Below are 54,610 nucleotides of genomic sequence, written 5' to 3'. Positions count from 1 at the left end.
CCAGCGTCATCGCCGTCTGTCCCGCCATCATGCGCGCCAGCCGCAGCACGGCGCCGCGCCGGTCCACCACATGAACCGGCCGGTCCTCGTCGTCGTCGTAAAGCGCGAAGCCGAGATTGCCGACGTCGCCAAGAATGGTGAGCCAGGTGAGTTTCTGCCCGGTGACGGCGGGGTCGTTGACGACGGCGTGGCCGGCTTCGTGATAAGCGGTGGCGCGGGCCTGCGCCTCCGGCAGCCGCTTGGGCGCGGCGGCGAATTGCGTGTAGTCCTTCGCCACGGTCAGGCTCGGCGTCGCGCTTTGCCGCGCGCCGATCTCGACGATGAATTCGACCTTGGGTTTGGGGTCGTCCGGTGTGGCGAAGGGCCGCTCCGGCAGCTGCGCGTCGATCCTGAGCCGCACCCAGTGCGCGCGCAGAACGTCGGGCGCGCAGCCGATTTGCGACAGCGTGGCGGCGATGACATGGTTGACGCGGTGGGTCGCCATGTCGCGCAGGCTGCGGGCGCCCTTGTCGGCTGTGTAGAACAGGTCGCCGAACCGGCTGTAGAACGCCTCGTCCACGCGCGTTTCGACGCCGAGCGCGGCATAGCGGTCGACGATGCCGGCGAACAATTTGCGCGCCACGTCGCGCGCGATGGCGCGGGTCAGCGGCTTGAACAGGATGACGTCGGCCATGCGCCCGAGGAACGGCTGCGGCACGCCGCGTTCGCTCAGCAGTTTGCGCAGCTTGTCCGGCGCCTTGAGCTTGCGCCAGATCTGCGCGCGGATTTCATCCGATTCCGTTCCCCTGAAAAAATCCTCGCCGTCATTGCCGGTGAGAACGAAAACATATTTGCCGAGATCGTAAGTCTCGCCGGTCGCCGAGGAGGTCCAGCGCCCTTCTTCAAACGGGTGATACAGCCGTTTGAACAGCGCGTCGCGCGTCGCGGAATTCTCGCCCATGTTGGAGATTTCGTCGAACACCAGCACGCCGCCGTCGGGCATGTTGCGCAAGGCGCGCTCGAAGGCGCGCACCTCGTCCGAGCCAATGGTTCCCGGCGGCGAGCCGATCACCTGGTTCAGGCGGTGCTCGTTGGAAATCTCGCCGAAGGGAATGATTTCCGCGCGTTCGCCGCTCTCGAACAAAGCCAGCGAAATCGCGCGCGCCAGTTCGGTCTTGCCGACGCCGGTCGGCCCGACCCAGAACAGTCCCAGCGGCCGCCGCGTCTCCAGCGGCAGCGACAGCCAGCTGGTCAGCGCCTCGATGGTGCGTTCGACGGCGTCGTCCTGTCCTTTGACCTGTTGCGGCAGGACTTCGCCGAGACGCGCAAGCTTGCGCGTGAAATCCGGGTCGAGCAGCGGATCCGAAACACGCGCCTTCGGCAGTTCGATCTCGAACAGGGTCTCGCCCTGGCGCAACGCCCGCGCGCGCCCCTCGGCCTCGTTGTCGGCTTGCAGAACCAGATCCATCGCCTGGCCGCGCAGCGTGCGGATCGCGCCGGCCTGCAGCCGCTCCTTCACCGCGTTGAAGAATTGCGCCACCCCGCGCTCCAACGGCCGCGCGCCGTCGAGATGCGAGAAATGATGTTCGGCGAGCCGCTCGGCGATGCGCGGATCGAGCGTGGCCGCGACTTCGAAATCGCGGGCGAGCGCCGCGATGTGTCCGCGCGCCAGCCGGCGCACGATCTCGGCCGCCTGCGTCATGCGCAGCGGCGCCGCCAGCGTGTAGCGGTCGATGCGATTGAGCACCGGCGTCGGAATCTGGAAGTCGTCGCGCCCGGTCAGTTTCATCTGGAACAGGCGCTTCAGCGTCTTCTCATCGACGCTGTCGGCATAGGCGGCGAGCCGGTCGTCGCTCCATTGCGCGCTGGCTTCGGGAAACAGAATCTTGTCGCCGCGATTGCTGGTGAGGATCACCACATGACGGCGCGCCTGCCGCCTGCGGCCGTCGCCGCCGACGAAAGATCCGGTGTCGAAAAATTCCATCAGGCGCTCCCACACGCCGGGATCGCCGCGTTCGGCCTCGTCGATCAGCACGACGCCGCCATATTTGCCCTGCGAGGGATCGTCGAACCAGTCGCACAGAACGCCTTGCCGCTCGGTCGAAGTGACGAGGCCGCCCACGGCGCCGAACAATTTGTTCAGGCTGGAATCGTTGGAGCGGTATTCGGTCATGTCGATGCGCAACAGCGCGCGCGGATTGGCGAAGCCATTTCGCGCCAGCAATTTGGCGATTTGGGATTTGCCGACGCCGGTGGGGCCGAGCAGGGCGATGACGCCCATGTCTTTTTTCGACCCGACGATCACATCCTGGAACAGCGCCAGCAGGTCGCGGCGCATCCGCGCCTGCCCGACGATTTCGTCGCCGAGCGCGGCGTCGAGCGCCGCGATGTAGCCGGCGAGTTCTTCCGGGTTGAACGGGTTGACGGGATAGCCGGTGCGCGCCTTGAAGAAGGCGTAGGCGTCGTCCTCCTCGACCGCGATGGGAGTCTCCTGCGGCCCGGCGACGCGCAGCCGAAAGATCGCGAGGTCGAGGGCCATTTTCAAGCCGGCGTCGATCTTGCCGCCCTCGCGGTGCAGCGCCCCGCCAAGCTTGACCAGAGCGGCGCGGGCGCGCGGCGCAAAGCGCACGCCGTAATGGGTTTCGATGCGCGGAATCCACGACGCCTCCAGCACGCGCAGCGACTCCGCGTCGGAGAATTCGACAACGGGAATCTGCCGGACGCGCCGAACGAAATTTTCATTGTCCTTGAAGGCGAGGTTGAACTTGTCGGCGCTGCAGGCGCCGACAATGCTGATTCCGCGCGTGTCGCTGTCCATATACGGCGCCAGCGCCTCGACCTGATCGGCGTCGAGCATGTGGAACTCGTCGATGAACACGACGATGCGGATCTTTTCCTTTTTCTCGATGGCCAGCGCCGCGTCGAAAAAACGCTCGACCGCCTGTTTACGGCCGGCCGCGTTATTGGCGCTGGTCAGCGCCATCAGCCGGCTCGGCGTGATCGAAACCCAATGCGCGCGCTCCAGCATGCGGCGATAGGGTTTGGCCTGCGGATAATCACCGGCGATGGCGCGTTGCGCCGCGCGCCGGGCGATGGACGATTTGGAGCCGGGCGGCGCGATCAGCACGGGCGCCTTGCCCTTGATGCGCACCAGCGTGTCGAGAATTTCATCGGCCTCGCGGTCGCGGCCGATGATTTGGGTTGCGCGGCCCTTCTCAAGCAGCGCGCGTTCGTCATCGGACAGGAATTCGCCGACCACCGTCAGGAACAACTGTTCCTCTGGGCCGGGGCTGCGCGCCAGCACGGCCCGCAGCGAGGCCTCCGCCGCCGCGCCGGGTTCGCGCGGGCGGGCCGTCGGGTCGGCGTCGCGCGGCTTCGCGTCGAGGCCAAGAAAGGCGAAGGAGGCGAAGGCGCGGCCGGAGCCCGGCTCCGAGGTTTTCTGCTTCATGGGGCCTCCCTACGGATGAACCGTGTATTCGCCGGACTGCACGCCCCCCAGGGCGTCGCAATAGACGCCGTCGGGGTTGCGCGATGCCGGGAAGTTGAGCGCGCGCCCTTCGACAGCCTGCAGCTCGGACGCCAGCGCGCGCAGGATTTCCGAGTGGTTGGCGTGCATCAGCGGCTGCAACGGATGGGGTTGCGCATAGGCGCGCTCGGCGTGGAGGCCGGGGCGCAGCGACAGGCTGTAGCGCACGCGCCCGAGCCGCACGATCTGCCGCAGATGCGCGAACCCCAGCCCCTGCGTTTCCACGGTCGCGCCGTCCGGCAGCGCGAAGCGGAACACCAGCCGGTCGCCGTCGAAGGCGCAGCCGGTCGGCCGCCCGCCGAGCAGGGCGCCCAGCACCGCCTTGTAATCGCGCAGACTGGCGAAATGCGACTGTTTCAACCGCCAGCTCACCAGCGCCTGGATGTTGGCGTCGACCAGATAGGCCGGCAGCACGTTGATTCGGCCGCCGCTCTGGTAGTTCAGGCAGCAGCCGGTGTTGACGATGTCGCCGATGGTCAGCATCAGGCGCGGCGAGCAATCGAAGGCGGTGACCACCAGGCCGCGCGAGATGGCTTCGCCGTCGAGCATATCCTTGGGAATCTCGCGCTCGATGGCGCGCAGGTCCGCGATCACCTCCTGGAAGGCGTCGTCGTTCTGGGCGTCGGGGAAGCCGAGGCGCGCGAGGGCGCGCATCATCCGCGCCGCGTTGCGCCGCGCGAAACCGCCGGGAACCGCGTCGTCGAGCCCGGCGGCTATGTCCAGCAGACAGGCGCGGGCGCAAGCGGGAAACGCGTCGCGGGGAACGTGCGCGGCCAGGGCGCGCTCGGCGACCATGATCGGGTTGGCCTTGATCTCCTCGCGGGCGAGTTCGCTCATCTCCGCGCGCAGCTCTTGGGTGAGCGGCGCCGGCGCCGCCGGCTCGCTGTCGCACAGGCGCGTCAGGCCGTCGCGCAGGCCGCGGGTCAGCGCGTCGAGCCGCGCCTGATTGTCCGGCCGCTGCGCCTCGCCGACCCGCGCCAGGGCGCGCGGCTGGCGCCAGATGGCGCGTTGCGCCTCGGACAGGAAAGCGAGTTGGCGCTGGGCGCGCGCGTCCTCGAATTTGAACGCCATGAACTTGCGTTGCGCCGCGGCCTTGGCGGCGTGCAGCACCAGATGGGCGGCGTCGCGGCTCGGCCCGCCGCGCCGCGCGGGATCGCTGAGGCGGGCCAGCAGGGTGACGACCGGCTCCGGATCGCGCCAGTCCCGCGCCAACGCTTCGAGATCCTCGGTCTCGAGGCGCGCCGCGCCGGCCTGCAGGTCGAGAACGGCGTTGATGCGTCCGACCGCGCGCGCGCGCAAATGTTGGCGCGCGGAGTCCAGCCGCTCCACCGGCAACTGGTCGGTCTGGAATTCGCGCAGGAAAAAACTCTCGAACAATTTGCGTCGCGTCGGCTTGCCGACCAGCCGGCCGTCGCGCTGGGCGGCGTGGATCGCCAGTTCGAGCGCGAAGGCGTTGCGCAGCTCGTAAAGAAAGCCGTCCATGTCGGCGGGATGCGCCGGCGCGTCCTCGGCGAAGGCGACCGCGCGCAAAAGGTTGATGTCGTGCTTGTTCTTGAATTGCGTCAGCGCCGCCATCAGGCGGCGGCCGGTCTCGCATTGCAGCAGCGACCGCATCACCGGCGCGGGCGTCGCGAGAACCGCGCCCATGATCTCGGCGATGTCGGCGTCGGCATGGGCGGCGCGTCCCGTCAGATATTCGTTGACGAGCGTGACGAACGTGTCGCGGTCGACGGTGAAGGCGCCCACCGTCTCCAGCACCTGCGGCGGCAGGATTTTTGGATAGCGCGCGGAAAAATCCTTCAGGATTTTCTTGGTGCTGCGCGCGCCGTTCTCCAGGCTCTGCTCGAACAGCGAGCGCACGCCGTAATGCTGGTAGAGATGCAGCACGCCGTCCACGCCGAAGCGTTGGGTCATCAGCCGCACCGTGCGCGGCCGCGCCATGAAGTCGCCAGCCGCATAGGTCCCGAGCGTGGCGCGAGCCAGCGCCGTCCAGGATTCCAGCGAGATCAGGCGCGAGAGTCGCGGCAGCGTCAGGCTGAGACTGAACCAGGCGAGCGGCGTCACCGGCGAGCGCCGCACCGAGTACCGCAGGACCTGCAGGCCCGTCCGCCTGGCGGCGGCGAATTGGCCGGGCATCATCAGCCGCGCGACGCGGGCCTTTTCCTTGTCGTCGAGAACGAGGCCGAAATGCCGCGCCGGTTCGTTGAAGGGCGCGAGGCGCCGCTGGAACATCAGGGCGAGATAGCGCCAGAAGAACACGCGGCGCCGGTCTCTTGGCCAGGCGCCGACGATCTGCTGCGGCAGGGACGAGGCGCGCTCCGTCTTGAGCAGCAAAAAGGCGAGGGCGGCCACGCCGGTCGGCGTGCGCAACCCGAGCGCGTCGGCCGCATCGCCGAGGCTGGGGGGATCGGCCGCGCCGGCGATGAGCGCCAGTTCGTAAAGACGCACGCGCAGGTTTTCGTCGTCGGCGAGATCGACAATGGGCTGCGCCCGGTTCGCCGCGAGATCGCGCGCGTAGCGCGCCAGCGCGCGCTCGGCCGGGCCGCAGACGGCGATCAGGGGAGCGATCCGGTCCTCGACGGCGAAATAGGCGCGCAGCAGCGCGGGCTCGCGACGCATGAACCGCAGCAGGGTCACGAAATCGGGGGCGAGGGCCGCGATCGTTTCCGCGATTTCCGTCCAACCCTGAGCGCTGTCCGCCGATCGATTGGCGATCGCTTTGGCGATGAGGAGGGACGTTTTCGACCGGTCGGCCGTCACGCGCGCGTCGCGCGCTCCGCCGATCAGACCGGAGTCGTCGATCAGCATGGGGCAATCTACTCCATTGAGCCCGAAGGCTTTTCGCTGATTCAGGCTGAGAAGACCCAGAGGGGGTGTTGTGGCATTTACCCGTGAGCGCGCGGCTTTGTTCCAACATGGCCGCAGAGGGAGCGCGATGGAGTTTTGAAGGGGTTTTGCGTCGCGCGCACGCGGGCGCCGCGCGCGACGCTTAGGGGCGATTTATGGCGTGCGAGTCAGGGCGCGTCGCTCGCCAGCGACGGCGTTTCGCCGGCCAGGAAGGATTTGACGGCGGACAGCGAACCGGCCGGATCTTCCTCGAACGGCACATGGCCGAGACTCGGCAGCCGCACGAGAATGGCGTGCGGGAGATTGCGCAGGAACGCCGCGGCGTTGCCGATGGGGATCACGCCGTCCTTCTCGCCCCACAGCAGCAGCGTCGGCGCCTTGATGTTCGCCAGCGCCGGCGCGGGATCGCGCGCGAAGGTCTGACCCATGCGCGCGACGATCGCCTGCCGCACGCCGGGCGCCAGCAGCAGATCGCGGTAGCGGGTGAGGGTGGTTTCGGTCAGCGCGTCGATGTGGGCGTAGGCGGAGGACAGCGCCGTTCGGAGCAGGCCGCGCGGCGGGGCGACATGGGCCAGGGTTTTGGTAAGGGCGCCCACGACGAACGAGGCGGCCGGCGCGCGGTCCGAGGCTGGCGTCGCGCCTTCGCCGCCGACGGGCGACACCAGCACGAGACGGGACACGCGCTCGGGATGCTGGGCGGCGAAACTCCAGACGATGCGGCCGCCCATGGAATTGCCGACCAGGGTCGCCTGCGCGACGCCGAGTTGATTCATCAGGTCGGACAGGATGCGCGCTTCGCGGGCGTCGCTGTAGTCGCCGGTGGGGTCGGGACCGGTCAGGCCGAAGCCGGGCAGGTCGAACCGGATCACCCGGTAGCGCGCCGAGAGCGACCGCGCCCATGGCTCCCACGTGTCCAGGCTGGCGCAGAAGCCGTGCAGCAGGATCACGGCCGGGCCGTCGCGCGGTCCGGTGTCGCGCAGCCGCAGCCTTACGCCGTCGACCGTAAGATAATCGCCGGGATAGGCCGCCTCCAATTCGGCGCGCGGCTTGTCCGGGGCATAGAGCGAGAGCGGCAGGGCGACGGCCGCGACAGCGGCCGGGCCTGCCAACCAGGGCAGAATGGGCATTGCGATCCTGTTCCGGGCTGCGGCCCGCGTAAACGTCGCGCGAGCGCGGGCGTTCGCGGCGATGACGTCATCGCCGGCGACCGTTCGGCGCTGGTCGCGGAAGGGTGTCGCGAGGCTAACGGCCTGACGCCAAAACGGTTCCGGCTTCACGTGCGCGCATCGGCGCGGTCCCGCGAAGGCCAAGGGGACAGGGGAGCAGGTTTGGGGAGTTGGGAGGCGGCGCCTGAAAATGACGGCGCGCCGGCCCGGCTTGCGCGCCGGGCCGGTTAACGAAAAGTTGCGTTTAACGCTAAGTTAACGCGTCAAAAAGGGATAGCTTGACCGTAGCAGGAACAAAACGCGCGCGAATCGCTGACTTGACACTCGCTTCGTCGCATTCCCGATCGGTTCGCTCTCATCCCGCTTTCCACTCAGTTGGCGAGCGCGTCGAGAATGCGCGCCCAGCTGCGCGCGCCCTTCTGGAACGACGACAATTCGTATTTTTCGTTGGGCGAGTGGATGCGGTCGTCATCCAGCCCGAACCCGACCATCAGCGAATCCATTTTCAGCTCGCGCTTGAAAATGCCGACGATGGGGATCGAGCCGCCCGAGGCCGCGAGCACCGGGGGCTTGCCCCATTCCGCCTGCAAAGCGCGGCTGGCGCGCTGGATCGCCTCGGACTGGAACGGCAGGGTGATGGCGGCGCTGGCGCCGTGATTGAGGAATTCCGCCTCGCAATCGTCGGGCAGGCAGGCCTTCACATAGGCGCGGAAACTCTCCAGGATCTGCTGCGGGTTCTGCTTGCCGACGAGCCGGAACGAGAATTTCGCGTGAGCCTCCGCCGGCAGCACGGTTTTCGAGCCGGGCGCGGTGTAGCCGCCCCAGATTCCATTGACGTCGCAGGTGGGCCGCGCCCAAATCTGTTCGAGCGCCGAATAGGCGACCTCGCCGGCGGGAGTCTTCAGCCCGACGTCGCCGAGAAATTCCGCCTCGTCGAATTTCAGCGCCGCCCATTGCGCCCGGATCTCCGGCGGCAATTCCGGCACGCCTTCGTAGAAGTCGGGCAGGGTGACGCGCCCCTCGGCGTCGCGCAGGCCGGCGATGACTTGCGAAAGAACGTGGATCGGATTGACGGCGGGGCCGCCGAACATGCCGGAATGGAGGTCGCGTCGGGCCGCCTTGATCGTCACCTCCTCCAGCGCGAGACCGCGCAACATGCAGGTGATCAGCGGCGTCTGACGGTCCCACATGTTGGTGTCGCACACCAGCATCAGATCGGCCTTCAGCTCCTTGGCGTTGGCGGCCAGGAAGTCGGGCAGGGACGACGAGCCGGATTCCTCCTCGCCCTCGAACAGCAGGGTGACATGGCAGGGCAGGCCGCCGTTGGCCTTGTAGGCGCGGCAGGCTTCGACGAAGGTCATCAACTGGCCCTTGTCGTCGCCGGCGCCGCGCCCGAGAATCTGGCTCCAGCCCGGCTCGACCTCTTTTAAGCTCGGCGCGAACGGGTCGGTCTCCCAAAGCTCCAGCGGATCCACCGGCTGCACGTCGTAATGGCCGTAGAACAGCACATGGGGCGCGTCGGCGCGGGCGGCCTTGGCCTTGGCGACGACGATCGGATGGCCGGGCGTCTTCCGCGCCGAGGCTTCGAAGCCCATCGCGTTGAGATGCGAGGCCAGCCAATCCGCCGCGCGGGCGACGTCGTCCTTGAAGGCGGGATCGGTCGAAATGCTCTTGAAGCGCAGCAGATCGAACAGGCGGTCGAGCGCGCCCTGACGGTCGGCGTCGAGGGCGGCGAGGGCTTTTTCCAGCGAGGGCATGGGGGTTCCAGTTCTTGAGTCTCTGGCGTGAAACTATCAGGGGCGGGCGCGCGCTCCAAGGCGCGTGTCAGCGGTCAGCCATTGCGCTCGACCGTTCGCGGCTCGAAGGCGAGCTTCCTGATCAGAACAGCGATCGTCTGTTCATGAGCAATCAGCTATCATCACGCCGCCGCGTGGAGTTCTGTAATTGATCTCACACGATAATCCAGATCGAAGGCAGATTCAGACAACCGATGACACCGCAACTTACTTGGAGTTCGAGACAGTATCAGTCGCGACGAATTTGAGTTCAATCAGCGTGTCGTTGGGCCAGGAATCGTCTTCGAGCGGCGGTATGAAGCTTACGCGGTCCGCTCGGATGCGCTCCTGTGGCAGAGCCTCCCGCCTTTGGCCTGACATCAGCCAGATTTCAACAATCGGGCGCGGCTCTCGAAAGATGATCTTAATCATTGAATTGTGGCAAGCGCTGCCGAGGGCGCCGGCAAGCAGGCGCGCCGAAAGTGGAACCGATTCATTGTCGCGCTCCATCGCCCATCGCATTTCGCATTGCGCCCGGAAATCACCCAGCCGCCGGATATTGGGCGGAAGACCCGGCGTGCGCACGAAAGGCTTGATCGCATAGGCCTCGTCCGGCCGGTTGAGAATGATGCGAGCTTCCGAGTTTTCGCCGACCTCATTTTGCGGCGCCGCAAAAACGCCATTCTTGTCCAAGGGAACATCAATATCGCGGCTTGCCGTAGCGACAATTAGATTCAGTCCTTTCAAGCTCGCATTCGGCTGCCGCGGTTGCACGACGAATTTCGGTGTGGCTCCCGGCGCAAGCCGCTTATACCGGGAGAAAGCCTCGATCCCCCGTACAATCGCTTGATACGAAATTCCTTCCGACTGCTCACCAGCGGTCACAATCACGTCGGGAACTTCAATTTCCTCGACCGGCGGCTTCGCCGCCTGTTTTGCCGCCGCCAATTCGCTGAAAGTAAGCAGAGACAAAAGCGCCCAGGCGCTGGGCAGGAAATGTTTTCGCATCCGCAATTCCTTAATAGATCAGACAAAAGACAAGTTGGTCATGCTGGCGCATATTTCGGCGTGGCTTCGCGCCGTGAAAGGCAGAAGCTGTCAGAGTGCAGCCAGCAGGACGGCTCCTGGGCATGGGCGTCGCAACGAAGCGTCTTGATCTCGCGCGCCGGAGCGTTTCGAAACGCCGCCAGCAGCCGCGCATTGGCGTCGCTGTCTCGCAAACCGGTGAAGCCGATGAATTTCACCGCGCCGAGAATGTCGATGGCGAAAGAGCCGTCGATCTGGCGCTTCGCCAGCACCATTGCCCCCGGTCCCTCGACAGTCGTTAATGGAAACGACAAGCGGCCATCAGGGCCGAGCGCATCGAGCCAGACTCGCGGCGGATACGAGGCGCCGGCGCTGACCACAAGGGCGTCATAGCCCGTCACAGAAACCGTTGATCCATCAGTCTCCAACACTTCGGCTTGAGGCCAGGGCTTGAGAGCGGCGAGCGCACGTCGAGCCAGATCGGCGTCAATTTCTACTGCCGTGATGGCGCCCGCCGCGCCGACCAGCTCGGCCATGATCGCCGAATAATATCCTGTCCCGCAACCAAGATGCAGAACCTTCTCACCCGGGCGGAGGCCGAGACGATCGAGCAGCATGGCCCAAAGGCTTGGCAGCCCATTGTTGACGCCTTTGGCCTCATCAAGGGCGACAAGAAGATTGTGATAAATTTCGCGAGGATCGTCGCTTTCTGTGGTCCAAAATCCATTGGGCGCCTGCTCGCTAACAACGCGCCAAGGGCCTGCTCCGAGGAACGCCTCGCGCGGAACGCTTGCGAACGCGGACAACAAGGCAGGGTTGCGATTGCCCGCCAACGCCAATAATTCCTTGGCATAAAATAGCCGTGCAACGTCTAGCAGGTCTAACATGAGATTCCGGAACGGGGCCGCCGCTTGACTGCCGGCAAAGCATAATACTACTAATTTAGTATTCTATTGTCCAGCCCTAGCGGTTTGCCGAAACGTGCTGATGCGCATGCCTGAATCATCCTGCACCGACAGCCTTCCGGAGCAATGGGTCGGCCAGCTCAACAGTCAGTAGCAAAATTCCAACGATGACCAGAACTGGGTGCAAAGCGGCCCTTGCTGACGGCGCGTGCAGTCTTCCGCTTCCCGCCGATTCCTGTCGGCCGTCGCTACAAGAAAAAGGCCACGGCGAACGCCGTGGCCTCTCAAACTTCGCTTGTCGTTTGCGAAAAACTTACGCGAGCTTGCCGCGCACCCGCTTCACCAGCAGTTCCACGTTCTCGATCGGGGTTTCCGGCAGGATGCCGTGGCCGAGATTGAAAATGTGGCGGAAGTCCTGGAACGACTCGCGGATGAAGTCGATCTCGCGGCGCAGGGCGTCGCCGCCCACGATCAGCGCCAGCGGGTCGAGATTGCCCTGCACGACCTGGTTCTTCGACAGGGCCTCGCTGGCCCAGGAATTGTTCAGGCTGGTGTCCAGGCCCACGGCGTCAGCGCCGACGCGGTCGCCGAAGCCGACCAGCGAGCTATGCGCCGCGCGCGGGAAGGCGATGACCTTGGCCTGCGGATTGACCGCCTTGACGCCCGCGATGATGCGTTCCACCGGCTTTTCGCACCACGCCACAAATTCCTTCGCCGGCAGCACGCCCGCCCAGGAATCGAACACCTGCACCACTTCGGCGCCGTTCTTGATCTGCTCGTTCAGGTAGACGATGGAGGCGTCCACAATCCGGTCGATCAGTTTTTGGAAGGCGGCGGGATAACGATAGGCGAAGCGGCGGGCCGGCCCCTGGTCCGGCGTGCCCTTGCCGGCGATCATGTAGCTGGCGATGGTCCAGGGCGCGCCGCAGAAGCCGATCAGCGCGGTTTCGGCGGGCAGGGCGCTCTTGACGCGGCGCAGCGCCTCGAACACCGGCTCCAGATGCGACAGCTTGAATTCGCCGAGCGCGTCGACGCCTTCCGGCGTCTCGATCGCGGCCATGCGCGGGCCTTCGCCGGTGTCGAAACGCACCGTGTGGCCCATGGCGTCGGGCACGACCAGAATGTCGGAGAAAATGATCGCGGCGTCGAAGCCGAAGCGGCGGATCGGCTGCAGCGTCGCTTCCACGGTCAGGTCGGGGTTCCAGCAGAAATCCATGAAGGACGGCGCCTTGGCGCGGATTTCGCGATATTCCGGCAGGTAGCGGCCGGCCTGACGCATCAGCCACATCGGCGGCGCGTCGGGGATCGGGGCGTCAAAGACCTTGAGGAATTTCTTCGTGGCGGCGGAATCGGTCATGAGGCCTCGCAGGCGTGAAAAACAGAGGGCGCAGACGGCGCGCGCGCCCGTTGTATTGCCGACGAACGCCCAACGGTCAAGACAGGCGCAATGTCGCGCATGGCGCTATTGCGGCAGGTCAAGCCCCGGGCTTGACGAAGCGCAAGCCAGTCCACTGCGGCTTAAGACCAATGCCGCATGTTCCCGATGTGGCGCCCCGCGACGGGCCGCAGTATAAGGGCGCAAACACAAAGCCATTATGGACGCCCGGATGACCCGTATTCCCGATTTTTCCACCCTCGCCCTCGATCCGGCCGCCACCGCGCCGGCCCCGGCTTTCGCCGCCGAACCGTGGCAGACGCCCGAAGGCATTGCGGTGAAAAGCGTCTATGGCCCCGAGGATGTCGAGGGCCTGCCGGCGGTGGATTCGTTCCCGGGAACCGCGCCGTTTCTGCGCGGGCCCTATTCCACAATGTATGTGAACCAGCCCTGGACCGTGCGCCAGTACGCAGGTTTCTCCACGGCCGAGGATTCCAACGCCTTTTATCGCCGCAATCTCGCGGCGGGCCAAAAGGGCCTGTCGGTGGCGTTCGACCTCGCCACCCATCGCGGCTATGATTCCGACCACCCGCGCGTGTCCGGCGACGTCGGCATGGCCGGCGTGGCCATCGACTCCATCTATGACATGCGCACGCTGTTCTCGGGCATCCCACTCGACCAGATGTCCGTGTCCATGACGATGAACGGCGCGGTTCTGCCGATTCTCGCGCTCTATATTGTCGCGGCGGAAGAGCAGGGCGTGCCCGCCGCCAAATTGTCGGGCACGATCCAGAACGATATTCTCAAAGAATTCATGGTGCGCAACACCTATATCTACCCGCCCAAGGCGTCGATGCGCATCATTTCGGATATTTTCGCCTATACGTCGCAGAATATGCCGAAGTTCAACTCCATTTCCATTTCCGGCTACCACATGCAGGAAGCCGGGGCGACGCAGGATCTGGAGCTGGCCTATACGCTGGCCGACGGCGTCGAATATATCCGCGCCGGCATCGCCGCCGGCCTGACGGTGGACCAATTCGCGCCGCGCCTGTCGTTCTTCTGGGCGATTGGCATGAATTTCTTCATGGAAGTGGCCAAGCTGCGCGCCGCGCGGCTGATCTGGGCCAATCTGGTGAAAAAATTCAACCCGGCGTCGGAAAAGAGCCTGCCGCTGCGCACCCACAGCCAGACCTCCGGCTGGTCGCTGACCGCGCAGGACGTGTTCAACAATGTGGTGCGCACCCAGATCGAGGCGATGGCGGCGACGCAGGGCCACACCCAGTCGCTGCACACCAATGCGCTCGACGAGGCGCTGGCGCTGCCGACCGACTTTTCCGCCCGTATCGCCCGCAACACCCAGCTGTTCCTGCAGCAGGAATCCGGCACGACCAAGATCATCGATCCCTGGGGCGGGTCGTATTACGTGGAAAAGCTGACGGCCGAACTGACCGAAAAAGCCTGGGCGCATATCCAGGAAGTCGAGGCGCTCGGCGGCATGTCCAAGGCCATCGAAGCCGGCATCCCCAAGCTGCGCATCGAGGAAGCTGCGGCGAAGACCCAGGCGCGCATCGACAGCCGCAAGCAGTCGGTGATCGGCGTCAACAAATATCGTCCCGTCGACGAAAAGCCGATCGATGTGCTGAAGGTCGACAATTCCTCGGTGCGGACGCAGCAGCTGGAGAAACTGAAGCGCCTGCGCGCCGAGCGCAACGAGGCCGATTGCCAGGCCAAACTGGAAGCGTTGACCGAGGGCGCCAAGGGCGGCGCCAACCTGCTGGCGCTGGCCATCGAGGCGGCGCGCGCCAAGGCGACCGTGGGCGAGATATCCTACGCGCTTGAAAAGGTGTTCGGGCGGCATCGGGCCGAGATCAAGAGCATTTCCGGCGTTTACAAGCGGGAGGCGGGCGTGAATTCTGCTGCGGTGACCAACGTGCAGGCGCAGGTCGAGGCTTTTGTCGAGAACGACGGCCGCCGTCCGCGCATTCTCGTCGCCAAGGTCGGCCAGGACGGCCACGATCGGGGACAGAAGGTGATCGCCTCGGCTTTCGCCGATCTGGGCTTCGACGTGGACATTGGGCCGCTGTTCGCCACCCCCGACGAGGCTGCGCGGCAGGCGGTGGAGAACGACGTGCATATTGTCGGCATTTCCTCGCTGGCGGCGGGCCATCTGACCCTTGTGCCGGAATTGAAGGCGGCGCTGGAGAAGGAAGGGCGCGGCGACATCATGATCGTGGTCGGCGGCGTGATCCCGCCCCAGGACTTCGACGCGCTCTACAAGGCCGGCGCGACCGCCATCTTCCCGCCCGGCACGGTGATCGCCGAAGCGGCGGGCAAGCTGATCGACGAACTCAACGGGCGCCTCGGCTATTCCAAAGCCGCCGCCGAATGAGTTCTTTCCTGCCCGCGCAGGACGATGAAATCGCCGTCGCCTCGGAGCATCCCTCCGACGCGGCGGCGCAAATCATTCTGATCAGCGGTCTCACCGCTTACAATGAAGCGCGCGTCGGTCCCGATCCGGTGCGCGATCCCGCCAATCAGGTCTGCATTGTCGCCCGCGACCGGGACGGCCGCGTGCGCGGCGGCGCGCAGGGCGTGGCGGTGGGCGCGTGGCTGGCGCTGGATACGGTTTGGGTCGAAGACGATTTTCGTGGGCGCGGCCTGGGCGCGCGCGTGCTCGAGGCGGCGGAGGCGGAAGGGCGCCGGCGCGGCTGCAAATGGGCGATCCTCGCCACGTTCGAATATCAGGCGCCGGATTTTTATTCGCGGCGCGGTTATGTCGAATATGCCCGCATGGAGGATTTTCCTTGGGGTCACACGCGGTTCCAGCTCAGGAAAGCGTTGTGATTCCCTGGGAACTGCTGGATACCGCCAACATTCCGGGCGGCGGCGCGCTAAAACTGAAGCGGCGCGGGACCGAGTTCTCCATTATGCTCGGCGACAACGAATTGATGAATTCGCGTCTGAGCGGATCGGAACAGGCGCTGGCCACGCTCGCCTGCGAGCGGATCGCCGCCTGTCCCACGCCGCGCCTTCTCATTGGCGGCCTCGGCATGGGATTTACCTTGCGCGCCGCGCTGGCGGTCCTGGGCCCGCAAGCGCGCGTCACGGTGGCGGAACTCGTGCCCGCCGTGGTCGCCTGGGCGCGCGGCCCGATGGCCGAACTGCATGACGGCAGCCTCGACGACGCGCGGGTCAGCATTGCGGTGACGGATGTGACACAGCCGATCCAGACGGCGCGCGCAAAAAAATGGGACGCCATTCTGCTCGATGTCGACAATGGGCCGGACGGGCTGACGCGCGCGGCCAATGACGGGCTTTACAGCCGGGCGGGCCTGCTCGCGGCGCGCGAGGCGTTGAGCCCCGGCGGCGTGCTGGCGGTCTGGTCGGCGCATGAGGCGCCGCGCTTCACGCAGAGCTTGCGCAAGGCGGGATTCGCCGTCGAGGAGGTCAGAGTGCGCGCGGGCCGGGGGCGCGGGGCTCGGCATGTCATCTGGATGGCGAAGCGGAACAGCTGACGCCAATTGCGAGGCGGCTCGGCGCTCGCAAGGTCCGCACGCGGTCAATTTATGGAACGTGCAATGGCGAAAACAAAAGCGCAAGCAGGAGACGTTAACCGCAACAATCAAGTGCTGGTCGAAAAAACCAACCTGCCCGGGAACGATCACAACCAATATGTTTGGCGATTGCATTGCCGAGATTGCGGCCACGACTACGGCGCAAACGGCTCCGATTTCCATCTAAGACGGTGTCCGAGGTGCGACGGCGGCGCTCCCGGTTTGCCTGTCTGAATTCGAAAGACCCGCAGTTTTGGGGCCGCCCCGGAGGGCGGCCCGTGTAATCCTCAGCCGACGGCCTTCTCATACTGGGCTTCGACATATTCCCAGTTCACGAGATTGCCGAGCACGGTCTTGATGAAGTCGGGACGACGGTTGCGGTAGTCGATGTAATAGGCGTGTTCCCACACATCGACGGTGAGGATCGGCGACGCGCCGTGAATCAGCGGGTTTTCCGCGTTCGGGGTCTTGGAGATGGCGACCTTGCCATCCTTGACTTCAAGCCAGGCCCAGCCCGAGCCGAACTGCGTCACGCCGGCCTGGGCGAGATCGTCGAGCGCTTTTTCCACCGAGCCGAACGCCTCGACCAGCGCCTTTTCGACCTTGCCCGGGACCTTGCCGCCGCCGGCCGGCTTCAAATATTTCCAGAATTCGGCGTGATTGTAGATTTGCGCGACATTGTTGAACACGCCGGGATGCTTGCCATGCGAGGTCTTGATGACCTCCTCTATGGGCTTGCCTTCCCATTCGGTGCCCTTGATCAGGTTGTTGGCGTTGGTCACATAGGCGGCGTGATGCTTGTCGTGGTGAAACTCCAGCGTTTCGGCCGACATGTAGGGCGCCAACGCGTCATAGGCGTAGGGAAGCGGATCGAGAACAAAGGACATGCAGTGCTCCTGGATGAGAAGGGGACTGCCTCAAGGTAGGGACCGAGTGTGAATGAGGCAAGAACTGGGCTGCCGAAAGAAGCGCCCCGACGAGAGCCGGGCTTAACAAATTTGCGGCTTTGTGCTCAAAACGTGGAACTTCATTTGTCAAGAGAGGCGCGGCGCTGGTGAGAGTGGAACGCACGTTGATCGCCCTGGGGCTCGTTCTCGCCCTTGCGGGCGTGATAGTGGCCTCGAATGGCTACATTTACGTCAACGTCGATCGCGGGCCGCCGCTGATGGTTTCGGGCGTGCTGGCGTTCGGCTTCGGCCTGGTGCTCGGCGCGCTCGGGTTCATTTTGCGGGAATTGCAGGCCATCGCCGCCGACGCCTCCAAGGCCGCCCTGTTGCTCGCCAAGGGCCGCGTCGCGGCGACGCCCGCTGAACCCGCCGTCAAACCAGCTCCGGCGCGGCAGACGCCCCCGCCGCCGCCAGTCCCGACTTATGCGCCGCCGCCTCCCGCGCCGCCGCCGCTTGCGCCGTTCGAGCCGGTCGCCGCCGACCCCGCCAGCGAACAGGCCGCGCTGGCTGAGACTTTTGTGAACGCGGCGGCCTCCGATCTGTTTTTTCCCGCCGCCGAACCCGAGAGCAAGTCGGTTGCGCCGCCCCCGCCCGTCTTGCCGGAGGACGAGTCCGGCAAGCCGGCCGCCCCCGCCCGCCCGCCGCTGTCCTGGGTGGTCCAGCCGGCTTCGGTCGAACCGCCGGTCGAGGCTTCGCAGCCCGGCGACTGGCTGAATCGGGCGCTCGCCAACGGAGCGGACAAGGTCCACAAGGCGGCGCCGCCCGATAAACTTTCGCGCCCGCGGGTTCCTGCGCTTGAACCGGCTTTGAGTTCCAGCCCGCGAAGCGAGGACGAGAAAGCCGACGATCAGCCCAAGCCGGACGCGATCGGCCATTACGAGGCGAACGGGGCGCATTACACGATGTTTTCCGACGGCTCGATCGAAGCCGAGACGCAGCATGGCGTCTATCGGTTCGGCAGCATCGAGGAATTGAAACATTTCATCGAGGGCGACGAGGCCGGCGATCTCGCCGCCAAGAGTTGAGGGGCGCAGGCGGTCCGACGGGCCGCCTGTTTTAACGCCACAAGGCGGAGACCGCCCATCTCGGCATTTTAAGACGACGAGGCGGAAACCGCCCATTTCAGCATTTTAAGACGACGAGGCGGAAACCGCCCATTTCAGCATTTTAAGACGACGAGGCGGAAACCGCCCATCTCAGCATTTCAAGACGACGAGGCGGAAACCGCCTCTATGGCGAAAGCGAAGCGCCAGGCGATATCCTCCAGTTCGTCGAAACGGCCCGCCGCGCCGCCGTGGCCGGCCTCCATATTGGTCTTGAGCAAGATCGGGCCGCCGCCGGTCATGGTCTCGCGCAGTTTCTGCGCCCATTTGGCCGGCTCCCAATAGGTGACGCGCGGGTCGGTGAGGCCGGCTTCGATCAGCATGGCCGGATAGGCCTGCGCCCGCACATTGTCATAGGGCGAATAAGAGCGAATCAGTTCGAAAACGGCGCGGTCCTCGATCGGATTGCCCCATTCCTGCCATTCGGGCGGCGTCAGCGGCAGCGTGTCGTCGCAAATGGTGTTGAGCACGTCGACAAACGGCACTTCCGCGAGCACGCCGCCAAATAGTTCGGGCGCGAGATTGGCGATTGCGCCCATCAGCAGGCCGCCGGCGGAGCCGCCCTCCGCGACGATTTTTCCCGGCTCGGTCAGGCCGAGCGCGCAAAGATGGCGCGCGCAGGCGATGTAATCCGAAAACGTATTGGGCTTGGCGGCCATCTTGCCCGCCAGTTTCCAGCGTTCGCCCAACTCGCCGCCGCCGCGCACATGGGCGATGGCGTAAACGAAGCCGCGGTCGATCAGGCTGAAGCGGGTCTCGTCGAACCGCGCCGGCAGCGCCACGCCATAGGCGCCGTAGCCGTAGAGCAGCAGCGGGCCGGGCCCGGGCGCCCGGTCCTTGCGCCAGATCAGCGTCAGGGGGACGCGGGCGCCGTCGGGCGCTTCGGCCCAGTCGAGCCGCGTTTGGTAGCGCGCGGGATCGTGCCCCGAGGGCACGCGCCTGGTCTTCACCAGCGTGCGCGCGCCGCTGCGCAGGTCGATGTCGTAGGTGCGGTCGGGATCGATCGGCGTCGAAAAGGTGACGCGCGCCACGGGATCGCGGAATTCGAAATTGGGTTCGAGCCGCAGATGCAGCGCGGGCGCGTCGAATTCCACGACGAAGGGCGCGCCGTCGCGCGGCTCCGTCAGCGGTTTGGCCACAAGGCGCGGGCGGCAATTCTCCCGCTCCAGCCAGACCAGATAATCCGCGAAAACGGCCGCGTTGAAGATCGCCTTGCCCGGCCGGTGCGGCGCCTCCTCCCGCCAGCGGGCGGGGTCCGAAGCCTGACTCAATTCGTCCAGCGCGATGCTGAGAAGCTTGAAGTCGAAGGCGTTGTCGGCGTTGGTGCGCAGGAACAGCCGGTCGAGGCCGGGCTCCACGTCGTAGATCAGGCCGGGCCGGCGCGGAATCACCAGACGCGGCGGCGCGGTCGGGTCGGCGAGATCGATCAGCCAGCTTTCGGAACAGTCATGGTCGGAGACATTGACGATGGCGTGGCGCCGCGACCGCGCGCCGCGAAGATGCACGAACAGGCCGGGATCTTTTTCCTCGAACAGCAGCGTGTCCGTGGCCGGGTCCTCGCCGATCCGGTGCAGCAGGACCGCGCAGGTGCGGAAATCCTCGTCGACGCGCGTGTAGAGAAAGCCATGCGAATCGCAGGTCCAGACGATGGCGCCGTCGGCGTTCTCCACGACATCCTCGCCGTCGAGGCCGGTGGCGAGATCGCGACAGGAGATTTTCTGCAGTTCCGAACCGCGCTCGTCGCGGCTCCAGGCGAGGCGCCGATGGTCGGGCGAATGGACGGCGTCCCCGAGGCAGAAATAGTCGAGACCTTCGGCGCAGCGGTCGCCGTCGAGCAGGATGATTTCGTCGCCGTCCGGGGCCTTGCGGCAGATCAGTTGATGCTGGCCGTTTTCACGGAACCGATTGTAGTAGAACCATGCGCCGTCGCGCGCCGGCGGATCGGAATCGGTCGCGTCCATGCGCGCGATCATCTCCTGTTTCAGGCGTTCCGCCAGCGGCGCCAATGGCTTGAGCGCCGCTTCCGTATAGGTGTTCTCCGCCTCCAGCGCGGCGCGGATCTCCTCGGGAAGCGCGTCGGGGTCCTGCAGCGCCTCCCGCCAGTTCTCCGCCCGCAACCAGGCGTAGTCGTCGCTTAGCGTTACACCGTGAAATACCTGCGTGTTCTGTCGTTTATCGAAGCGGGGCGGCGTTATGTCGCGGCTTTCGGCGAAGGACGTCATGATCAATCCCGAGCAGATGTGAAGAGTTGTGAGCGACAATGTGCCGATTCGGCTGATTCGCCAAAGCCGGTCGGTGCGATCAGCGTCCTTGCTGCGCAACTGCGCCGGCGAATATTTTCCCTTGGTTCATTCGCAGCAAAAACCGGCGGCGCCGGAGCTTGGCGGGACAGAACAACAGGCCGCAGCCTGGCTGCAACCCTCATGAGCTTGCCCGTTTATTTGCGGGCGTCTGCGGAATTCTGTCGGATGTCGCGCCGCACAAACAAGAACTGAAATAAATTGCGGGATTACCGAAAGAGAGATATTGCGCGCAGCGTTTGCCTGCTCTATTTAGAAGAAGTTGGACGTATTCGAGGGCAGGTCGCATCGTATTGGAGGCCTTTCGCGGTTTCATGGCGCGGACCAAGCCGATCCCCTCGAAAAATATCTCGATCCATCGCAAGGAAAGTTCACGACCAATGAGCGACGCACCCTCAAACAATTATATCGAGCTGGCGGCGGATATCGTTTCCGCCTATGTCAGCAACAATTCCGTTCCCGCCTCCGATCTTCCTACTTTGATCAATGACGTTCATTCGGCTTTGTTGCGCGTCACCAGCGGTTCCGCTCCGATCGTCGCCGAAGCGCCCAAGCCCGCCGTTCCCGTGAAGAAGTCGATCACCAACGACTACATCATCTGCCTGGAAGACGGAAAGCAGTTCAAATCGTTGAAGCGTCACCTGCGCACGCAATACAACATGTCTCCCGAAGACTATCGCGAGAAATGGGGACTCGGCGCGGATTATCCCATGGTGGCGCCGAACTACGCCAAGGCGCGCTCGCATCTCGCCAAGCAGATGGGTCTGGGCCAGCAGCGCCGCCGCGTTCGCGCGAAGTAATCCGCGGGCGCAGGCGCGCCGAACAATTCGGAGCCGCGCGCGGCTCATCATGCCGGAGCGCCGACGCGCTCCGGTTTTTTTATGCGCCGGCGTTGGCGCGGCGCAAACGCCAGGCGGGCGCGCGGTCGGCGTCGCTTAACGTGTCGCGCCCATTCAACGTGTCGCGACCGATGGGTTCCGCAGGGGCGGGGCGAGACGGCGCGGTCGCGGCTTCGGGCAGGCGAAGCTGCGCCGCCTGCGCGGCCAGCGCCAGACAGCTTGCGGCGTTGTCGCGGCACGCCGCCGCCGCCGCGTCCACGGCCCGTTGCGTCATCTGCTCGGCGCCGGCGGCCAGTTCGCGCCCGGCGGGCTGGGTGAGATTGGCGAGGCTTGCGCCCTCGCGCTCGGCGATCTGGCTGACGACAAGGCCAAGCCAGAACAGGCAGCGCAAAAGAAACGACATCTCGACCTCCTGAAGCCCGAACGCGCAGGTCCGCGGGTTCGACAGGTCTAGCAACGATCCCTAGACATTGACTCAAGACCTTTGCTCAAATTCCGGCCTTCATCTTCATCGTCTGTTCATCCTGCCCGTAAAGATTTCGCTAACCATGACGCAACAATCCTTAACGCGAACGCCCAGGGATCGCGCGCGTTTAGAGTTCCGTTAGAGCCGCGGCGCAGATTGACGAAAGGCGCGGGTCGGGCCGGGAGGCGATGCGGCGATGAGCGAACATCGGTTGGCGCATGTGGCGCAGGCGAGCTGTTCTGGCGGTCGCGGAAGCGCGCTTCCGGCGACGGACGTTTCAGATTGGCGGCAACGGCTGCTCGCCAATGTCAGCCATGAATTGCGCACGCCGCTCAACGCCATCATCGGCTTTTCCGAAATGCTGGCCAATCCGGATCTCGCGCCGAAAAATCCGGAGCAGCAGCGCGAATATGCCCGCATCATCAACGCTTCCGGCCAGCACCTGCTCAGCATCGTCAACACGATTCTGGACATGTCCAAGATCGAATCCGGCGTCTTCGCCATCGAGCCCGAGCATTTCGACCTGGGCGCGCTGGTCGATTTCTCCTGCGATCTGGTCAAGCTGAAGGCGGAGGAAAAACACATCGAGTTGCTCGCCGCCTGCGCGCCCAATATGGGCGACATCGTCGCCGACAAGCGCGCCTGCAAGCAGATCCTGCTCAACCTGCTGTCGAACGCCGTCAAATTCACCCCCGAAGGCGGCAAGGTCGCGGTCTCCGCCCGCGCCGAGGGCCGTCTCGTGGTTCTCAACGTGTCCGACACCGGCATCGGGGTCACGCCCGGCGAATTGCAACGGCTGGGCGATCCGTTCTATCAGGCGCGCGCCACTTACGACCGGCCCTACGAGGGCGCCGGGCTCGGCCTGTCGATCGTGCGCGGGCTGGTGGCCTTGCATGGCGGGGCGATCAGCTTCGCCAGCGCGCCCAATGAAGGCGCGAGCGTCACCGTAAAACTGCCGCTCGACTGCCGCGAGGCCGAGCGCGCCGACGCGCTGTCGGCGCGCATCGAAACCGTTTCGCGCCGGGACGGCGCGCACAAGCATCATTCGTTACATGCTCATCATCAGGTGAAGAAAATTGCGTGAGATCGCCGCCGCCTCCGATTTCGACTTCGTCGCTTCGGAACCCGCACCCACCCCGAAAAGAACCCGCGCCGCAGGCCGGTCGCGCGCCCAATCGCCGAGCGCGTCGCCGCAATGGCTCAGCCGCATCTGGGTCTGGCGCACGCCCGTTTTTGGCGGCGTCGCCTTTGTCGCTCTGCTGGCGACCATCGCCGTCAATGCGATGTTTCTCCAGCATGGCCGTCATCCCGCCCCGCTGATGGGATCGGTGCTGCATATCGAAACGCCCAAGGCGGAGCCGGCGCCGGTCGTCCGCGCGGAGCCGGCCGCGCCGGTCCCCAGCGCGCTCGACGAGGCGCTGACGCCGGCGCCGCTGGCCAGTCCCGTCGCCCCGGCCAAGGCCGCCAAAACCGCCGCGCCCGCGCCCGTCGCGCCCGCCAAAGCCGTGATGGCGCCCAAGCCTGTCGCGCCCGTCAAAGCTGTTGCGACAGCGAAACTGGGCGCCTCTGGCAACGCCACAGCGGTCGCCAAGGCGCCGGCCGCGCCCAAACCCGCGGCCAAATCCGGCGACGCCATTGGCGCGTTGATGGACAAGTCGGCGGCGCCGGCGGCCGACAACAAGGTCTCCTCCGCGCAGAAGGCGTTGAACAAGCTCGGCGCCCATGTGTCCGCCAACGGCAAGTTCGACGACGCCACCCGCAAGGCGGTGCAGAAATTCCAGCGCGACAACGGCCTGCCCGCGACCGGCGAGCTGACTCCGGCGCTGCGCCATTATCTGGCGCTGCAGGCCGGGCTGCCGGTGGATTGACCTTGCGCCTGCGCTCGGACATCTGGGTGTCCGCCTATTTGCGCCGCTGCGCCGTGGAGGGCGCGGCGGCCTATTTGCGCCGGCGCGGCGCCGCCGAGGCCGGCGCCATTTTCGTCAAGCTCGATCGGCTCGACGGCGCCTGCGCGCTGTTCAGTCCCGCGCCGCAGAGCGAGGCGCGCGAGGGCTTCGACCGCCTTTTCGCCCGCGCGCACAGGGAGGACTGGATCGAGCCGGCCGACGCCGAGGCGCGGCTGGCGCGCGAGCAGAAATTCGATTCGGATCTGTGGATCGTCGAGGTCGAGGATCGGCAGGGCCGGCACTTTCTCGACCTCGCCTGACATTTTTCCGCGCTTAACGCTTGGCCTCGCGCGCGGCGAGATAGTCGCGCAGGTCGCGCGAGCCGTCCGCCGGGGTCGAGAGGCCAGAGGTCGAAAAGCTCGGCGCGGGCGTCGCTCGTTTCCCCTGGGCGCGAACCAGCGCGGCGGTCAGGCGGCTGTCGCCGGTGACGGCGCCGATCACGCGGGCGGCGTCGCGGCGCGGCAATGTGTCGTAAAGGTCCATGTTGCGCTGGAACGCGAAGCGGTCCAGGGCGACCTTCGGGAAGGCGATCAGGAAAATCCGCGCCGCGATCTCCTGGGGCAGGCCTATGGCGATGAAGGTCAGGGTGAGGGCGTCGCCGCTGTCCTCCTCGACGATCCGGCGAGCGCACAGCGGGTCGCAGCCGACAATCTCCGCCAGACAAAGGGCGAAGGCCGCGCGCTTCTGGCGCAACGCCGCCGTTTCCAGCTTGGCGCAGGCGGCGGGTTCGAGCGCGCTCGCCGCCTCCGGCCGGCCGATGCTGTGCAGCCCGGCGGCCCGGGCGATGATCAGCAATCTCGCCCGCTGCTCCGGATCGGCGGAGAGATAGAGCGCGAGATGGTCTTGACCGAGGCCGCCGCGCGCCAGCAACGTCTTGGCGAGATCCTGATCCTCGCGTCCGCGCGAGATCAGCAGGCGCATGTCCTCGGCCGGCAACGGCGCCGCCGCATTGGCGGCCAGCGCCCGCGCCACCTCGCGTTCGGGGCGTCCAGCCAATAGGGAGGCGATCTCGCGGTCGAGATCGGCGCGCGACGCCAGGACGCAGGCGTCGCCGACCGGGCCGTTGGCGGCGATCTCGCGCAATTCGGATTTCTCGATCTGGCGGTCGGCGAGCAGCAGCTCGCGCGCCGCCGCGCCGCCGCGCGCCCGCAACCGGCGCAGCACTTCGGCCGGCGCGTCGGCGCAGGGCGCCAGCTTCTGCGCCACCAGGGCGAGCGTGACGTCGTCGGCGTCGTCGATCAGGCGGCTGGCCATTTCCTCGTAAAGCCGAACTTCCTGCGCCGTGTGGCTGGCGTGCAGCACGAACAAGTCGGTGGTGACGCGCAGCAGCACGGGACGCATGTCCTTCGGCTTTGTGTCGGCGGCGGCGGCGAGGTCGCGTAAGCGCGCATAGATGTCGGCGGTCATGGATTGGTCCACGAAAACAATATGTACAGCCCATGCTAGGGGCGGTTTATTGACACATCATTAACTATAAGGCGATTAAATGAATTGGCGTTCTGGAATGACGTAAGGACAGGTTAAGCGCTGTCGCTTTCGATGAACGCGGCCGCCGATTTGCGCGGCGCCGGAATTGCTTGACGGGAATGTGCGGCGTGTGAATCCGACGACTGGCGCCGCATCACCAGGAGAAAGGCGATGGGCGAGGTCATTCCATTCCGAAGCGCGGGGCGGCGGCGCCTGACGGATTCCACGCCGGGCGCCGAAGCGGAGATTCTGTTTTTTCTCGGCGTGCGTTATTGCCGCCAGCAAGACGAGGGTCAGCCCGCCGCCGGCCAGGACAGCAAAGATCATGACGGCGAAGGCGCGGGCGGCGGCAAGGGCGATCATCCCCGTCGCGGGTCGGCGCCGCGGACGCGCCGCAAGAAGCGCGCCTGAGAGTTTCCGGGACTCGCGAAGGCCGCGTCGCTACTGCGGCGGCTTCTCGGTGGCGCATTCGAAGCCGGCCCGTTGCGCCGCCACCGTCTCGGCTTCCCCCTCGCGCAGCGCCAGCAGCCTGAACAGCGCGAATCCTTTCGGCCGCGGCGCGACCAGCCGCAATTCGTCGCCATCGGTCGCCGTTTCGTCCTGATCCTCCCGCGCGGCGTCGATCGCATCGGCCTGGCTGCGCGTGACGATGAGAATGTTGAAATGTCCCCCGGGCGTCTGGCCGTCCGAACCGGACCACACGATCGCGCCATTGGCGAGACGCACCGAAACCGACAGCGGGTGATCGCCGTCGGCGTTGGCGCGCAGCCGCAGCGGCCCCAGGGTGAGGTCGAACCGGCACACAGCGAGAAAAGCGAACGGATCGGAGAACGTCGGCCCCGGATGGTCCGGCGTCGCGCGCGGCAGCAGGCGGACTTCGCCGAGCGGAAGGTCTGCGGCCAGACGCCGATAGGCGGAATTGGGCGCCAGCGCGGGCAGCGCCAGCACGCTGAGAAGATGCGTCGCCACGGCGCCGAACGCCACCGCCAGCGCCCAGGGAATCAGCCCGACCATGCGGTCGAACCGGTCGGAGGGCGCGCTCATGAACAGCTCCCGCGCGTGATTTTCGGCAGGCTCAATCCATCGTAGGCGCTCGAAAGCGCGCTGGTCGAGGCCTGATACAGCCGCAGCGCCAGAACGAAGCTCCGCGCGGAGCCGAGCGGCAGCCAATTGCCGGGCCGCGCCTCGCGCGCCGCGTCGATGACGAAATCGCCGCCTTCGGCGCGCAGCAGGCCGGCGGAGGTCAAGCCGCTCCGGCCGGCCGGGTTGTCCAGGGGACGGCCGCCCTCGCTGTAAGCCGCGAGGGTCCACAGCCGCGCCGGCAGGTCGGACCCGGCGATCTGGTAATCGCAGCGCGAATCGAGCGGCGCGCCGAGATCGTCGGCGCGGGCGAGGAACGACAGCCCTTCATTGAGGCCGATCGGCGCGACGCCGTCCATGGCGACGCTGGCCCGCTCATAGGGGTCGATCTCGGCGCCGCCAAGCTGCGGCCAGGACGTCCAGGGTCCCAGGCGCACAGGCGCGAAGCCGGGATCGCCGCTTGTGGACACAGCGGTGGCGGCGAGACCCAGCCCGAGCGCGGCGAGGGTGACGGCGAGCAGAGGACGCAATGAATTCCGAATCCCTGACGACGGCGGCGAACAAGCCGCTGGCCCGGACATAAAGGTCCGCCCGGAAAAGTCGAGAGATTAGTTGGCGCGCGACGGCGAATCCGCTTCGGATTTGGCGTCGGCGGCCTGATCGGCCGCCTGCCACAGCCGTCCGCCCAGCGCCATCGCCTTGCCCGGCAGGCTGGCCGCCGCATCGCGCCAGTTGGCCGCGTGCCGGCGCAGGGCGTCGCCGTCCGGCCAGCCCGGCCTGGGCAGGGCGACCCCGAACACGCGCCATTCCTCCGGCTCCCTGGCCGTTTCGGCGGCGGACACGGCCACGGGCCCGGCTTTTTGCGCCGGGGCGAGCGGGGCCGTCGACCGATTGGGCTCGGCGCGCCGCGTGTCGGCGGCGTGGGCGGCTTTGCGCGCGGCCGCGGGCTCCTTGGGGGGCTCCGCCGCCGGCGTCGCGGCGGAGGCGGGACGGCCGGGGTCCGCCACCGGCGCGAAGCCGTTCAGGCTGGACAGCGCCGCCAATTGTTCGGGATAATAGGCATAGGAGCGCGGGGCGTCGCCGCGCGCCGCCGGCGCGGCGGACGCGCTGTCCGGCCCGGTCGCGGGCGCGGGCGTCGGCGCATCGGGCGGCGGCGCGAATGCGACGGCGAGGGCGGCGCCGGTCAAAGCCAAGGCGAGCCAGCGGATCGGGGACTTGAGGGCGAGACGGAAGCGCATCGGCCATCTCCAAAGGCGATTTCGCGTCCGATCAAGCACAAGCATTGCGGCAAAAGCGCGACGGAAATAGGTTCGCGTCGGGGTCGGCCACGACGGGCCGGGTTCAGGCGCCGTTCAGCTAAACGAATCCAATGTGCAGTATGGGCGGTAAAACGGCGATTTTGTGCTGCTTTTTGCTCGGCGTCGCGCTTGCGCTCGCTGCCGTCCCCGCGCGCGCGCAAGGGATTCATGGCGGCGGCTTTGGCGGTGGCGGCGCGTTTCCGGGCCTTCGTTTCGGGGGGCCCAGATTCGACGGGCCGCGATTCGACGGCCCGCTTCCCCACGATGCCGGGCCCGCTCCCCGCGCCGTCGCGCCGCCGCTGCGCGACCATGGTCCGCTGTCCCACGACGGCGGCCCGCCGCCGCCGCACGAACCCGCCGGTCCGCCGCCGCGCGAGCCGATGCCGCCGCCGCCGCCGGAATTGGCCGGCGCGCGCAAATGTTTCAGCCCGGCGGAGACGCGGGCGCGCGTCGCGCAATCGCAATTGCTGCCGCCTTTCACGATGCTGCGCCGCGCCGCGAACCTGGCCTCGGCTCAGGCGCTCGGCGGCCGGCTTTGCCGCTGGGCCGATCTCGATGTGTACGATATCAGTCTGTTGCGTCCGGACGGCCGGGTCGTCCATGTGTTTCTCGACGCTTCGACGGGCGATGAGGTCAGCCCGCCGCCGCACAAGCATGAGGGAAAATAAGTGCGCCTGCTCGTGGTTGAAGACGACAAGGATCTCAATCGGCAGATTGTCGCGGCGCTTGAGGGCGCCGGCTACGCCGTCGATTCGGCAAGGGATGGAGAGGAAGGGCATTTCCTCGGCGACACCGAGCCTTATGACGCGGTGGTGCTCGACATCGGCCTGCCCAAGCTCGACGGCATTTCCGTGCTGTCGGCCTGGCGCAAGGCCGGCCGCGCGACGCCGGTGCTGATCCTCACCGCCCGCGACGGCTGGACCGAGAAGGTCCAGGGGTTCGACGCCGGCGCCGACGATTACGTCGCCAAGCCGTTCCATATGGAGGAGTTGCTGGCGCGGCTTCGCGCCCTGCTGCGGCGGGCGACAGGGCACGCCAGCAACGAGCTGGTCTGCGGCCCGGTGCGGCTCGACACCCGCGCCAGCCGCGTGCTGGTCAATGGCGCGGCCGTCAAGCTGACCTCGCACGAATTCCGCCTGCTCTCCTATCTGATGCATCACGCGGGGCGGGTGGTGTCGCGCACCGAAATCGTCGAGCACCTCTACGATCAGGACTTCGACCGCGATTCCAACACAATCGAGGTGTTCGTCGGCCGTCTCCGCAAGAAGCTCGGCGCCGACGTGCTGCATACCGTGCGCGGTCTGGGCTATGTGATGGACGCGGCCGCGAGTTCGGACGCCGGGGCTCCGACCTCCGGCGCGGACGAGCGGCGCTGACGGGAAGGGGAACGCGTGCGCGGCATTTTCTCGCGCTCGATCGCGGCGCGCCTGTTCTGGTCGGCGGCGCTCGCCTGCCTGGTGGTGCTGACGCTCGCCGGCCTCGCCTTGACGGCTGTGTACCGGCAGACGGCGCAGGTCGCGCTGGACGAGCAGTTGAACATCTATCTGAGCGCCCTGGTGGCCGATCTGGTCAATGCGCGCGACGACGCCAACGTCGAGCCGGGCCAGCTCGGCGCGCCGCAATTCGAGCTGGCCTTGTCCGGCTGGTATTGGCAGATCAGCCGGCTGGGCGCGCCGCCGGATGTCCGCACCTCGCGCTCGCTGTTCGCCTCCTATCTCGCGCCTCTGCCCGACAGCGTCAGCCCGGACGCCCAGGGCCGCAAGCGCGGCGAGATCGCCGGGCCGGACAACAAGCCGCTGCGCATGCTGGAGCGCGAGATCGACGCCGGCGAGCAGGGCCGCTACCTCGTCCAGGTCGCCGCCACCACCGCCAGCGTCGAAGCGCAGGTCAGCCAGTTCGATCTTGCGCTCGGCCTGACCTTTCTGACGCTGGCGCTGCTGCTTGTGGCGGCCATGGCGGTGCAGGCGCGCTACGGCCTGCGTCCGTTGCGCGCGTTGCGCGCCGACGTCATGGCGGTGCGGCGCGGCAAGGCCGACCGCATCTTCGGCGCGTTTCCCGATGAGATCGCGCCGCTGGCGGCGGAGTTGAACCTGTTGATCGCCACAAATCGCGAAATCGTCGAGCGCGCCCGCACCCAGGTCGGCAATCTCGCCCATGCGCTGAAGACGCCGCTGTCGGTGCTGGTCAACGAGGCCGAGGCGGAAGCCAAGGGCGAGGGGGCGGCGAGCGGGACGCTGGCCGAAAAGGTGGTCGAGCAGGCGATGGTGATGCGCGACCAGGTGACCTTCTATCTCGACCGCGCCCGTGCGGCGGCGCGGGCGGGCGCGGTGGGCGTCGCCACGCCCGCGGCCCCGGCGCTGGCCGCGATGGCGCGCGCCCTGGGCAAGATTTACGCGCGGATCGACCTGTCCGTGGATTGCCCCGAAGACCTGCGTTTTCTCGGAGAGAAGCAGGATTTCGACGACATGCTGGGCAATCTGATCGACAATGGCTGCAAATGGGCGCGCGGCGAGGTGCAGGTTCACGTTGAGGCGGTCGAACCGGCGGGCGACCGGCAGTTCCTGCGCGCGCTGATCGACGACGACGGCCCCGGTCTCGCCCCCGGACGCCGCGCCGAGGCTCTGCGGCGCGGACGCCGGCTCGACGAGACCAAACCCGGCTCGGGCCTGGGCCTGTCCATCGTCAAGGATCTGGCGGAAGCCTATGGCGGCCGGCTGGAATTGGGCGATTCGCCGCTGGGCGGGCTGCGCGCGACGCTACTGTTGCCGGCGGCGGCGTGAATTTGTCTTTCGCGGCGCCGCGGCTGTGGCTATATTGCGGCGCCGGCATAGCTCCAGGGCGCCGGCTTCCAGGAGGTTTTTGTCGTGCAATTTGACTGGCGCTGTTCTTTGGCGCGCGCGGGTTTCGCGCTGACGGTTCTGATGTCCCTGTCCGCCTGCAATTCAACGCCGGCGGAGGCGCCCGTCGCCGCCGCCGCCGCGCCGTCCGCCCCGCCGGCCCCGCCGCCCTATGTCGGTCTCGCCAACGGATCGCTCGGCCAGGCGCTCGACGCCGGCAGCAAGAGCGCGGCCAACAAGGCGGAAGTCGCCGCGCTGGCCTCCGGCGAGCGCAAGACCTGGCGCGGCGAAAACGGCGCTTACGGCTATGTCGCGCCCGGCGCCCCCAGTGGCGACTGCCGCGAGATTACGCATACGGTCTATGTCAACGGCCGTCCCAATGTGGGCAAAGGCACGGCGTGCAAAAGCGCCGACGGCTGGAAGCTCAACGGCTGAGATGGAGCGCAGGCCGGCGCCTGACCGGCCTGCGCTCCGCCGTCGCCGGGACTGTCGTCGCGCCCGCGCTGCGGCTCACCAGCCGATATAGATGGTGGGGCCGCCGCCGTAATAGCTGGGATAGCCGTAGGCGCCATAGCCGGTGTAATAGGGCGAATAGCCGTAGCCATAATCATAGCCGGAATAGGGATAATCCCAGTCCGACAGGCCGTAGCCGACGCCCAGCCCGAGGCCGACGCCCGCCAGGCCCCAGCCCAAGCCGGGCCCCCAACCGCCGCCCCAGCCGCCGCGCCGCCAGCCGCCGCCCGCGTAACGCGGGCCGCCAAAACGCGCGCCGGCGAAACCGCCCCTGAAGCCGCCGCCGTGGAAGCCCCCTCCGTGGAAGCCTCCCCCATGAAACCCGCCGCCATGAAACCCGCCGCCGTGGAAGCCGCCGAACCCGCCGCCCCGGAACGCGGCGGCCGGCTCAGGAAGGGCGAGCGCGGCGCCTGCGGTGAATGCCGTCGCCAAGGCCAAGACTTTTCGCAAAGATGATTTTTCGCGCATGGAGGACTCCCGAGGTTGATGCCTCGGCGCCCAAACGCAATCCTTTGAGGTTTGTTCCTGTTTTCAAGGGCAAGTCGCCCATCGAACCTTGAGCCGTGGTTCAGTCTCTAAGGTCAAGACAGAGATCGGAGCTGGGATTTACTCGAGTTGTGCGCGAATCTTCTGCAGCTCGGCTTTGCGTTCGGCGCTGACCGTGGGATAGGACAGCTTGAGTTTTTCCAGGCGGTCGAGAATGATGTGCGAGACGATCAATCGCGCATTGTGCTTGTCATCGGCGGGAACGACGAACCAGGGCGCCGCCTTGGCGCTGGTTTCGCTCAGCGCCTGTTCATAGGCGCGGCGATAGTCGCCCCAGAAGCCGCGTTCGATCATGTCGGCCTGCGAAAACTTCCAGTTTTTCTCCGGCTCGTCGATGCGCGCCAGAAAACGCTTGCGCTGCTCGTCCTTGGAGAGGTGCAGGAAAAACTTCAGCACATGCACATTGTTGGCGCCGAGATGCCGCTCGAAGCCGCGGATGGAGCGCATGCGCTCGCTCCAGAAGTCGTCGTCGGCCGCCGCCGGGTCGAAACCCTCGGCCGCCAGCAGCTCCGGATGCACGCGGACAATGAGAACGTCCTCGTAATGCGAGCGGTTGAAAATGCCGATGCGGCCCCGCTCGGGCAGGGCGTGGCCGGCGCGCCAGAGAAAATCGTGCTCCAGCTCCGCGCCGCTGGGGTGCTTGAAGCTGGTCACCTCGCAGCCCTGCGGATTGACGCCGGACATGACGTGGCGGATCACGCCGTCCTTGCCGGCGGCGTCCATCGCCTGAAAGATCAGCAGCAGGGCGTGGCGGTCGTCGGCGTAGAGTTTTTGCTGATGCTCGCTCAGACGCGCGATGTGATCGGCGAGCCGCTGCTGGTATTCCTCCTTCGAGGCGTAGAACGGATCGACGCGTGTCGGCCAGCGTTTCAGATCAACGGTCGTCTCCGGCTTGACGCGAAAATCCTCGGCATCGATCTGTTTCATTTCAGCCTCATGGAATCAGTACGGCGGCGCCTGAAAAGGCGCCGGCGCGCAGGTCGGCGAGCGCGCGATTGGCCTCGCGCAAGGGGTAGGGCGCGATTTGCGTCCGCACGCCCAGCTCGGGCGCCAGCCGCAAAAATTCGACCCCGTCGCGCCGGGTGAGATTGGCCACCGAGACGATCTGGCGTTCTTCCCACAGCAAGGCGTAGGGAAAGCTGGGAATGTCGCTCATGTGTATGCCGGCGCAGACCACGGCCCCGGCCTTGCGCACCGCCTTGAGCGCCAGGGGCACCAACGCGCCGACCGGCGCGAAGATGATGGCGGCGTCCAGCGGTTCCGGCGGCGGGCCGTCCGAGCCGCCCGCCCAGACGGTGCCTAATTCTCGGGCAAATTCTTGTCCGCGCGCATCGCCCGGCCGGGTGAAGGCGAAGACCCGATGGCCCTGTTTCCCGGCGATTTGCGCCAGCAGATGCGCGGCGGCGCCAAATCCATAAAGGCCTAAATTTTCAACACGGCCGGCGCTGCGCAGCGCGATCTTGAACGCGCGCCAGCCGATCAGGCCGGCGCACAGCAGCGGCGCCAAAGCGGCGGACTCGCCTTTTTCGCCCAAGGGGAAGCAAAACCGCGCGTCGGCGACGCATTCGGCAGCGTAGCCGCCGTCGCGCGTATAGCCGGTGAATTCGGGGGAGTCGCAGAGATTTTCGTGGCCGGCGACGCACGGCCCGCAGGTCTGGCAGGTGCGGCCGAGCCAGGGCACGCCGACGCGCTCGCCGACCGACAGGCCGGAGGCGCCGGCGCCCAGCGCCTCGACGCGCCCGACGATTTCATGGCCGGGGACGATCGGCAGGCGCGGCTTGGGCAGTTCGCCGTCCACCACGTGCAAATCGGTGCGGCAGACCCCGCAAGCCTCTATTTTGATGCGAACTTCCCCAGGGCCGGGCAGGGGGGCGATTCGCTCCTCCCCTTCCAACGGTCCGCCCAGGGTTTTGAGGACCATTGCGAACATGGCCGATTCCCGGAAAACGCCGGCGGAATTTCACGCCCGCCGGCGCGCGCTGTCAAAGCAAATCGCTGCGCCGGGTCAGGCGAGAATCCAGCCGAACACGCCGCTGGCGGCGAGGCCGATCGCGACCAGCCCCCATTCCAGCCAGCCCCAGTTGCGCACCAGCTCGCGCGAGTCGGCCTCGGGCTCGCTCTCGGCCAGCAGCCGATTGTTGATCGGCACCACCACGAAATAGAAATAGGGCCAGCTGGTCGCCACGATCAGCGCGCCGAGCAGCCAGCGAATGTCGCTGGCGTGGCCATAGGCGGCGAGGGCCGCGAGCGCGCCGGCCACAGCGAGGGCGCCCAGCAGCGCGAAGCCGCGCCGGTCGCTCGGCGCCCATTCGCGCATCATGGAGGAATCGTCCAGCGCGAGCCGCGCCGGCTGCTCGACCAGGGCGATGTAGAGGGCCGCGCCGGTGAAGGCGGCGGCGAAGGCGAAAGCGATCAGTCCCGCGAGCATTTCTGGCTCCACTGGCGCCGGTCGGGCGGCGCATTCCTGCAAGGCGTCGCTGCGACGCCGTCTGTCGCTCATAGCGCTTTTGCGACCAAGACGAAAGCCTCGCACGTAACCCGGTCCGCGTTAAGGATTGGTTAACTGCGCTGCTGGCATGATTGCTGCTTGGAAGACAATGTCCCACCCGCTGGTCCAGCCGGGCTGCGGAACAGCAGTCCGGCCGGCGCGTTCAACGGAATATCAAGGAGTTGACGATGCCGCTTCCCCGTTGCGTCTATTGTGGCCTCCCCACGCGGATTCACTTCGCCTGGTGTCAGGAGAGCGGCGCCAAGGGCAATATGCCGCCCGAAGCCTTGCGCCCCGGCGCGGTTGTGGTGGAAGCGCGCGAATTGCGATTCTGCAAGCCGGTGGCGACGGGCAAGAGCCGCCGCTGACGAGTCTTCCCTCCCAGGCGACCGCGTGCGCAAGGCCCGCGCGGTCAACCCGGTCTTCACCATTTCGATCTGACGCCGCCGGTCGGTTTCATGCTCGCCGACGTCATGCCGGGCGAAGCCGGCGCACGGGATGGACCCGGTCTCACCTTATGCGTTCGTTCTTCATTCCGTTCAAAATCTTCGCCGCCAGCGCCGCGACGGAGCAGGGCTGATCGCCGCCTTGATCTCGGTGTGGTCGCCGTCGCCAGGCGCAACGGCGCGCCCTCGCCGCGGCCGGCTTTTTCCGCACGGCGACATTGCATTTGTCCGCTTTTTCGGCCAGTACGGCTGGAATCCCCGAACTGGTCGAGCCCATGAAACGCGCCCTTTCCGTCACCCGCGAAGAAAATTTCCCCGAATGGTATCAGGCCGTGGTCGATCAGGCCGATCTCGCCGAGACCTCGCCGGTGCGCGGCTGCATGATCATCAAGCCCTGGGGCTGGGGCGTGTGGGAACTGGTGCAGCAGGCGCTGGACAAGCGCATCAAGGACACCGGGCACGAGAACTGCTACTTCCCGCTGTTCATCCCGATGAGTTTTATTGCGCAGGAGGCGAGCCACGTCGAAGGGTTCGCCAAGGAAATGGCCATCGTCACCCATCATCGCCTCAAGGCGGTCGATGGCAAGCTGGTGGTCGACCCGTCTTCCGAGCTGGAGGAGCCGCTGGTGGTGCGGCCGACCTCGGAAACCATCATCGGCGACGCGTTCCGGCGCTGGATCGCCAGCTATCGCGATCTTCCCGTCCTCGTGAACCAATGGGCCAATGTGGTGCGCTGGGAAATGCGCACCCGCCTGTTTTTGCGCACGGCCGAATTCCTCTGGCAGGAGGGGCACACCGCCCACGCCAGCAAGGATGACGCGCTGGAAGAGACGCTGAAGATGCTGGAAATCTACCGCGAGCTGGCCGAGGACGTGCTGGCCATGCCGGTGATGGTCGGCGAAAAGCCGGAAAACGAGCGGTTCCCCGGCGCCGACGCCACTTATTCCATCGAGGCGATGATGCAGGACGGCAAGGCCTTGCAGGCCGGCACCTCGCATTATCTCGGCCAGAATTTCGCCAAGGCGCAGAACATCCGCTTCCAGTCCGCGACCGGCGAGCTCGAATACGCCCACACGACGTCGTGGGGCGTTTCGACCCGCCTGATCGGCGGCGTCATCATGACGCATGGCGATGACGATGGTCTGCGCCTGCCGCCGCGCATCGCGCCGAAACAGATCGTCATCGTCCCGATGCTGCGCGAAAAGCCGGAGGACGCCGACCTGCTCGCCTATTGCGAGAAGCTGAAAACCGAACTCGACGGCCTCTCCGCTTTCGGCCTGCCGGTTCGCGCGCATCTGGATAAAAAGCCGACCCGTTCGGCCAACAAGCGCTGGGACTGGCTGCGCCGCGGCGCGCCGATCCTGCTTGAAATCGGCCCGCGCGACATGGCCGGCGACAATGTCACGATGATTCGCCGCGACAAGCTGCGCGACGGCGACAAGGTGATTTCCACAGGTCTCGCGCGCGAACAATTTCTGGCCCAGGCGCCCGGCCTGCTGGCGGAAATCCAGAAAAACCTGTTCGACGAGGCCAAGGCGCGGCTGGACGGCAACATCCGCGCCGACCTGAAGGATTTCGACGCCATCGCCGCCTTTTTCGGCGCGGCCTCCGAAGACGATGAAAAATCCGGCTTCAAGGGCTGGGTGCGCGCGCCCTGGTCGCGGCCGACCGGTTCGGAACTCGAAGCTATTGAGGCGCGGCTCAAGGCGCTCAAGCTCACGCTGCGCAATGTGCCGATGGGGCAGGGCCAGCCGTCCGGCGCGTGCGTGTTCACCGGCAAGCCGGCGGTGGAGGAGATCATCATCGCGCGCGCCTACTGACGGCGCGCGGCTGTTTACAAATCCACGGCGGCGACCTAGGGATTTGTCACAAAAGAGTCGCTATCTCGTCAGGTTGCCGGAGAAGTCATGCTGGGCTGGTTGCGGGCGCTGATGCCCAAGGAAGATCGATTTTTCGATCTGTTCGAGGCCCATGCCAAGATCGCGGTCGAGGCGGCGCAGTGCTTCCGGCGCCTGCTCGACGGCGGCCCGGACGTGCCGCGCTATTGCGACGAGATCACCGCCTACGAGCATAAGGCCGACGAGGTCGCCCGCGAAGTGCTGCTGGCGTTGCGCCGCAGTTTCATCACGCCGTTCGACCGTGGCGATATTCACGGGCTGATCAACGATCTCGACGACGCCGTCGATCAGATGCGGCAGACGGTCAAGGCGATTTCGCTCTATGACGTCGGCGACTTCACGCCGGATATGGCCCGCATCGGCGACGTCATCGTCGAATCGGCCCGGATCGTTCAGGACACCCTGCCGCTGCTGCGCGCCATGAACGCCAATTCGGCCCGGATCAACGCCGCCAACGAGCAGATCGTCAAGCTCGAGGAACAGGCCGATCTGCTGTATCTCGCCGGCTTGAAGGAGCTGTTCCTGGCGAATCGCGACAATGGAGCCATGGCCTATATCGTCGGCGCCGAAATTTATTCGCATCTCGAAAAGGTGGTGGACAGTTTCGAGGATGTCGCCAACCGGATGAGCGGAATTCTGCTCGAACATTTGTGAGGCCGTGATGGACGGCGTGACTTACGCTCTGGTCGCTCTGATCGCCGTCGCCCTGCTGTTCGACTTTCTGAACGGCCTGCACGACGCCGCCAATTCGATCGCCACCATCGTCTCGACGCGCGTCTTAAGCCCGCGTTACGCGGTGTTCTGGGCCGGCTTCTTCAACTTCATCGCCTTCTTCTTTTTCGGCCTGCATGTCGCCAATACGGTGGGCAGCGGCATCGTCGACCAGCATATCATCGACGACAGGCTGATCTTCGCCGCTTTGTCGGGCGCCATCGTCTGGAACGTGCTGACCTGGCTGCTCGGGATTCCCTCGTCCTCGTCGCACGCCCTGATCGGCGGTCTGGTCGGGGCCGGCATCGCCAAGGCGGGAACGGGCGCCGTCCTCTGGACGGGGCTGGACAAGACGGTCGCCGCCATCGTGTTGTCGCCGCTCGCGGGATTCTTTCTGGCGCTGCTGCTGGTGCTGATCGTGTCCTGGATTTGCGTGCGGCGCGCGCCGGTCGCGGTTGATTCGGCCTTCCGCCTGCTGCAATTCGTGTCGGCCTCGCTCTATTCTCTCGGCCACGGCGGCAACGACGCCCAGAAAACCATGGGCGTGATCGCCGTGCTGCTCTATGCGCACGGCCTGAGCGGGCCGAACTTCGCCGTTCCGTTCTGGGTCGTTCTCGCCTGCCAGAGCGCGATGGCGCTTGGCACGTTCCTGGGCGGTTGGCGCATCGTCCACACCATGGGGTCGAAAATCACGCGACTCACGCCGATGCAGGGGTTCTGCGCCGAAACCGGCGGAGCGCTGACCCTGTTCGCCGCCACCGCCCTGGGCGTGCCGGTCTCCACCACCCATACGATCACCGGCGCCATTGTCGGCGTCGGCGCGGCGCGGCGCACCTCGGCGGTGCGGTGGAGCGTGGCGCAGAACATTGTGGTCGCCTGGGTGTTAACCTTGCCGGCGTCGGGCGCTACGGCGGCGCTCGCGTTCTGGCTGGCGGGAGTCTTCACGTGACGGCAGGCGATTCGGGCGGTTCGGGCAAGGCCAAGAAACAAGCCGACGGCGGCAAGGCTGTTCGTCGTCAGGTGGCCGCCTTGCCCTGGCGCGTGACGGATCGCCTCGAAATCATGCTGGTGTCGTCGCGCGAAACCCGGCGCTGGATCATTCCCAAGGGCTGGCCGATGGCGGGCCGCAGTCTCTCGGCCGCGGCGGCGGTCGAGGCGCTGGAAGAGGCGGGTCTGCTCGGCGTGATCGACGAGGCCTCGTTCGGCCGATTCTCTTATGACAAGAGACTGTCGCAAGGAAAAACTGCCCTGTGCGAGGTCGATGTGTTTCCGCTGCGCGTGATTCGCCAGCGCGCGGATTGGCTGGAGAAGAACCAGCGCGAGACGTGCTGGATGTCGGCCGAAACGGCGGCGGAGCGCGCGTCCGATCCGGCGCTCGCCGCGCTGATCCTCGAATTCGCCCGGACGGTTGGAACGTAAACCCGGCGTAAGCGTTGCGTTAACCAAAAGGGTCAAACGCGACCTGTTCCAGTAAGGAATGGTAAACTTCTCACGCATTAACTGCGTCTTGGCGGGAGGGACGGCGTGACTTTGCGTCGCGCCCTGTCAATGCAATTGCCGGGTTGTTTCCCTTTAGGAATGGCCGGCGAGCGTCGAATCGAAATGGAGCCGCGCGGGTCCGCGCGGGATCTCCGAGAAGGACAAAGTAAAATCCGCAATTTTGCGGCTGGATCGTCACAAATGCCTTTCAGGCGCCGCAATTCAGCCGCATTCCACCCGGGCCTAGCCCGAAATTGTTGCCAAACGGCCACAAGCGTCCAGTGAATACCCTAATTCGTGACATTTTGTGTTGCGACCGCGGCGCTCAAGGGACATGTTGCCGGTGCGTTTCGCAAACCAGACAAGAGGCATCCATGCGTAATGTTCTGCTTTCCACCGTCGCCGTCCTGGCGCTGACGGGCTCGGCCATCGCCGCCGATCTCCCCTCGCGCAAGGCTGCTCCGGCCTACATCGCCCCCGTCCCGGCGTTCTCCTGGACCGGCTTCTACGTCGGTATTGAAGGCGGCGCTGATTTCCTGTCGACCAAGGACGCGGCCGGCGTGAAGGTTGACCGCACCGGCGGCCTGCTCGGCGGCGTGGTCGGCTACAACTACGAACTCGGCAACCGCTTCGTGCTCGGCCTCGAAGGCGACGCCGGCGGCGTGCTGGGCGGCGACAAGAACGTCACCGTCAACGGCATCACCAACAAGGTCGATTCGACCTATTTCGCTGACGTCCGTGGCCGCGTCGGCTACGCCCTGTTCGATCGCGCCCTGGTTTACGCCGCGGGCGGCGTCGCCTTCGGCGATGTCAAGGTCGCCGGCTTCACCGATGACCGCGTCGGCTACACCGTCGGCGGCGGCGTCGACTACGCCTTCACCAGCAACCTGATCGGCCGCGTCGAATATCGCTACACCGACCTCGGCAAGTCCCGTGGTCCGTTCCCGCAGTCGGTCACCCAGGACTCGAACGCGGTTGTGGTCGGTCTGCTGTACAAGTTCGGCGCTCCGGAGTTCGGCCCGGTCGTCGCCAAGTACTGAGATCGCAAGAAGTACTGAGATCGCTTGCGCCGGGGGAACCCGGCGCCTGTCTCTTGCAAGCGCATCCAGGTCGCGAGGCCTGGATGCGTTTTGCATTTGGGGCGAGCTTAAGCGTGACCAAGATGCAACAGTGCTTGTGAAAGCCGCGGCAGCGTCAACTTGGCCATTGCATTATCGTCGCGATTTTGTCACCACATCTCAGCATTTTGGAATAAAGAGGTAAACAATGCGCAAGATTCTTCTCGCCAGCGTGGCCGTCGCGGCCCTGACCGGTTCTGCTTTCGCGGCTGACCTGCCGTCCCGTAAGGCCGCTCCGGCCTATGTCGCGCCCGTTCCGGTGTTCACCTGGACCGGTTTCTACGCCGGTGTCGAAGGCGGCGCTGACATCCTGACCACCAAGGCTGCGGGCGTGAAGTATGACCGCACCGGCGGCTTGGTCGGCGGCGTGATCGGCTACAACTACGACCTCGGCAACAAGTTCGTGCTCGGCGCTGAAGGCGACGCCGGCGGCGTGTTCGGCGGCGACAAGACCGTCGGCGGCATCAAGGCCGACACCACCTATTTCGCTAACATCCGCGGCCGCGTCGGCTACACGATCGTCGATCGCGCCCTGCTCTATGTCGCGGGCGGCGTGGCCTTCGGCGACGTGAAGATCGCTGGCTACACCAACGACCGCGTTGGCTACACCGTCGGCGCCGGCGTCGACTACGCTTGCACCAACAACCTGATCGGCCGCATCGAATATCGCTACACCGATTTCGACAAGGACACGATCGGCGGCGTTTCGGTCCGTCAGGACTCGCATGCCGTTCTCGTCGGCCTGCTGTACAAGTTCGGCAACCCGGAAGCCCCGGTCGTCGCCAAGTACTGAGAGCTTTCGCTCTCGCCCCGTCGCTGACGGGCGGACAGATCTCGCGAGCGCGGCCGGTTTTCCGGCCGCGCTTTGCTTTTGGGCGCAAGGCGATTCGCCGCGCCCGCGATCTTTTGCAAAAAAACCGGTTTTCACTTTTCGGAATCATGCTCTAAACCCCCGGCATGACCGAGCCAAACACGCCGCGCATTTCCTTCGTCTCGCTGGGCTGCCCAAAAGCCCTGGTTGATTCCGAACGCATCCTCACGCGTCTGCGCGCGGAAGGGTACGAGATCGCCCGCAATCACCAGGGCGCCGACGCCGTGATCGTCAACACCTGCGGTTTTCTTGACAGCGCCAAGGCCGAGTCGCTCGCCGCCGTCGGCGAGGCGCTGCGCGAGAATGGTCAGGTGATCGTCACCGGTTGCATGGGCGCCGATCCCGGCCCGATTCTCGACGCCTTTCCGAATATTTCGGCGATCACCGGACCGCAGGATTACGAGAGCGTGATGGCGGCGGTTCATCGCGTGGCGCCGCCGCTGGCGAATCCCTTCGTCGATCTGGTGCCGGAGCAGGGGATCAAGCTCACTCCGCGCCATTACGCCTATCTGAAGATTTCCGAAGGCTGCCATAACGCCTGCACCTTCTGCATCATTCCGAAATTGCGCGGCGATCTCGTCTCGCGCCCGGCGGCGGAGGTGCTGGCGGAGGCGGAGAAGCTGGTGAAGGCCGGCGTCAAGGAATTGCTGGTGGTGTCGCAGGACACCTCCGCCTATGGGCAGGACCTGCGCTACGGCTCAAGCGCTTTCCATGGCCGCGAGGTCCGCGCCCGCTTCTTCGATCTGGCGAAGGAATTGGGCGACATGGGCGTGTGGACGCGTCTGCACTACGTCTATCCCTATCCCCATGTGGATGAAGTCATCCCGTTGATGGCGGAGGGAAAAATCCTGCCCTATCTCGACATTCCCTTCCAGCACGCCGCGCCCAACGTGCTGCGGGCGATGAAGCGTCCGGGCAATGTCGAAAAGGTGCTGGACCGGATCAAGGCGTGGCGCGACATCTGCCCCGATCTCGCGCTGCGCTCGACCTTCATCGTCGGCTTCCCCGGCGAAACCGAGCAGGATTTCGAAATGCTGCTCGACTGGCTCGATGAAGCCAGGCTCGACCGCGTCGGCGCCTTCAAATACGAGCCGGTCGCCGGCGCGCCCGCCAATGATCTCGGCCTGCCGCAGGTTCCCGACGCGGTGAAGCAGAGCCGGTGGAAGCGCTTCATGGAGCGGCAGCAGAAAATTTCCGCCCGGCGTCAGCGCGACAAGGTCGGCAAGCGGCTGCCCGTCATCATCGACAAGGCGTTCCCCGGCGGCGGTGAGGGGCGAACCAAAGCCGACGCGCCGGAAATCGACGGCAAGGTTTTCGTCAGCGCCCGCCGCCCGCTGCGGGCCGGCGACATCGTCACCGTGAAGATCGATAGGGCCGAAGCCTACGATCTTCACGGAACCTTGGTGTAATCAGGGGATCATCACGGTCGCGCCGGTGGTGGCGCGAGCCTCCAGCGCGCGATGAACCTCGGCCGCTTCGGCCAGCGGCCGCGTCGAATGGATCGCGATTTTCACGGCGCCGGACGTTACGACATCGAACAATCGCGCCGCCATTTCGCGCAATCGCGCCTGGTCGGCGATGAACGGGAACAGCGACGGCCGGGTGACGAACAGGGCCTTCGACGACAGCACGCCGAGGCTGAACGGCGGCGCCGGCCCGGAGGCGTTGCCGAAGCTGACGAAAGTTCCGAACGGGCGCAGGCAGTCGAGCGAACCGGGGAACGTGTCCTTGCCGACGCTGTCGTAAACCGCGTGGCACAGCGCGCCGCCGGTGATCTCCTTCACGCGGGCGACAAAATCCTCCTGCCGGTAGAGAATCACCGCATCCGCTCCGGCCTCGCGCGCGAGTTTCGCCTTGTCCTCGCTGCCGACCGTGCCGATCACGAAGGCGCCGAGCTTTTTCGCCCACTGGCACAGGATGAGGCCGACGCCGCCCGCGGCGGCGTGGACGAGAATCACGTCGCCGGGCTGAACCTTGTACGACCGGAACAGCAGATATTCGACGGTCAAACCCTTGAGCATCATGGCGGCGCCGGTCTCGTAGGACACGCTCTCGGGCAGAGGCGTCAGGAACTTGACGTCGATGTTGCGCGCCTCGGCATAGGCGCCGATCGTTCCGGCATAGGCGACGCGGTCGCCCACCTTGAACGTGTCGACGCCCGGCCCGACGGCGATCACTTCGCCCGCGCCCTCGTTGCCGGGCGTGAACGGTTGCGACGGCGGGGGATACAGGCCGGTACGGAAATAGACGTCGATGAAATTGACGCCGACGGCATGTTGGCGAATCTGCGCTTCGCCGGGGCCGGGCGCGGGCAGGTCCATGTCCTCGTAGCGCAGCACGTCCGGGCCGCCGTTTTCGTAAATGCGGATCGCCTTGACCATATCCGTCTCCCTTTCGCCCGAATTTAGGCCCGCGCCCGGCGCGCCGCAATCCGGCGAGGGCGCAAGCGCGCCCTTGCGTCGGGTCAGGCGGCGAAATCGCGTACAAAGCTCTCGACGGACTGGCGCAAAGCGCCCGCCTGATCGGACAAGCGTTGCGACAATTCGCGGAGGTCGGCCGAGGAGGCGTCGGTCTGTTCGGTCGCGGCGCTGACGCCGCTCATGGATTGCGTCACGCGCGCCGCGCCCTCGGCGGCGGAGCGGCAATTGACGGCGATTTCCTGAGTCGCCGCGCGCTGCGCCTCGACCGCCCCGGCCATGGTCCCGGCCACTGCTTTCACATCGCCCATCACCTGGGCGATGGCGCCGATCGACGCCACGGCGCCGTCGGTCGCCGCCTGGATGGTGGCGACCTTGGCGGCGATGGCCTCGGTGGCGCGGCTGGTCTGGCTGGCGAGATCCTTGACCTCGTTGGCGACGATGGCGAAGCCCTTGCCGCTCTCGCCGGCGCGCGCCGCCTCGATGGTCGCGTTCAGCGCGAGCATGTTGGTCTGTTCGGCGATGCCGCGGATCAGCGTCACCACCTCGGCGATGGCCTGCGCGGCCCCGGCGAGGCCGGAGATGTTCGATTCGGACGCCTGCGCCTCGCCATAGGCGTGGTCGGCCACTTTCGCCGAATGTGTGACATGGGCGCTGATGTCGCGCGTCGCCTGGGCCATGGTTTCGGACGAATGCGCGGCGGCGCTGACATTGGCGGCGGCCTGATCGGCGGCGTCGACCACGGCGCCCATTTCGCGCGACGCGTTGCGCGCATTCGCCGAAAGGGTTTTCGCCGATTCGGCCAGGGATTGCGAGGCGGTGACGAAGCCGGCCGCCAATTGCTGCATCCGCGCCACAAACGTCTTCGCCAGCGCATCGCGCCGCGCCAGCGCGTCGCGGTCGGCGCGATCGCGCGCCGCGCTTTCGGCCTTGGTCGTTTCGCTTCGCCGCAGCGCGCCCCGCATCAACTCCAGCGCCCGCGCCATCTCGCCGAATTCGTCGGCGCGCGCGAGGCCGGCGGTTTCCGCGTCGAGTTCGCCGGTGGCGATCCGCCGCATCGACCGGTCCAGCCCCGCCGCGCCCGCGGTGATGTTGCGGCTGACCAGCACGCTGAAGCCGGCGGTCGTCAGCAGCAACAGCGCCATGCCGCCGATCGCCGCGACGCGGAACAGGCTGGTGACGTTGTCAAAGGATTCGTCGGCGTCCCGCGAACTTTGCAGCAGGCTGTCGCGCATGGTGGCGAACGGCGTGTTGATCGCCGTGACGATCTCGTCGATCTTGCCGTCCAGGGCGCGAATCTCCTCGTCGAGTTCGGTCTTGGCTTCGAGTTGCGGCAGCATGGTCTGCTGAAGGCCGCGACCAGTTTCTCGATCTTCTCCGCCCCGGCTTTCAGGGCGTCCCGCTACGCCGGATTGAGCTTGAGGGTTTGAAATTGCGCGACCAGCGCGCGTTCGGCGGTCAAGGCCTCGGGCCAGTCCCGCTTGGCGGCGGCGAAATCATGGTTGATCTCGGCGTCGGCGATGATGCGGTAGAGTCGGGCGCCAATGCCGGCCCCCTGCTGCGCCTTGTAGGCGTCGGCGGCGGCGTTGACGGCCGCGTCCTGGACGACGCGGAACTGGTTCACTCTGAACCAGAGGCCGCCGGACGCCAGCGTCATGACCGTGCAAAATGCGATCGTCATCAAGCGCAATTGGGTGTTGATGGTCAGTTTCATCGGAATATCTGGGAGAGGGACGCAGGCGGCGCCGAGCGAGTTTTAACCCGCCCGCCTTGCGCGACGCTTGAGGTCGCGTTCCGGCTGCTCTATCCCTGACTTATCGAGCGCCGCACGCTTCGCGCGCGAGGGATTCGCATGCCTGGAAAAAAAATCTATCTCGCCGGTCCCGAGGTCTTCCTGCCCGACGCCGTTGAGATCGGCCTGCGCAAGAAGGCGCTGTGCCAGGAATTCGGCTTTGTCGGGCTGTATCCGCTCGATCACGAGGTCGGGGAGGGCGAGGGACGCGACGCGCGCATCTACGCCGCCAATCTCGCCGCGATCGCGCAGGCCGACGCCGCCATTTTCAACTTGTCGCCGTTTCGCGGCGTCAGCGCCGACCCCGGCACGGCGTTCGAACTGGGCCTGTTCGTTGCGCGCGGCAAGCCGGCGTTCGCCTACAGCAACGATCCCGCCGATCTGTTCGACCGCGTCGCCGAGGCGTTCGGCGCGCATCAAACGCCGCAGGGCGTCTGGTGCGACGCCCATGGCTTCGAGATCGAGAAATTCGGCAATTCGGATAATCTCATGCTGGATTGCGCGCTCCGGGCGTCGGGCCAGTCGGTGCTGCGCCCAGAGGTCAAGGCGCCGATCGAAGACCTCGCCCTGTTCACCGCCTGCCTGCGCAAGGCGCTGTTGAAATTCGGATTTTGACGAACATGCAGACACGACAGCTTGGCCGCAGCGGCCTGAAAATATCGGAAATCTGCCTGGGCACCATGACCTATGGCCAGCAGACCGACCGCGCCGACGCCTTCGCCCAGATGGATTACGCCGTCGCCCACGGCGTGAATTTCTTCGATACGGCGGAGCTTTATTCCATCCCGCCCCGCGCCGAGACATCCGGCTCGACCGAAACCATCATCGGCGAATGGTTCGCGGCGCGCAAAAATCGCGACAGGATCGTGCTCGCCAGCAAGGTGGTGGGCCGCACCGCCATGCCCTGGTTTCGCGACGGCGCGGAGGCGCGGCTCGACCGCGCCAACATTTTCCGCGCCGTCGAAGGCTCGCTCAAGCGGCTGCGGACCGACTATATCGACCTCTACCAGTTGCATTGGCCGGACCGGCCGATGGTTCTGTTTGACGGTCTGTCCAACGCCTATGAGGATCGCGGCGGGCCGGACGGGGTGTCGTTCGAGGAGACCGCCTCGGCGCTGCAAGAGTTGGTCGCGCAGGGCAAGATCCGGCATTTCGGCCTGTCCAACGAAACCCCCTGGGGCGTCGCGCAATTCCTGCGCGTCGCCGAGGCGGGCGTCGGGCCGCGTCCGGTTTCGATCCAGAACGCCTATCATCTGCTCAACCGCCAGTTCGAGATCGGCCTCGCCGAATTCGCCTTCCGCGAGCAGGTTGGCCTGTTGGCCTATTCGCCGCTGGCGCAGGGCTTTCTCACCGGCAAATATTTGCATGGCGCCCGGCCGCCGGGCGCGCGCAGCACCCTGTTCGACCGGGGCCAGCGCTATGAAAAGCCGGGCGTCGACGCGGCGATCGAGGATTATGTGGCGCTGGCGAAAGAGTTCGGCCTGCATCCCGTGCATCTGGCGCTGGCCTTCGTCACGTCGCGCCCCTTCGTCACCGCCAATATCGTCGGCGCGACCAATCTGGAGCAGTTGAAGATCATTCTCGACGCGCCGCACGAATTGCCGCCGGAGCTGCTGCGCCGCATCGACGCCATTTACCAGTTGCGCGGCAATCCCGCGCCGTAATCGGGCGGCGGCCGTGTCGCCGCCCGTTTCGGGTCGTCGCGGTCACGCCGCCGATTGGGCCTGCAATTTGCCCAGGAGGACCTTGTTCAGGGCGCCGGGCGGCAGGGCCAGCCCCGCCTGGTCGTCGTGAATCCACTTCACCTTGGCCGGGGTCTCCTGCCCGTCCGAGAAGCGCAGCATCACCGAGCCGCCCTTGGGGATTCCGGTCGCGGGCGCGACTTTCGCCCCGGACCGGCTGACGTCGAACACTTTGATCGGCAAAACGCCGTTCTCGGTCACCAGCTCGGCGGGCGCGCAAATCTGGTGCCGCTCGGTGTCGCGGCGGTCGAGCGGGCCCTTGCGCAGGCTGACGAGGAAATCGCCGACGGTCGCGTTGAGGCGGCCGCTTTCCTCGCCGATGGCGCTGGCCGCGCCGGTGACGTCGCGCGCCATGCCCAGGCTCTGCTTCGCCGTGGCCTGGATGCCGGTCAGGGCGTCCAAAACCTGCCGGGTGAGCTGCAGCGTGGTTTGCAGATGCTGGGCGATCTCGCCGGCGCCGACCACCTGGCTTTCGATCTGCGGCAGGGCCGCGCCGGTCACCTCGTCGATGTCGGCGATGCGCGCCCCGATCTCGCCGGTGGAGGCCACGGCGGCGTGGGTCGCCTGCTCGACCTCGGCGATCAGCGAGCCGATCTCCTCGGTGGCCCGCGTGGTCTGCTCCGCCAGCGACTTGACCTCGCCGGCCACCACGGCGAAGCCGCGGCCGGCCTCGCCGGCGCGCGAGGCCTCGATGGTGGCGTTGAGCGCCAGCAGATTGGTCTGCACCGCGATCTTGTTGATGATCCCGACAATGGCGCCGATGCGCGTCACCGCGCCGCTCAGGCTCTCGACCGCCTGTCCGGTCTTGTCGGCGGCGGCGACGGCGTCGCGGGCGATATCGGCGGTGCGGCGCATCGAGGCGCCGACGTCCTGGGCCGAAACGGCGAGCCGGTCGGCGGAGTCTTTGACCGCCTCGACGCTGCCCGAGGCGGTTTCGGCGGCGGCGCCGAGGCCGCTGGCGCGCGCGCCGGTGGCGTCGCTGCCCTGGGCCAAAGATTGGGCGAGGCCGCCGATGCCGCCGGCGGAGGCGGCGAGTTGCTCGACGATCCGCCCGATCTGCGTCGAAAACTCCTCGGTGGACATGTCGAAGGCGGAGACGCGGGATTCGATCGCGTCGGCGGCTTCGTTGATGGTGGTGGCCGAGTGCAGCAGGGCGCCCTTGAGGCCGTCCGGCAGGATGCGGCGGAAATAGTTGTTCTTGCGCATGGCTTCGAGCGAGGCGGTCGCTTCGCGCATATACGCGTCCACCACATCCGCCATATCGTTCAGCTCTTCGAGAAACGCCCCGGTCTCGCCGCCCTCAGTGACGTCGGCGAGCCGGGTTTCGAAATCGCCGATCGTCACGGCGCCGCACAGGCGGCGCCCCTCAGCCACGACCTGCGCGATCCGCTTCAAGGCGAGCCAGCCCGCCAGGGCCGCGAGCGCGCCGAGACCGCCCAGGCCGGCCGCCAGCAGCGTATGATCGGCGAGGCTCGCCGCAACGCTGGCGGCGCAGGCGGCGCTTCCCACCGCAACCGCCGCCCGCGCTTCAGAGAGAGAAGACCATTTCATCATAACTGCGCGCCTTGCTTTGGACGATGTCGGTGAATTGACGGTAAGACGCTGCGAGGCCGTCCTTGGCGTTGGCGGTCGCCTTTTCGGTCTTCAACAGGGAGGCGTAGAGCGGGACGATGGTTTCGCTCAACACGCGGCGATCCGGCGCCCGGCGGTTGGAATGGAAGCCGAGGAACGCGCCGCCGTCGTCGAAGGACGGCGTGACATGCGCGAACACCCAGTAATGGTCGCCGAGCTTGGTGATGTTCTTCACGTAAGTGAAGACCTCATGGCCTTCGAGAATGCGATCCCACATGAATTTGAAAATCGCGCGGGGCATGTCGGGATGGCGCACGACGGAATGGGGCGCTCCGATCAATTCCTTGGCGGAATAATGAGAGATATCCCGGAAAGCGCGATTAACGTAAGTCAGCCGCCCCTTCAGATCTGTTTTGGAAACGATGAAGCGGTCGCGTTCAAAAAATACTTCACGGTCGGTCGGCGTAATCTGGGTTTTCATCGGCAGGTCTCGATTGACGCTCGTCAAGCGTAGACTTGCGACCTTGCCTGTGGCTGGAGCGGCCGAATGCGACCGCCCCCTCGGAGCTTAAGGCTTCAGCGATTCAATATAGGCCACGATGTCCGCGATCTCTCCCCGCGTCAGGCTCATATCCGGCATTTTCGGGTGCGGGTCGATCAGGAACGTCCGGAGTTGTTCTCCGCTCTTGCGCTGCGCGATGTCGCAAAAGGTGGGGACGTCCACGCTCGCCCGATTCTGGTCCATGGCGACGACATGGCAGGCGGCGCACCAGCGTTGCGCGATTTTCTTGCCGCTGGCGATGTCGGCCGCCGCGAGCGGGACGGTGGTTGCAAGGGTCAGCACGAGTGCAAGGGCTGCGCGGGCCATGGGCGACTCTCCTCATCGGCGCGGATCGAAGCGCTGAAATCAAGAATAGCGCAATTGGCGCGCCAGCGCTTGCGCCAGCTCAAAAGACCCTTGCGCCGGCTCAAAACGGGCGGGCGCAACCGGGGCGGAAATCGAGCGTTACGCAAGGGACGGAGCTTGCGCCGTCGTCAAACCCCGGAGACGCCATGCGCTTGCCGCTGAAAAATTGCGCCGACCTGACCGAGCCGCAAAGGCGGCTTTACGCCGACATGAAAGAGGGCATCGCCACGAGCTTCACCGGCTTCACCGCCATTGACCGCAATGGCGCGCTGATCGGCCCATGGAATCCCTGGATCAGTTTTCCCGATTATGGCGGTCCGGTCTGGGCGCTGGTCAAGGCGCTCGCCAGCGCGCCCAAACTGGCGCGGCCGCTGCGCGAAGTGGCCATTCTCGCCACCGGCGCGAAATTCCATTCCGCCTACGAGATTTACGCCCATGTGCTGGTCGGCGAGGCGCGCGGCCTGTCCGACGCAAAAATCGCCACCATCGTCGCCGGCCAGCGACCGGCGGACCTGACCGAGGACGAGGCGATCGTGTTCGATGTCGCCACTGCGCTGGCCGCCGGCCCGCTGCCGGCCTTGCCCTATCAGCGCGCCGTCAAGGCGTTCGGCCTCGAAGCCACGGCGGAGCTGATATATCTCGTCGGCCTCTATTGCATGGTCTCGACCACGCTGAACGGTTTTAACGTTCCGCTGCCGGATGGGGAAGACGTTTAGAGTCTCTTGTTTTGACGCGTTTTCTTCATGCGAACGGGCCTCCACTTCGCTTGAAAACGCTATGCGCCCGCCCGATTTCAGTCGGGCGTGGCTTGCTGCGGCTGGTCGCCTTCGGGCGCCGGCTGCTGCGCCAGCACTTCGACGTCGCGATCCTCGCCGGAATGAACCCGGAACGTCGCCTGATAGGTCTTGTTCTCGTGGCGGGCGATGGCGATGTATTCGCCTTCCGCCAGCACCAGCGAGGGGAAGGCGCCGATCATTTCGCGGATGACGTCGCCGCCCGGCGTCAGCACGGAAAAGGCGGTGTTCGCCAGCGCCTCGCCGCCCGGCGCGTTGACGAGTTTCAGCGTCATGGTGGCGGCGCGATGGCGCAACTCGCCGGAGGTCAGCTTGCCCGCGATCACGCGCAAATCGGCGTAGATCACCGAATTGGTGGCGTTGGCGCCGCCGACGGCCGCGTCCATCAGCTTGGAGACGACGTGATAATTGCCCTCCGGCAGGCAGACGGATTCGCCCGCCTTGAGACTGGGCAGGATCAATTTGGCTTCCGGGTCGGTCGAGGAGGGCAGGTAGACCTGGATCACCAGCTTGGACGGCGGGATACCGGCGTCGCCTAGCATGCCCGCGAGTTTTAGGCCGCCCGCGTTCATCACCAGCTTTTGCGACATCGGCGCGGCGCCGACCGTGATCCGCTTGGCGATCCCGGCGAGGCCGCAGGCGGCGTGCACGATATAGTCGCCGTCGTCGAGCGGCACGACCGGCGTCGCTTCGCTGGATTCCGCGATCAGGGGATAAGCGCCGTCGGCTTCGGCGCGCGCGGAAAACACCCGCCAGGTGACGCCGGAGCGAATCGGCTGGGAATCGCTGGGGGCGTAAACGGCGCTCAAGGTCACGGGCGCGCCGGCGCAGGCGGGCGCGCACGCGAACAGGACGACCGGCAGCGCGAGGCGCCAGAAGGTCATGGGCTTTGTCATCTCCGCACAATGGCCGTTCTGCATCGGTTTACAAAGCGACATTTTTGCGGCCAATGTCGCGGCGACCGCATTCGGGACCTTGCGTCGAAGGATCGCCATGAACGACACGCTGAACCTGCTCGCCCGCCGCCGCTCCGCGCCGCCGCCGATCATGAAGGGGCCGGCTCCGACCCGCGACGAGGTCGCGCAAATGCTTGCGATCGCGGCGCGCGTTCCCGATCATGGCAAGCTGGCGCCGTGGCGCTTCATCGTGTTCGAGGGCGAGGCCCGCGCCCGCGCCGGCGCGCTGTGCGCCGAGGTTTTTCGCGCGCAAAATCCGCAGGCGGGCGAGGAAAGGCTCGCGGCGGAACAGGCGCGGTTTTCCCGCGCGCCGCTGGTGGTGGCGGTGGTGTCGCGCGCCGCGCCGCATGTGAAAATCCCGCTCTGGGAGCAGGAAATGTCGGCGGGCGCGGTGTGCATGAACCTCACGGTCGCCGCCGTGGCGATGGGCTACCGCACCGCCTGGCTCACCGAATGGATCGCCTATGACCGCGACATGCTCGACCGGCTCGGTCTGGAGGCGCATGAGAAGATCGCGGGCTATATCCACATCGGCCGCGTCGAGGGCGAGATTGAGGATCGCGCCCGACCGGACGTGGCCGCGCTGACTCAGTGGTTTTGAGTCAGGCTTAAGGCGAGCGGCGGTCAGTAATCGCCGCCGCCGACCAGCGGACAAATCGCGCCGGGCGCGCATTTCGCCTTGGCGGCCTTGCCCTTGCCCGCCTTGCCCTTGCTCTTGACCGGAACGAGCGGGGCGGGCGCGGACAGGCCGGAGGGCGCCGGCGGCAGGGCGAAGGCGGGCGCGGCGAGGGCGCAGAGCAGGGCGGAGGCAAGCAAGATTCGCATTGGGGCGCTCCTGGAAAATGTCGCAATGACTCCAGACGAATTTGCCCGCCCGTGGTTCCTTCGTCAGCCCCACCACCAGGCTTCGGCGATCACGGCGGCCTCGCCGGCGAGGATGGCCGCGAACACCGAACGGCCGAATCCGAAAAACGCCGCCGCCGCGAACACGAACGCGCCCCCGCGCGCCCACAGCGGCGCCGCCGCCAGCTCCCGCGCCGGGGCCGCGACGATCTTGTAAACCACGCCGACCAGCAGCGCGGTGGCGAGGCTGCGCACGAAACGAAAAACCTCGGAGTCCTCGTCGATGCGATGCGCAAGGGCGACCGACAGCCAGCGCCAGACCTCGCTGGGCAGAAAGCCGAGCAGGACGACTGCGAGATAGGGCGCGGCGACCGGATCCAGGCTCACGCCGCCGCCTTTCGCGCGTAAAAGCCGACGAGCCACGCGCCGCCGCCGCCCAGCAGCGCCACCAGCGGCAGGTCGAAATCGCCGCCGACCGTCGCTTCGGCCAGCGGCGCCAGCACGACCCCGGCGCCGATGGCCAGCCAGTCGGCGCCGTCGCGCGCGGCCCGCGCCGTGGCGGCGAGAAAGTAGAAGGGCGACAACGTCATCAGGCCGGCCGCCAGCGGCCCGGGAATGGCGGCGGTGAGCCAGTAGCCCAGCCCGCTGGCGAGCGTGGTCAGGGCGACGCAGGTCAGGGCGAAACCGAAGAAGAACGGCATCCGCCCCTCCCGCTTCATGTCGGGCAGGCGGCGCAGCGATTCGGTCCAGACCGTCACCGCGATGAAATGCGCGGCGAGCGCCAGCACCCACCGCCGCGTGCGCGGGCCGCGCAGCATGGGCAGCACCGACAGGCACATCGGCAGCAGGCGGACCGAGGACAGACTCACAGCCAAAGCGATGGCCGCCGGCGCCGCTTTCGCCGCCAGGGCGCCGAAGAACAGCACTTGTCCCGGCCCCGCCCAGATCAGCGCGGTCGCCAGCATGGCGGCGCCGGGCGGCATATCGGCCGCGCGGGCCAGCGCGCCGGTGCTCATCAGCGACAGCGCGACATAGAACGCGGGGCCGCTCAAGGCGGTCCGCGCGCCCGCCTTCAGCCAGTTCCTGTCGTCCGGCCCGAGCCAGGCGCTAAAAGGCAAGGCCTCAGACTTCCGCGAGCCGCTCCAGACGCGGCAGGTCGAGCAGGCGCACGCCGTCCGGCACGATGACGATGGTCTTTTCCCGCGCCATGCGGGTCATCATCCGGCTCACGGTTTCGACGGTGAGGCCGAGATAATCGCCGATGTCGAGCCGCGTCATCGGCAACGGCACATGCACCGAGGGACCGTTGATGCGCGCATAACGCTTGCGCATGCCGACCAGAAAGGCGGCGATCTTCTCTTCCGCCGTGCGGCGGCCGAGCACCACCATCTGCTCCTGCGCCAGCCCCAGCTCATGCGAGGCCATGGCCATCAGCCGCCGCAGCAGGCGCGGCTTGCCGTCGATCATGTCGCTGAAGCCCACCCGCGAGAACTGGCACAGCTTGGCCGGGGTCAGCGCGTCGGCCGTATAGCCGTGCGTCGGCTCGAAATCGAGACCGAGGAAGTCCCCGGGCATGGCGAATCCGACCACCTGCCGCCGCCCGTCCGGCAACAGTTTCGACAGGCGCAGCGCCCCCGAGGTGAGATTATAGACGAATCCCGCCTCGCGCCCCTGTTCGAAAATCGTGCTCTTGGCTGGGTAACCCTGAGTACGGCCGATGCGTTCGAGCGCTTCAAGCCCTTCGGGGTCCAGCGCGCAGCACACGCTCTGGTCCTTGATTTCGCAGTCGCAGCAGTCGAGTCCAGGACTCGGCGGCGGCTTGTGCGTGTTGCAGGGGATGATGCGTGTATTGGTTTCCAGACGCCCAAACACCGTTTCCACAAGGGCCTTTTCGACCAGACTCTCCAAGTCGCGCTCCCCCAACTGACCGCCACGGCGCCGTTTCGGCTCCTACCGCAGGGGACAAGTCTAGCATCGAAAACGGGGCGCACAAGTTTTTGATCCTCGTCAACGACAAACATTCATTTCGTCGTCACCCAAATTGAATTCTCCCAGACGCTTGTTTCGTCGTTCTGGGGGCGGTTTTGCCGCCGTATTGCTTGCCCTTCGCGGTTTCCGGCTTTAAGGCTCTCCGGCATCGCGCGTCGATTTGTCGCGTGGATCGTTTCGCCCCCGGACGAACGACCCGAAGCAAAAGGGGTGCCTGTCGCCATGGCCGAGGCTCATAACGGCGCGCGCCGGCTCGAGCGAATCCACTTCCTGTCCTCCGGCACGCCCGCGGCCGACGAGGCCCGCGCCCGGCTGGTCGGCCGCTATGGCGACGTCCATTCCGACGAGGCCGACGTCGCCGTGGCCCTGGGCGGCGACGGCCTGATGCTGCAGACGCTGCATCGCTTCATGGGGCGCGGCATCCCCATCTACGGCATGAACCGCGGCTCCGTCGGCTTCCTGATGAACGAGTTCCGCGAGACCGGCCTGCGCAAGCGTCTCGCCCAGGCCCAGAGCACCATCATCAATCCGCTGAAAATGGCGACGGAGACCACGCGCGGCGAAATCCGCGAGGCGCGGGCGGTCAACGAAGTGTCGCTGCTGCGCCAGTCCGCGCAAGCCGCCAAACTGCGCATTTTCGTCGATGGCCAGATCCGGCTGGCGGAACTGACCGCCGATGGCGTGCTGCTGGCGACGCCGGCGGGCTCCACCGCCTACAACCTGTCAGCCGGCGGGCCGATCCTGCCGATCGAGGCCCCGCTGATGGCGTTGACCCCGATTTCCGCCTTCCGTCCCCGTCATTGGCGCGGCGCGCTGCTGTCCAGCAAGGCCGAAGTGGTGATCGAGGTGCTGGAGACGGAAAAGCGGCCGGTGGCGGCGGTGGCCGACCACACCGAATTCCGCGACATCGCGCGGGTGGTGGCGGCGCTGGACGACACGACCGGGCTGGAACTGCTGCACGATCCCGGCCATTCCATGGAAGAACGCATTCTGCGCGAACAATTCAGGCATTGATCATGACGAAACTGCGCGATCTTGAAGAAAAAGTTCTGGTTTCCGACAAATATTCCTATTCGAGCGTCACCTATC

The 54,610-nt window shown here is 66.3% G+C and carries 56 protein-coding genes (2 of these 56 running past the window's edge); 26 read left to right on the top strand and 30 right to left on the bottom strand.

Annotated features, from left to right (window positions below):
* From CFB24_RS05155 to hemE, 7 genes are all read right to left on the bottom strand, one after another.
* Window positions 1-3,427, bottom strand: the 5' portion of a protein-coding gene (locus CFB24_RS05155; protein WP_088519437.1) for an AAA family ATPase. 413 nt of this gene lie to the left of the window's left edge; 3,427 of the gene's 3,840 nt are visible here — the first part of the coding sequence; the start codon lies at window positions 3,425-3,427; its stop codon lies off the left edge, out of view.
* 9 nt (window positions 3,428-3,436) lie between these two features.
* Entirely contained in the window at window positions 3,437-6,313 is a 2,877-nt protein-coding gene (locus CFB24_RS05150; protein ID WP_088519436.1) for a hypothetical protein, read from the bottom strand.
* Window positions 6,314-6,519: 206 nt separating this feature from the next.
* On the bottom strand, window positions 6,520-7,479 hold the full coding sequence (locus CFB24_RS05145) for an alpha/beta fold hydrolase (protein WP_088519435.1): 960 nt from the start codon (window positions 7,477-7,479) through the stop codon (window positions 6,520-6,522).
* 410 nt (window positions 7,480-7,889) lie between these two features.
* Window positions 7,890-9,275: a M20/M25/M40 family metallo-hydrolase gene (locus CFB24_RS05140; RefSeq protein WP_088519434.1), complete on the bottom strand. Its 1,386-nt coding sequence runs from the start codon at window positions 9,273-9,275 to the stop codon at window positions 7,890-7,892.
* 246 nt (window positions 9,276-9,521) lie between these two features.
* Complete coding sequence (locus CFB24_RS22430) at window positions 9,522-10,301, bottom strand: hypothetical protein (protein ID WP_141098356.1); 780 nt, start codon at window positions 10,299-10,301, stop codon at window positions 9,522-9,524.
* 38 nt (window positions 10,302-10,339) lie between these two features.
* Window positions 10,340-11,206: a protein-L-isoaspartate O-methyltransferase family protein gene (locus tag CFB24_RS05130; protein ID WP_088519432.1), complete on the bottom strand. Its 867-nt coding sequence runs from the start codon at window positions 11,204-11,206 to the stop codon at window positions 10,340-10,342.
* A gap of 331 nt (window positions 11,207-11,537) precedes the next feature.
* Window positions 11,538-12,581 carry a uroporphyrinogen decarboxylase gene (hemE, locus tag CFB24_RS05125; protein ID WP_088519431.1) on the bottom strand — a complete coding sequence of 348 codons (1,044 nt, stop codon included), beginning with the start codon at window positions 12,579-12,581 and terminating at the stop codon, window positions 11,538-11,540.
* A gap of 250 nt (window positions 12,582-12,831) precedes the next feature.
* Between hemE and scpA the strand changes: the two genes are divergently transcribed.
* From scpA to CFB24_RS05110, 3 genes are read left to right on the top strand one after another with little or no spacing between them, the layout of a single operon-like run.
* Entirely contained in the window at window positions 12,832-14,991 is a 2,160-nt protein-coding gene (gene scpA / locus CFB24_RS05120; protein WP_088519554.1) for a methylmalonyl-CoA mutase, read from the top strand.
* Window positions 14,988-15,446, top strand: a complete 459-nt coding sequence (locus tag CFB24_RS05115) for a GNAT family N-acetyltransferase (protein WP_088519430.1) — start codon at window positions 14,988-14,990, stop codon at window positions 15,444-15,446. Before scpA ends, CFB24_RS05115 begins: the two co-directional genes overlap by 4 nt.
* A complete protein-coding gene (locus CFB24_RS05110; protein WP_088519429.1) occupies window positions 15,443-16,117 on the top strand; it encodes a spermidine synthase in 675 nt (224 codons plus the stop codon). Before CFB24_RS05115 ends, CFB24_RS05110 begins: the two co-directional genes overlap by 4 nt.
* Window positions 16,118-16,443: 326 nt before the next feature.
* On the opposite strand, the gene CFB24_RS05100 is transcribed toward CFB24_RS05110, so the two are convergent.
* Window positions 16,444-17,043, bottom strand: coding sequence for a superoxide dismutase (locus tag CFB24_RS05100; protein ID WP_088519427.1), 600 nt, complete (start codon window positions 17,041-17,043; stop codon window positions 16,444-16,446).
* Between the two features lie 167 nt (window positions 17,044-17,210).
* Here CFB24_RS05100 and CFB24_RS05095 point away from each other — a divergent pair, with 167 nt between their 5' ends.
* Window positions 17,211-18,128 carry a hypothetical protein gene (locus CFB24_RS05095; RefSeq protein ID WP_141098355.1) on the top strand — a complete coding sequence of 306 codons (918 nt, stop codon included), beginning with the start codon at window positions 17,211-17,213 and terminating at the stop codon, window positions 18,126-18,128.
* A gap of 179 nt (window positions 18,129-18,307) precedes the next feature.
* On the opposite strand, the gene CFB24_RS05090 is transcribed toward CFB24_RS05095, so the two are convergent.
* Window positions 18,308-20,428, bottom strand: coding sequence for a S9 family peptidase (locus CFB24_RS05090; protein ID WP_088519553.1), 2,121 nt, complete (start codon window positions 20,426-20,428; stop codon window positions 18,308-18,310).
* A gap of 458 nt (window positions 20,429-20,886) precedes the next feature.
* Between CFB24_RS05090 and CFB24_RS05085 the strand changes: the two genes are divergently transcribed.
* Window positions 20,887-21,306, top strand: a complete 420-nt coding sequence (locus CFB24_RS05085) for a Ros/MucR family transcriptional regulator (RefSeq protein WP_088519552.1) — start codon at window positions 20,887-20,889, stop codon at window positions 21,304-21,306.
* Window positions 21,307-21,385: 79 nt separating this feature from the next.
* On the opposite strand, the gene CFB24_RS05080 is transcribed toward CFB24_RS05085, so the two are convergent.
* Window positions 21,386-21,748, bottom strand: a complete 363-nt coding sequence (locus CFB24_RS05080) for a hypothetical protein (protein ID WP_141098354.1) — start codon at window positions 21,746-21,748, stop codon at window positions 21,386-21,388.
* Window positions 21,749-22,007: 259 nt separating this feature from the next.
* Here CFB24_RS05080 and CFB24_RS05075 point away from each other — a divergent pair, with 259 nt between their 5' ends.
* Genes CFB24_RS05075 through CFB24_RS05065 form a run of 3 tightly spaced genes read left to right on the top strand, consistent with a single transcriptional unit; the run spans window position 22,008 to window position 24,017 of the window.
* The gene (locus tag CFB24_RS05075; RefSeq protein WP_088519424.1) at window positions 22,008-22,895 is read left to right on the top strand and encodes a sensor histidine kinase; all 888 of its coding nucleotides are present in this window, start codon (window positions 22,008-22,010) and stop codon (window positions 22,893-22,895) included.
* Window positions 22,888-23,679, top strand: coding sequence for a peptidoglycan-binding domain-containing protein (locus CFB24_RS05070; protein WP_088519423.1), 792 nt, complete (start codon window positions 22,888-22,890; stop codon window positions 23,677-23,679). Before CFB24_RS05075 ends, CFB24_RS05070 begins: the two co-directional genes overlap by 8 nt.
* A 2-nt stretch (window positions 23,680-23,681) precedes the next feature.
* A complete protein-coding gene (locus CFB24_RS05065; RefSeq protein ID WP_088519422.1) occupies window positions 23,682-24,017 on the top strand; it encodes a DUF1491 family protein in 336 nt (111 codons plus the stop codon).
* A gap of 13 nt (window positions 24,018-24,030) precedes the next feature.
* Here CFB24_RS05065 and CFB24_RS05060 read toward each other — a convergent pair whose 3' ends face one another.
* The 5 genes from CFB24_RS05060 to CFB24_RS05040 form a co-directional block, all read right to left on the bottom strand.
* Window positions 24,031-25,164 carry a DUF2336 domain-containing protein gene (locus CFB24_RS05060; protein ID WP_088519421.1) on the bottom strand — a complete coding sequence of 378 codons (1,134 nt, stop codon included), beginning with the start codon at window positions 25,162-25,164 and terminating at the stop codon, window positions 24,031-24,033.
* A 75-nt stretch (window positions 25,165-25,239) separates the two neighbouring features.
* The gene (locus tag CFB24_RS22425) at window positions 25,240-25,587 is read right to left on the bottom strand and encodes a hypothetical protein (protein ID WP_141098353.1); all 348 of its coding nucleotides are present in this window, start codon (window positions 25,585-25,587) and stop codon (window positions 25,240-25,242) included.
* 78 nt (window positions 25,588-25,665) lie between these two features.
* Window positions 25,666-26,268 (bottom strand): DUF1254 domain-containing protein, encoded by a 603-nt coding sequence (locus tag CFB24_RS05050; protein WP_088519419.1) that lies wholly within the window; start codon window positions 26,266-26,268, stop codon window positions 25,666-25,668.
* Window positions 26,265-26,834 carry a DUF1214 domain-containing protein gene (locus CFB24_RS05045; RefSeq protein ID WP_244593360.1) on the bottom strand — a complete coding sequence of 190 codons (570 nt, stop codon included), beginning with the start codon at window positions 26,832-26,834 and terminating at the stop codon, window positions 26,265-26,267. Before CFB24_RS05045 ends, CFB24_RS05050 begins: the two co-directional genes overlap by 4 nt.
* A 78-nt stretch (window positions 26,835-26,912) precedes the next feature.
* Window positions 26,913-27,542, bottom strand: coding sequence for a hypothetical protein (locus CFB24_RS05040; protein ID WP_088519418.1), 630 nt, complete (start codon window positions 27,540-27,542; stop codon window positions 26,913-26,915).
* A gap of 140 nt (window positions 27,543-27,682) precedes the next feature.
* Here CFB24_RS05040 and CFB24_RS05035 point away from each other — a divergent pair, with 140 nt between their 5' ends.
* The 4 genes from CFB24_RS05035 to CFB24_RS05020 all read left to right on the top strand — a co-directional run bounded on the left by CFB24_RS05035 (window position 27,683) and on the right by CFB24_RS05020 (window position 30,874).
* Window positions 27,683-28,270, top strand: a complete 588-nt coding sequence (locus CFB24_RS05035) for a PepSY domain-containing protein (RefSeq protein ID WP_088519417.1) — start codon at window positions 27,683-27,685, stop codon at window positions 28,268-28,270.
* Window positions 28,271-28,978 carry a response regulator transcription factor gene (locus CFB24_RS05030; protein ID WP_088519416.1) on the top strand — a complete coding sequence of 236 codons (708 nt, stop codon included), beginning with the start codon at window positions 28,271-28,273 and terminating at the stop codon, window positions 28,976-28,978.
* A 15-nt stretch (window positions 28,979-28,993) separates the two neighbouring features.
* Entirely contained in the window at window positions 28,994-30,382 is a 1,389-nt protein-coding gene (locus CFB24_RS05025) for an ATP-binding protein (RefSeq protein ID WP_088519415.1), read from the top strand.
* 84 nt (window positions 30,383-30,466) lie between these two features.
* Complete coding sequence (locus CFB24_RS05020) at window positions 30,467-30,874, top strand: hypothetical protein (RefSeq protein ID WP_141098352.1); 408 nt, start codon at window positions 30,467-30,469, stop codon at window positions 30,872-30,874.
* A 75-nt stretch (window positions 30,875-30,949) separates the two neighbouring features.
* Here CFB24_RS05020 and CFB24_RS05015 read toward each other — a convergent pair whose 3' ends face one another.
* From CFB24_RS05015 to CFB24_RS05000, 4 genes are all read right to left on the bottom strand, one after another.
* Window positions 30,950-31,420, bottom strand: a complete 471-nt coding sequence (locus tag CFB24_RS05015) for a hypothetical protein (RefSeq protein ID WP_088519413.1) — start codon at window positions 31,418-31,420, stop codon at window positions 30,950-30,952.
* A gap of 138 nt (window positions 31,421-31,558) precedes the next feature.
* Window positions 31,559-32,425, bottom strand: a complete 867-nt coding sequence (locus CFB24_RS05010; RefSeq protein WP_088519412.1) for an ADP-polyphosphate phosphotransferase — start codon at window positions 32,423-32,425, stop codon at window positions 31,559-31,561.
* A 7-nt stretch (window positions 32,426-32,432) separates the two neighbouring features.
* Window positions 32,433-33,428, bottom strand: a complete 996-nt coding sequence (locus CFB24_RS05005; RefSeq protein ID WP_088519411.1) for a zinc-dependent alcohol dehydrogenase family protein — start codon at window positions 33,426-33,428, stop codon at window positions 32,433-32,435.
* Between the two features lie 75 nt (window positions 33,429-33,503).
* Complete coding sequence (locus tag CFB24_RS05000) at window positions 33,504-33,926, bottom strand: anthrone oxygenase family protein (RefSeq protein WP_158255365.1); 423 nt, start codon at window positions 33,924-33,926, stop codon at window positions 33,504-33,506.
* 248 nt (window positions 33,927-34,174) lie between these two features.
* Here CFB24_RS05000 and CFB24_RS04995 point away from each other — a divergent pair, with 248 nt between their 5' ends.
* The 8 genes from CFB24_RS04995 to rimO all read left to right on the top strand — a co-directional run bounded on the left by CFB24_RS04995 (window position 34,175) and on the right by rimO (window position 41,918).
* Window positions 34,175-34,354 (top strand): hypothetical protein, encoded by a 180-nt coding sequence (locus CFB24_RS04995; RefSeq protein ID WP_088519409.1) that lies wholly within the window; start codon window positions 34,175-34,177, stop codon window positions 34,352-34,354.
* A 353-nt stretch (window positions 34,355-34,707) separates the two neighbouring features.
* A complete protein-coding gene (gene proS / locus CFB24_RS04990) occupies window positions 34,708-36,252 on the top strand; it encodes a proline--tRNA ligase (protein ID WP_088519408.1) in 1,545 nt (514 codons plus the stop codon).
* 87 nt (window positions 36,253-36,339) lie between these two features.
* Window positions 36,340-36,984 (top strand): DUF47 domain-containing protein, encoded by a 645-nt coding sequence (locus tag CFB24_RS04985; protein ID WP_088519407.1) that lies wholly within the window; start codon window positions 36,340-36,342, stop codon window positions 36,982-36,984.
* Between the two features lie 7 nt (window positions 36,985-36,991).
* Window positions 36,992-37,990, top strand: a complete 999-nt coding sequence (locus CFB24_RS04980; protein WP_088519406.1) for an inorganic phosphate transporter — start codon at window positions 36,992-36,994, stop codon at window positions 37,988-37,990.
* Window positions 37,987-38,460, top strand: a complete 474-nt coding sequence (locus CFB24_RS04975) for an NUDIX hydrolase (RefSeq protein WP_244593355.1) — start codon at window positions 37,987-37,989, stop codon at window positions 38,458-38,460. The genes CFB24_RS04980 and CFB24_RS04975 overlap by 4 nt, the downstream gene beginning before the upstream one ends.
* A gap of 434 nt (window positions 38,461-38,894) precedes the next feature.
* A complete protein-coding gene (locus tag CFB24_RS04970; protein ID WP_088519405.1) occupies window positions 38,895-39,560 on the top strand; it encodes an outer membrane protein in 666 nt (221 codons plus the stop codon).
* 226 nt (window positions 39,561-39,786) lie between these two features.
* Window positions 39,787-40,431, top strand: a complete 645-nt coding sequence (locus tag CFB24_RS04965; RefSeq protein WP_088519404.1) for an outer membrane protein — start codon at window positions 39,787-39,789, stop codon at window positions 40,429-40,431.
* A gap of 164 nt (window positions 40,432-40,595) precedes the next feature.
* Window positions 40,596-41,918 carry a 30S ribosomal protein S12 methylthiotransferase RimO gene (rimO, locus tag CFB24_RS04960; protein WP_088519403.1) on the top strand — a complete coding sequence of 441 codons (1,323 nt, stop codon included), beginning with the start codon at window positions 40,596-40,598 and terminating at the stop codon, window positions 41,916-41,918.
* Here the strand turns inward: rimO and CFB24_RS04955 are convergent, their stop codons facing one another.
* The 3 genes from CFB24_RS04955 to CFB24_RS04945 all read right to left on the bottom strand — a co-directional run bounded on the left by CFB24_RS04955 (window position 41,919) and on the right by CFB24_RS04945 (window position 44,640).
* A complete protein-coding gene (locus CFB24_RS04955) occupies window positions 41,919-42,890 on the bottom strand; it encodes a quinone oxidoreductase family protein (RefSeq protein WP_088519402.1) in 972 nt (323 codons plus the stop codon).
* An 83-nt stretch (window positions 42,891-42,973) separates the two neighbouring features.
* On the bottom strand, window positions 42,974-44,266 hold the full coding sequence (locus tag CFB24_RS04950; protein ID WP_088519401.1) for a methyl-accepting chemotaxis protein: 1,293 nt from the start codon (window positions 44,264-44,266) through the stop codon (window positions 42,974-42,976).
* Between the two features lie 62 nt (window positions 44,267-44,328).
* On the bottom strand, window positions 44,329-44,640 hold the full coding sequence (locus tag CFB24_RS04945) for a hypothetical protein (RefSeq protein WP_088519400.1): 312 nt from the start codon (window positions 44,638-44,640) through the stop codon (window positions 44,329-44,331).
* Between the two features lie 138 nt (window positions 44,641-44,778).
* Here CFB24_RS04945 and CFB24_RS04940 point away from each other — a divergent pair, with 138 nt between their 5' ends.
* The gene (locus CFB24_RS04940; protein ID WP_088519399.1) at window positions 44,779-45,333 is read left to right on the top strand and encodes a nucleoside 2-deoxyribosyltransferase; all 555 of its coding nucleotides are present in this window, start codon (window positions 44,779-44,781) and stop codon (window positions 45,331-45,333) included.
* 5 nt (window positions 45,334-45,338) lie between these two features.
* The gene (locus tag CFB24_RS04935; RefSeq protein WP_088519398.1) at window positions 45,339-46,382 is read left to right on the top strand and encodes an aldo/keto reductase; all 1,044 of its coding nucleotides are present in this window, start codon (window positions 45,339-45,341) and stop codon (window positions 46,380-46,382) included.
* 42 nt (window positions 46,383-46,424) lie between these two features.
* Here CFB24_RS04935 and CFB24_RS04930 read toward each other — a convergent pair whose 3' ends face one another.
* The 3 genes from CFB24_RS04930 to CFB24_RS04920 form a co-directional block, all read right to left on the bottom strand.
* A complete protein-coding gene (locus CFB24_RS04930) occupies window positions 46,425-48,011 on the bottom strand; it encodes a methyl-accepting chemotaxis protein (RefSeq protein WP_176440409.1) in 1,587 nt (528 codons plus the stop codon).
* Window positions 47,989-48,513: a PAS domain-containing protein gene (locus tag CFB24_RS04925; RefSeq protein WP_088519396.1), complete on the bottom strand. Its 525-nt coding sequence runs from the start codon at window positions 48,511-48,513 to the stop codon at window positions 47,989-47,991. Before CFB24_RS04925 ends, CFB24_RS04930 begins: the two co-directional genes overlap by 23 nt.
* An 87-nt stretch (window positions 48,514-48,600) precedes the next feature.
* Complete coding sequence (locus CFB24_RS04920) at window positions 48,601-48,900, bottom strand: c-type cytochrome (RefSeq protein ID WP_088519395.1); 300 nt, start codon at window positions 48,898-48,900, stop codon at window positions 48,601-48,603.
* A 185-nt stretch (window positions 48,901-49,085) separates the two neighbouring features.
* On the opposite strand from CFB24_RS04920, the gene CFB24_RS04915 reads away from it, so the two are divergent.
* Window positions 49,086-49,655, top strand: a complete 570-nt coding sequence (locus tag CFB24_RS04915; protein WP_088519394.1) for a carboxymuconolactone decarboxylase family protein — start codon at window positions 49,086-49,088, stop codon at window positions 49,653-49,655.
* A 77-nt stretch (window positions 49,656-49,732) separates the two neighbouring features.
* On the opposite strand, the gene CFB24_RS04910 is transcribed toward CFB24_RS04915, so the two are convergent.
* Window positions 49,733-50,617 (bottom strand): hypothetical protein, encoded by an 885-nt coding sequence (locus CFB24_RS04910; RefSeq protein ID WP_244593179.1) that lies wholly within the window; start codon window positions 50,615-50,617, stop codon window positions 49,733-49,735.
* 109 nt (window positions 50,618-50,726) lie between these two features.
* On the opposite strand from CFB24_RS04910, the gene CFB24_RS04905 reads away from it, so the two are divergent.
* Window positions 50,727-51,290 (top strand): nitroreductase family protein, encoded by a 564-nt coding sequence (locus CFB24_RS04905; protein WP_088519392.1) that lies wholly within the window; start codon window positions 50,727-50,729, stop codon window positions 51,288-51,290.
* Window positions 51,291-51,313: 23 nt separating this feature from the next.
* Here the strand turns inward: CFB24_RS04905 and CFB24_RS04900 are convergent, their stop codons facing one another.
* The 4 genes from CFB24_RS04900 to CFB24_RS04885 form a co-directional block, all read right to left on the bottom strand.
* Complete coding sequence (locus CFB24_RS04900; RefSeq protein WP_088519391.1) at window positions 51,314-51,514, bottom strand: hypothetical protein; 201 nt, start codon at window positions 51,512-51,514, stop codon at window positions 51,314-51,316.
* A gap of 63 nt (window positions 51,515-51,577) precedes the next feature.
* On the bottom strand, window positions 51,578-51,919 hold the full coding sequence (locus CFB24_RS04895) for an AzlD domain-containing protein (protein ID WP_088519390.1): 342 nt from the start codon (window positions 51,917-51,919) through the stop codon (window positions 51,578-51,580).
* Window positions 51,916-52,650, bottom strand: coding sequence for an AzlC family ABC transporter permease (locus tag CFB24_RS04890; protein WP_088519389.1), 735 nt, complete (start codon window positions 52,648-52,650; stop codon window positions 51,916-51,918). Before CFB24_RS04890 ends, CFB24_RS04895 begins: the two co-directional genes overlap by 4 nt.
* Before the next feature lie 4 nt (window positions 52,651-52,654).
* On the bottom strand, window positions 52,655-53,440 hold the full coding sequence (locus CFB24_RS04885; protein WP_244593178.1) for a Crp/Fnr family transcriptional regulator: 786 nt from the start codon (window positions 53,438-53,440) through the stop codon (window positions 52,655-52,657).
* Between the two features lie 303 nt (window positions 53,441-53,743).
* Between CFB24_RS04885 and CFB24_RS04880 the strand changes: the two genes are divergently transcribed.
* On the top strand, window positions 53,744-54,535 hold the full coding sequence (locus CFB24_RS04880; protein WP_088519548.1) for an NAD kinase: 792 nt from the start codon (window positions 53,744-53,746) through the stop codon (window positions 54,533-54,535).
* Between the two features lie 2 nt (window positions 54,536-54,537).
* A protein-coding gene (locus tag CFB24_RS04875) for an NUDIX domain-containing protein (protein WP_088519388.1) crosses the window boundary here: on the top strand, window positions 54,538-54,610 show its start. It continues 506 nt past the right edge of the window; only the first 73 of its 579 coding nucleotides appear in the window; its start codon is at window positions 54,538-54,540; the stop codon falls past the right edge of the window.

The organism is Rhodoblastus acidophilus (genome assembly GCF_900187365.1).
Classification (GTDB): Bacteria; Pseudomonadota; Alphaproteobacteria; order Rhizobiales; family Beijerinckiaceae; genus Rhodoblastus; species Rhodoblastus acidophilus.
Note: the sequence above shows the minus strand (reverse complement) of the source record. Positions and strands in the feature narration are given on the sequence as shown.

What these genes read in the sequence shown, in the direction of transcription:
- CFB24_RS04880 (WP_088519548.1), top strand. Translation starts at nt 53,744, where the DNA reads ATGGCCGAGGCTCATAACGGCGCGCGCCGGCTCGAGCGAATCCACTTC.
- CFB24_RS05150 (WP_088519436.1), bottom strand. Translation starts at nt 6,313, where the DNA reads ATGCTGATCGACGACTCCGGTCTGATCGGCGGAGCGCGCGACGCGCGC.
- CFB24_RS04950 (WP_088519401.1), bottom strand. Translation starts at nt 44,266, where the DNA reads ATGCTGCCGCAACTCGAAGCCAAGACCGAACTCGACGAGGAGATTCGC.
- CFB24_RS04930 (WP_176440409.1), bottom strand. Translation starts at nt 48,011, where the DNA reads ATGAAATGGTCTTCTCTCTCTGAAGCGCGGGCGGCGGTTGCGGTGGGA.
- CFB24_RS04915 (WP_088519394.1), top strand. Translation starts at nt 49,086, where the DNA reads ATGCGCTTGCCGCTGAAAAATTGCGCCGACCTGACCGAGCCGCAAAGG.
- CFB24_RS05130 (WP_088519432.1), bottom strand. Translation starts at nt 11,206, where the DNA reads ATGTTAGACCTGCTAGACGTTGCACGGCTATTTTATGCCAAGGAATTA.
- CFB24_RS04925 (WP_088519396.1), bottom strand. Translation starts at nt 48,513, where the DNA reads ATGAAAACCCAGATTACGCCGACCGACCGTGAAGTATTTTTTGAACGC.
- CFB24_RS04900 (WP_088519391.1), bottom strand. Translation starts at nt 51,514, where the DNA reads ATGCGAATCTTGCTTGCCTCCGCCCTGCTCTGCGCCCTCGCCGCGCCC.
- CFB24_RS05075 (WP_088519424.1), top strand. Translation starts at nt 22,008, where the DNA reads ATGAGCGAACATCGGTTGGCGCATGTGGCGCAGGCGAGCTGTTCTGGC.
- CFB24_RS05080 (WP_141098354.1), bottom strand. Translation starts at nt 21,748, where the DNA reads ATGTCGTTTCTTTTGCGCTGCCTGTTCTGGCTTGGCCTTGTCGTCAGC.
- CFB24_RS04955 (WP_088519402.1), bottom strand. Translation starts at nt 42,890, where the DNA reads ATGGTCAAGGCGATCCGCATTTACGAAAACGGCGGCCCGGACGTGCTG.
- CFB24_RS04910 (WP_244593179.1), bottom strand. Translation starts at nt 50,617, where the DNA reads ATGACCTTCTGGCGCCTCGCGCTGCCGGTCGTCCTGTTCGCGTGCGCG.
- CFB24_RS22430 (WP_141098356.1), bottom strand. Translation starts at nt 10,301, where the DNA reads ATGCGAAAACATTTCCTGCCCAGCGCCTGGGCGCTTTTGTCTCTGCTT.
- CFB24_RS04935 (WP_088519398.1), top strand. Translation starts at nt 45,339, where the DNA reads ATGCAGACACGACAGCTTGGCCGCAGCGGCCTGAAAATATCGGAAATC.
- CFB24_RS04985 (WP_088519407.1), top strand. Translation starts at nt 36,340, where the DNA reads ATGCTGGGCTGGTTGCGGGCGCTGATGCCCAAGGAAGATCGATTTTTC.
- CFB24_RS04995 (WP_088519409.1), top strand. Translation starts at nt 34,175, where the DNA reads ATGCCGCTTCCCCGTTGCGTCTATTGTGGCCTCCCCACGCGGATTCAC.
- CFB24_RS05040 (WP_088519418.1), bottom strand. Translation starts at nt 27,542, where the DNA reads ATGCGCTTCCGTCTCGCCCTCAAGTCCCCGATCCGCTGGCTCGCCTTG.
- CFB24_RS04940 (WP_088519399.1), top strand. Translation starts at nt 44,779, where the DNA reads ATGCCTGGAAAAAAAATCTATCTCGCCGGTCCCGAGGTCTTCCTGCCC.
- CFB24_RS05100 (WP_088519427.1), bottom strand. Translation starts at nt 17,043, where the DNA reads ATGTCCTTTGTTCTCGATCCGCTTCCCTACGCCTATGACGCGTTGGCG.
- CFB24_RS05000 (WP_158255365.1), bottom strand. Translation starts at nt 33,926, where the DNA reads ATGCTCGCGGGACTGATCGCTTTCGCCTTCGCCGCCGCCTTCACCGGC.
- CFB24_RS04905 (WP_088519392.1), top strand. Translation starts at nt 50,727, where the DNA reads ATGAACGACACGCTGAACCTGCTCGCCCGCCGCCGCTCCGCGCCGCCG.
- proS (WP_088519408.1), top strand. Translation starts at nt 34,708, where the DNA reads ATGAAACGCGCCCTTTCCGTCACCCGCGAAGAAAATTTCCCCGAATGG.
- CFB24_RS05050 (WP_088519419.1), bottom strand. Translation starts at nt 26,268, where the DNA reads ATGAGCGCGCCCTCCGACCGGTTCGACCGCATGGTCGGGCTGATTCCC.
- CFB24_RS04920 (WP_088519395.1), bottom strand. Translation starts at nt 48,900, where the DNA reads ATGGCCCGCGCAGCCCTTGCACTCGTGCTGACCCTTGCAACCACCGTC.
- CFB24_RS04970 (WP_088519405.1), top strand. Translation starts at nt 38,895, where the DNA reads ATGCGTAATGTTCTGCTTTCCACCGTCGCCGTCCTGGCGCTGACGGGC.
- CFB24_RS04965 (WP_088519404.1), top strand. Translation starts at nt 39,787, where the DNA reads ATGCGCAAGATTCTTCTCGCCAGCGTGGCCGTCGCGGCCCTGACCGGT.
- CFB24_RS05115 (WP_088519430.1), top strand. Translation starts at nt 14,988, where the DNA reads ATGAGTTCTTTCCTGCCCGCGCAGGACGATGAAATCGCCGTCGCCTCG.
- CFB24_RS04980 (WP_088519406.1), top strand. Translation starts at nt 36,992, where the DNA reads ATGGACGGCGTGACTTACGCTCTGGTCGCTCTGATCGCCGTCGCCCTG.
- CFB24_RS05145 (WP_088519435.1), bottom strand. Translation starts at nt 7,479, where the DNA reads ATGCCCATTCTGCCCTGGTTGGCAGGCCCGGCCGCTGTCGCGGCCGTC.
- CFB24_RS05140 (WP_088519434.1), bottom strand. Translation starts at nt 9,275, where the DNA reads ATGCCCTCGCTGGAAAAAGCCCTCGCCGCCCTCGACGCCGACCGTCAG.
- CFB24_RS05085 (WP_088519552.1), top strand. Translation starts at nt 20,887, where the DNA reads ATGAGCGACGCACCCTCAAACAATTATATCGAGCTGGCGGCGGATATC.
- scpA (WP_088519554.1), top strand. Translation starts at nt 12,832, where the DNA reads ATGACCCGTATTCCCGATTTTTCCACCCTCGCCCTCGATCCGGCCGCC.
- CFB24_RS05010 (WP_088519412.1), bottom strand. Translation starts at nt 32,425, where the DNA reads ATGAAACAGATCGATGCCGAGGATTTTCGCGTCAAGCCGGAGACGACC.
- CFB24_RS05060 (WP_088519421.1), bottom strand. Translation starts at nt 25,164, where the DNA reads ATGACCGCCGACATCTATGCGCGCTTACGCGACCTCGCCGCCGCCGCC.
- CFB24_RS05090 (WP_088519553.1), bottom strand. Translation starts at nt 20,428, where the DNA reads ATGACGTCCTTCGCCGAAAGCCGCGACATAACGCCGCCCCGCTTCGAT.
- CFB24_RS05035 (WP_088519417.1), top strand. Translation starts at nt 27,683, where the DNA reads ATGGGCGGTAAAACGGCGATTTTGTGCTGCTTTTTGCTCGGCGTCGCG.
- hemE (WP_088519431.1), bottom strand. Translation starts at nt 12,581, where the DNA reads ATGACCGATTCCGCCGCCACGAAGAAATTCCTCAAGGTCTTTGACGCC.
- CFB24_RS04945 (WP_088519400.1), bottom strand. Translation starts at nt 44,640, where the DNA reads ATGAAACTGACCATCAACACCCAATTGCGCTTGATGACGATCGCATTT.
- CFB24_RS05015 (WP_088519413.1), bottom strand. Translation starts at nt 31,420, where the DNA reads ATGCGCGAAAAATCATCTTTGCGAAAAGTCTTGGCCTTGGCGACGGCA.
- rimO (WP_088519403.1), top strand. Translation starts at nt 40,596, where the DNA reads ATGACCGAGCCAAACACGCCGCGCATTTCCTTCGTCTCGCTGGGCTGC.
- CFB24_RS05005 (WP_088519411.1), bottom strand. Translation starts at nt 33,428, where the DNA reads ATGTTCGCAATGGTCCTCAAAACCCTGGGCGGACCGTTGGAAGGGGAG.
- CFB24_RS22425 (WP_141098353.1), bottom strand. Translation starts at nt 25,587, where the DNA reads ATGATCGCCCTTGCCGCCGCCCGCGCCTTCGCCGTCATGATCTTTGCT.